The organism is Chitinophagales bacterium (genome assembly GCA_016787225.1).
Lineage (GTDB): Bacteria > Bacteroidota > Bacteroidia > Chitinophagales > JADJOU01 > CHPMRC01.
Window position 1 is genome coordinate 173014 of sequence record JAEUUY010000022.1, and the last position, 57671, is coordinate 230684.

At 36.0% G+C, this 57671-nt stretch carries 49 protein-coding genes and 2 tRNA genes (2 of these 51 only partly in view); 18 read left to right on the forward strand and 33 right to left on the reverse strand.

Features of this window, described 5'->3' with window-relative positions; translation table 11 throughout:
• A protein-coding gene (locus JNL75_08605; protein MBL7789870.1) for a hypothetical protein crosses the window boundary here: on the forward strand, positions 1-1021 show its 3' portion. 449 nt of this gene lie to the left of the window's left edge; the window shows 1021 of its 1470 coding nt (coding positions 450-1470); its start codon lies off the left edge, out of view; it ends in the stop codon at positions 1019-1021.
• Between the two features lie 74 nt (positions 1022-1095).
• Here the strand turns inward: JNL75_08605 and JNL75_08610 are convergent, their stop codons facing one another.
• The 6 genes from JNL75_08610 to fabG form a co-directional block, all read right to left on the reverse strand.
• Positions 1096-2283, reverse strand: coding sequence for a site-specific integrase (locus tag JNL75_08610; GenBank protein ID MBL7789871.1), 1188 nt, complete (start codon positions 2281-2283; stop codon positions 1096-1098).
• A gap of 324 nt (positions 2284-2607) precedes the next feature.
• Positions 2608-2681, reverse strand: a tRNA-Pro gene (locus JNL75_08615).
• 11 nt (positions 2682-2692) lie between these two features.
• Positions 2693-2779 (reverse strand) — tRNA-Ser (locus JNL75_08620).
• Between the two features lie 56 nt (positions 2780-2835).
• The gene (gene dnaA / locus JNL75_08625; protein ID MBL7789872.1) at positions 2836-4260 is read right to left on the reverse strand and encodes a chromosomal replication initiator protein DnaA; all 1425 of its coding nucleotides are present in this window, start codon (positions 4258-4260) and stop codon (positions 2836-2838) included.
• 93 nt (positions 4261-4353) lie between these two features.
• Complete coding sequence (locus JNL75_08630; protein ID MBL7789873.1) at positions 4354-5274, reverse strand: metallophosphoesterase; 921 nt, start codon at positions 5272-5274, stop codon at positions 4354-4356.
• A gap of 146 nt (positions 5275-5420) precedes the next feature.
• Positions 5421-6170, reverse strand: coding sequence for a 3-oxoacyl-[acyl-carrier-protein] reductase (fabG, locus tag JNL75_08635; GenBank protein MBL7789874.1), 750 nt, complete (start codon positions 6168-6170; stop codon positions 5421-5423).
• Positions 6171-6445: 275 nt separating this feature from the next.
• Here fabG and JNL75_08640 point away from each other — a divergent pair, with 275 nt between their 5' ends.
• A complete protein-coding gene (locus JNL75_08640; GenBank protein ID MBL7789875.1) occupies positions 6446-6982 on the forward strand; it encodes a hypothetical protein in 537 nt (178 codons plus the stop codon).
• Positions 6983-7032: 50 nt separating this feature from the next.
• Here JNL75_08640 and JNL75_08645 read toward each other — a convergent pair whose 3' ends face one another.
• On the reverse strand, positions 7033-7527 hold the full coding sequence (locus JNL75_08645) for a hypothetical protein (protein MBL7789876.1): 495 nt from the start codon (positions 7525-7527) through the stop codon (positions 7033-7035).
• Positions 7528-7555: 28 nt separating this feature from the next.
• The gene (locus tag JNL75_08650) at positions 7556-7789 is read right to left on the reverse strand and encodes a hypothetical protein (GenBank protein MBL7789877.1); all 234 of its coding nucleotides are present in this window, start codon (positions 7787-7789) and stop codon (positions 7556-7558) included.
• A 170-nt stretch (positions 7790-7959) separates the two neighbouring features.
• On the opposite strand from JNL75_08650, the gene dnaE reads away from it, so the two are divergent.
• Positions 7960-11580, forward strand: a complete 3621-nt coding sequence (gene dnaE / locus JNL75_08655) for a DNA polymerase III subunit alpha (GenBank protein ID MBL7789878.1) — start codon at positions 7960-7962, stop codon at positions 11578-11580.
• Positions 11581-11628: 48 nt separating this feature from the next.
• On the forward strand, positions 11629-12717 hold the full coding sequence (locus JNL75_08660) for a fatty acid desaturase (protein ID MBL7789879.1): 1089 nt from the start codon (positions 11629-11631) through the stop codon (positions 12715-12717).
• A gap of 54 nt (positions 12718-12771) precedes the next feature.
• On the opposite strand, the gene JNL75_08665 is transcribed toward JNL75_08660, so the two are convergent.
• Positions 12772-13422: an ABC transporter ATP-binding protein gene (locus JNL75_08665; protein ID MBL7789880.1), complete on the reverse strand. Its 651-nt coding sequence runs from the start codon at positions 13420-13422 to the stop codon at positions 12772-12774.
• 103 nt (positions 13423-13525) lie between these two features.
• On the opposite strand from JNL75_08665, the gene sucC reads away from it, so the two are divergent.
• Together sucC and JNL75_08675 are read left to right on the forward strand one after the other, a co-directional pair.
• Positions 13526-14716, forward strand: a complete 1191-nt coding sequence (sucC, locus tag JNL75_08670; GenBank protein ID MBL7789881.1) for an ADP-forming succinate--CoA ligase subunit beta — start codon at positions 13526-13528, stop codon at positions 14714-14716.
• A gap of 98 nt (positions 14717-14814) precedes the next feature.
• A complete protein-coding gene (locus tag JNL75_08675; GenBank protein MBL7789882.1) occupies positions 14815-15228 on the forward strand; it encodes a DUF1573 domain-containing protein in 414 nt (137 codons plus the stop codon).
• 219 nt (positions 15229-15447) lie between these two features.
• Here the strand turns inward: JNL75_08675 and lysM are convergent, their stop codons facing one another.
• The 4 genes from lysM to gyrB all read right to left on the reverse strand — a co-directional run bounded on the left by lysM (position 15448) and on the right by gyrB (position 21073).
• Positions 15448-15894 carry a peptidoglycan-binding protein LysM gene (lysM, locus tag JNL75_08680; GenBank protein ID MBL7789883.1) on the reverse strand — a complete coding sequence of 149 codons (447 nt, stop codon included), beginning with the start codon at positions 15892-15894 and terminating at the stop codon, positions 15448-15450.
• A 70-nt stretch (positions 15895-15964) separates the two neighbouring features.
• A complete protein-coding gene (locus JNL75_08685; GenBank protein MBL7789884.1) occupies positions 15965-17671 on the reverse strand; it encodes a M3 family oligoendopeptidase in 1707 nt (568 codons plus the stop codon).
• Positions 17672-17689: 18 nt separating this feature from the next.
• Positions 17690-19033 carry an RIP metalloprotease RseP gene (gene rseP / locus JNL75_08690; GenBank protein ID MBL7789885.1) on the reverse strand — a complete coding sequence of 448 codons (1344 nt, stop codon included), beginning with the start codon at positions 19031-19033 and terminating at the stop codon, positions 17690-17692.
• Between the two features lie 87 nt (positions 19034-19120).
• A complete protein-coding gene (gyrB, locus tag JNL75_08695) occupies positions 19121-21073 on the reverse strand; it encodes a DNA topoisomerase (ATP-hydrolyzing) subunit B (GenBank protein MBL7789886.1) in 1953 nt (650 codons plus the stop codon).
• A gap of 260 nt (positions 21074-21333) precedes the next feature.
• Here gyrB and JNL75_08700 point away from each other — a divergent pair, with 260 nt between their 5' ends.
• Together JNL75_08700 and JNL75_08705 are read left to right on the forward strand one after the other, a co-directional pair.
• A complete protein-coding gene (locus JNL75_08700) occupies positions 21334-25881 on the forward strand; it encodes a T9SS type A sorting domain-containing protein (protein MBL7789887.1) in 4548 nt (1515 codons plus the stop codon).
• Between the two features lie 100 nt (positions 25882-25981).
• Positions 25982-26425, forward strand: coding sequence for a hypothetical protein (locus JNL75_08705; protein ID MBL7789888.1), 444 nt, complete (start codon positions 25982-25984; stop codon positions 26423-26425).
• Positions 26426-26483: 58 nt separating this feature from the next.
• On the opposite strand, the gene JNL75_08710 is transcribed toward JNL75_08705, so the two are convergent.
• The 6 genes from JNL75_08710 to JNL75_08735 form a co-directional block, all read right to left on the reverse strand.
• Entirely contained in the window at positions 26484-26864 is a 381-nt protein-coding gene (locus JNL75_08710; GenBank protein ID MBL7789889.1) for a hypothetical protein, read from the reverse strand.
• Between the two features lie 5 nt (positions 26865-26869).
• Positions 26870-27253 (reverse strand): hypothetical protein, encoded by a 384-nt coding sequence (locus tag JNL75_08715; GenBank protein ID MBL7789890.1) that lies wholly within the window; start codon positions 27251-27253, stop codon positions 26870-26872.
• A gap of 10 nt (positions 27254-27263) precedes the next feature.
• On the reverse strand, positions 27264-27587 hold the full coding sequence (locus JNL75_08720) for a hypothetical protein (GenBank protein MBL7789891.1): 324 nt from the start codon (positions 27585-27587) through the stop codon (positions 27264-27266).
• 211 nt (positions 27588-27798) lie between these two features.
• Positions 27799-28932 (reverse strand): tRNA guanosine(34) transglycosylase Tgt, encoded by a 1134-nt coding sequence (gene tgt, locus JNL75_08725; protein MBL7789892.1) that lies wholly within the window; start codon positions 28930-28932, stop codon positions 27799-27801.
• Positions 28933-28939: 7 nt separating this feature from the next.
• On the reverse strand, positions 28940-29803 hold the full coding sequence (locus JNL75_08730) for a hypothetical protein (GenBank protein ID MBL7789893.1): 864 nt from the start codon (positions 29801-29803) through the stop codon (positions 28940-28942).
• 26 nt (positions 29804-29829) lie between these two features.
• Complete coding sequence (locus JNL75_08735) at positions 29830-32715, reverse strand: insulinase family protein (GenBank protein MBL7789894.1); 2886 nt, start codon at positions 32713-32715, stop codon at positions 29830-29832.
• 214 nt (positions 32716-32929) lie between these two features.
• Between JNL75_08735 and JNL75_08740 the strand changes: the two genes are divergently transcribed.
• Together JNL75_08740 and JNL75_08745 are read left to right on the forward strand one after the other, a co-directional pair.
• Complete coding sequence (locus JNL75_08740; protein MBL7789895.1) at positions 32930-33586, forward strand: phosphatidylserine decarboxylase family protein; 657 nt, start codon at positions 32930-32932, stop codon at positions 33584-33586.
• Positions 33587-33675: 89 nt separating this feature from the next.
• Positions 33676-33918 (forward strand): hypothetical protein, encoded by a 243-nt coding sequence (locus tag JNL75_08745; GenBank protein ID MBL7789896.1) that lies wholly within the window; start codon positions 33676-33678, stop codon positions 33916-33918.
• Positions 33919-34300: 382 nt separating this feature from the next.
• On the opposite strand, the gene JNL75_08750 is transcribed toward JNL75_08745, so the two are convergent.
• The 10 genes from JNL75_08750 to JNL75_08795 all read right to left on the reverse strand — a co-directional run bounded on the left by JNL75_08750 (position 34301) and on the right by JNL75_08795 (position 44475).
• The gene (locus JNL75_08750; GenBank protein ID MBL7789897.1) at positions 34301-34930 is read right to left on the reverse strand and encodes a peroxiredoxin; all 630 of its coding nucleotides are present in this window, start codon (positions 34928-34930) and stop codon (positions 34301-34303) included.
• 68 nt (positions 34931-34998) lie between these two features.
• Positions 34999-35913 (reverse strand): RDD family protein, encoded by a 915-nt coding sequence (locus JNL75_08755; protein MBL7789898.1) that lies wholly within the window; start codon positions 35911-35913, stop codon positions 34999-35001.
• A gap of 13 nt (positions 35914-35926) precedes the next feature.
• A complete protein-coding gene (polA, locus tag JNL75_08760) occupies positions 35927-38725 on the reverse strand; it encodes a DNA polymerase I (protein MBL7789899.1) in 2799 nt (932 codons plus the stop codon).
• 106 nt (positions 38726-38831) lie between these two features.
• Positions 38832-39074 carry a hypothetical protein gene (locus tag JNL75_08765; GenBank protein ID MBL7789900.1) on the reverse strand — a complete coding sequence of 81 codons (243 nt, stop codon included), beginning with the start codon at positions 39072-39074 and terminating at the stop codon, positions 38832-38834.
• 152 nt (positions 39075-39226) lie between these two features.
• Positions 39227-39448 (reverse strand): hypothetical protein, encoded by a 222-nt coding sequence (locus JNL75_08770; GenBank protein ID MBL7789901.1) that lies wholly within the window; start codon positions 39446-39448, stop codon positions 39227-39229.
• A 323-nt stretch (positions 39449-39771) separates the two neighbouring features.
• Positions 39772-40212: a hypothetical protein gene (locus JNL75_08775; GenBank protein MBL7789902.1), complete on the reverse strand. Its 441-nt coding sequence runs from the start codon at positions 40210-40212 to the stop codon at positions 39772-39774.
• A gap of 425 nt (positions 40213-40637) precedes the next feature.
• Positions 40638-41009 carry a hypothetical protein gene (locus JNL75_08780; GenBank protein MBL7789903.1) on the reverse strand — a complete coding sequence of 124 codons (372 nt, stop codon included), beginning with the start codon at positions 41007-41009 and terminating at the stop codon, positions 40638-40640.
• A 3-nt stretch (positions 41010-41012) separates the two neighbouring features.
• Positions 41013-43142 (reverse strand): M4 family metallopeptidase, encoded by a 2130-nt coding sequence (locus JNL75_08785; protein ID MBL7789904.1) that lies wholly within the window; start codon positions 43140-43142, stop codon positions 41013-41015.
• A gap of 3 nt (positions 43143-43145) precedes the next feature.
• Positions 43146-44012 (reverse strand): hypothetical protein, encoded by an 867-nt coding sequence (locus JNL75_08790; GenBank protein MBL7789905.1) that lies wholly within the window; start codon positions 44010-44012, stop codon positions 43146-43148.
• A gap of 97 nt (positions 44013-44109) precedes the next feature.
• On the reverse strand, positions 44110-44475 hold the full coding sequence (locus JNL75_08795; protein MBL7789906.1) for a helix-turn-helix transcriptional regulator: 366 nt from the start codon (positions 44473-44475) through the stop codon (positions 44110-44112).
• Positions 44476-44569: 94 nt separating this feature from the next.
• On the opposite strand from JNL75_08795, the gene JNL75_08800 reads away from it, so the two are divergent.
• From JNL75_08800 to scpA, 3 genes are read left to right on the forward strand one after another with little or no spacing between them, the layout of a single operon-like run.
• Positions 44570-45763, forward strand: coding sequence for a carboxylesterase family protein (locus JNL75_08800; GenBank protein MBL7789907.1), 1194 nt, complete (start codon positions 44570-44572; stop codon positions 45761-45763).
• Between the two features lie 8 nt (positions 45764-45771).
• Positions 45772-46269: an ORF6N domain-containing protein gene (locus JNL75_08805; GenBank protein ID MBL7789908.1), complete on the forward strand. Its 498-nt coding sequence runs from the start codon at positions 45772-45774 to the stop codon at positions 46267-46269.
• A 2-nt stretch (positions 46270-46271) separates the two neighbouring features.
• Positions 46272-48377, forward strand: a complete 2106-nt coding sequence (scpA, locus tag JNL75_08810; protein ID MBL7789909.1) for a methylmalonyl-CoA mutase — start codon at positions 46272-46274, stop codon at positions 48375-48377.
• Here scpA and JNL75_08815 read toward each other — a convergent pair.
• Together JNL75_08815 and JNL75_08820 are read right to left on the reverse strand one after the other, a co-directional pair.
• Complete coding sequence (locus JNL75_08815) at positions 48374-49582, reverse strand: hypothetical protein (GenBank protein ID MBL7789910.1); 1209 nt, start codon at positions 49580-49582, stop codon at positions 48374-48376. The two genes, scpA and JNL75_08815, sit on opposite strands and share 4 nt — an antisense overlap.
• A 14-nt stretch (positions 49583-49596) precedes the next feature.
• Positions 49597-49974 (reverse strand): DUF423 domain-containing protein, encoded by a 378-nt coding sequence (locus JNL75_08820; protein MBL7789911.1) that lies wholly within the window; start codon positions 49972-49974, stop codon positions 49597-49599.
• A 72-nt stretch (positions 49975-50046) separates the two neighbouring features.
• Between JNL75_08820 and JNL75_08825 the strand changes: the two genes are divergently transcribed.
• From JNL75_08825 to dnaX, 3 genes are all read left to right on the forward strand, one after another.
• A complete protein-coding gene (locus JNL75_08825) occupies positions 50047-50418 on the forward strand; it encodes a DMT family protein (protein ID MBL7789912.1) in 372 nt (123 codons plus the stop codon).
• Positions 50419-50628: 210 nt separating this feature from the next.
• The gene (locus JNL75_08830) at positions 50629-51381 is read left to right on the forward strand and encodes a hypothetical protein (protein ID MBL7789913.1); all 753 of its coding nucleotides are present in this window, start codon (positions 50629-50631) and stop codon (positions 51379-51381) included.
• A 15-nt stretch (positions 51382-51396) separates the two neighbouring features.
• Complete coding sequence (gene dnaX, locus JNL75_08835; protein MBL7789914.1) at positions 51397-53043, forward strand: DNA polymerase III subunit gamma/tau; 1647 nt, start codon at positions 51397-51399, stop codon at positions 53041-53043.
• Here the strand turns inward: dnaX and galE are convergent.
• Both galE and bshA read right to left on the reverse strand, forming a co-directional pair.
• Entirely contained in the window at positions 53040-54056 is a 1017-nt protein-coding gene (gene galE, locus JNL75_08840) for a UDP-glucose 4-epimerase GalE (GenBank protein ID MBL7789915.1), read from the reverse strand. The genes dnaX and galE overlap by 4 nt on opposite strands.
• The gene (bshA, locus tag JNL75_08845; GenBank protein MBL7789916.1) at positions 54053-55177 is read right to left on the reverse strand and encodes an N-acetyl-alpha-D-glucosaminyl L-malate synthase BshA; all 1125 of its coding nucleotides are present in this window, start codon (positions 55175-55177) and stop codon (positions 54053-54055) included. The genes galE and bshA overlap by 4 nt, the downstream gene beginning before the upstream one ends.
• A 104-nt stretch (positions 55178-55281) precedes the next feature.
• On the opposite strand from bshA, the gene dprA reads away from it, so the two are divergent.
• Together dprA and JNL75_08855 are read left to right on the forward strand one after the other, a co-directional pair.
• Entirely contained in the window at positions 55282-56397 is a 1116-nt protein-coding gene (dprA, locus tag JNL75_08850) for a DNA-protecting protein DprA (protein ID MBL7789917.1), read from the forward strand.
• A protein-coding gene (locus JNL75_08855) for an FAD-binding protein (protein MBL7789918.1) crosses the window boundary here: on the forward strand, positions 56398-57671 show its beginning. The gene runs 1654 nt beyond the window's last position; 1274 of the gene's 2928 nt are visible here — the first part of the coding sequence; it begins with the start codon at positions 56398-56400; the stop codon falls past the right edge of the window. It abuts the gene before it with no gap.

Here is a 57671-nt window from a genome sequence, read left to right on the forward strand (position 1 = left end):
AAAAAGCATACTTAAATTCATTGACCTTGATAATACTGAAATTGAATCTGAAAATAATGGAGATTCAATTATTAATAAGGAATTGCCATATATTACAAAGTGGTTAAACAAAAACTTAACTATAGATTTTGAGGGAGCTTCAACTTATCTCTTAAATGAGTATAAAAAAGACTTAAAAAATAAAGTCAAAAAGAGAATAGCAAATAGAAAGTTTTGTTCTAGAATGATTGTAATTCACAAGTTACATAGAGGAGATTTTCAATATAGCATAGATAATAATGCAGGAAGATTATATACAGTTCTTACTCAAATTAAAAAAGAACTTAGGCAGTTCATTAGATACAATGGCAAAAATCTAGTTGCTATTGATATTAAAAACTCTCAACCTTACTTATCATCAATTTTATTTAGTAAATTTCATTTTGATTTGAATAATTGTGAAAATATAATCAAGTATTATAATCCAATTTTTAGAAATGATAATAATTATACCAATTTTGAAAATAAACTAGTTGAATTAGGAGAAAAACAAGACACAAAAGACTTTTTAGAAATTATTTCAAATGGACTTATTTATGAATATTTTGGCTGTGCTTTGCAAAACCATTCCTTAATAGATTTGGATTTAGATCCAAAAATAGTTAGAAAAAAAGCTAAAAAAATATTGATAAGTCTTCTTTTTAGCAAAAATGATTATTGGCATTTTCAAGGCTATACAAATGTTCTAAAAACTACATTTCCTTCAATATTTGAAGCCTATTATTTACTAAAGTATGAGAAACATAATTCATTGGCTTGTTTTCTTCAAAATCTAGAAGCTAAACTTGTATTGCATAAAGCTTGTAAAATTATTTCTGAAGAAAACCCAGATTTGCTAATTTTAACTATTCATGATTCAATAGTGACTACTGAGGGCAATGAAGAATATGTAAAAGGAATTCTTTCAAAGGTTTTACACGAAAACATAGGCCTACCACCTACATTAGAAGTTGAAAAATGGAAAAAATCTCTATTGTCATAGATTAGAATAAAATATAAAATAATATATATATAACAATAGAGATTACACCATTATGTTAGTAAAAATCCCATTTTTCAAAATCTATCCTTAAGCTTATCCATATCCTTGATAATCTTATCATCCAAAACCTTTGCGTAAACTTGTGTAGTAGAGATTTTGGTATGACCAAGCATTTTAGATACAGTTTCTATAGGTACTCCATTAGCCAGAGCTATAGTTGTAGCAAATGTATGTCTGCCTATATGAGTGGTTAAGGACTTCTTGATTCCTACTATTTCCTGTATCAGTTTTAAGTTTAGATTCATCTTCTGATTGGATAGTACAGGAAAGATTGGTTTAGTAGCATTCTCATAGTCAGCATACTTATCTATTAGCTCTAAGGCTTGTGGAAGTAATGGAACTACAAACTTATTGCCAGTTTTAGCTCTATCCATTTTAATGAGATTATCTTCAATATCCCTTAAATTCAAGGTTTTAATATCTGCATAAGATAAACCTGTGAAGCATTGGAATATGAATACATCTCTAACTTTCTCCAAAGTAGGTCTTTGAAAATCAAACTGGATAAGCTTTTTAAGTTCCTCTATAGTAAGAATAACCCTATTTACTTGTTTAAATTCAAGGGTAAAAGTAGCCATAGGGTTTTTTGAGATAAATCCTTGCTTTATGGCATAGTTGATAATTTTCTTCAATCTCTGAATTTGCTTATTTGCTCCATTAGTGGTGCAAGTCTTTTCTGTAGTTACATAACCATAATAGGCTTCACAGAAGTTATAATTGACTTCTTCTAAAGGAATATCCTTATTACCAGAATAAATAGGAACAAACTCTTTCAGATATTTGAGAGTGGATTTGTAGTTCTTGTAGCTACCATAGGAATATTTGATTCCTATCATTTTTTCAAAATTGGTATTATGAAGTGTTGCTGTTTCTATGAGATAGTGGACTATTTGAGTAGGTTTCTTGACTCCTTTTAGCATTGTTTTAAATAACTCTGGGGTCAAATACTCATCATTTAATAAAGCCTTTGAATAAGTATTATACATTTTAGTCTTAAACAATTCAAGGAACTCATTTAGGTCATTGTCAAATTTAGCATTCTTATTGTATTTATCCCATTTAAAAGACTCTATTCTTTTATTAGTGGATAGTTCTAATTTCTGACCATTGATATACATCTTAGCATATATGGGAACTAATCCAAAATTGTCCTGTTTCTCAGTTTTAACTACAAACTTCAATGTAAAGCTATTTGTAGCCATATTGAGATTAGTTTAAAAAGTGAATGATTTGACACCTTTTGAAGGTGTCATTTAAAAGTGTGTGAAGATTTGTTAATGAAAATAAAAGCTAATGCTCTTAACCCTTATTGATAAAGGGATTTAATGAACTTGAAAAGTGTCAAAAAGGTGTCAAGACACTTTTAAAAAGTGTACAAATTAGTGTCAGTAATTATTAAAAATTGACTTGAATTTGAGAAGAACTATATAGGATAAGAAATTAAATAAATCCCTTGAAAACCCTATAAACACTGACTAATAGAAAACAAAAAAGCCTCACATTTCTGCAAGGCTTTTTAACTAATGTAGGGATGACAGGATTCGAACCTGCGACCACCTGGTCCCAAACCAGGTGCGCTACCGGACTGCGCTACATCCCTAATTAATTTTGCGGTGAGGGCGGGATTCGAACCCGCGGTACAGTTTCCCGTACGTCAGTTTAGCAAACTGGTGGTTTCAGCCTCTCACCCACCTCACCTTTAGCAACTCCCTGCTAAAAAGGAGTGCAAATATATAATTATTTTTTTATTTGGCTTATAAATTGCTCAAATTAATTCTTTTCTTGAGCTCTTCTAGGTCTTCTCTAAATTTCTTATCTACCTCGAGAAGATTATCTACCACTTGAATGGAGTGAATGACTGTACTATGATCCTTATTGCCAAAATGACGACCTATTTCTTTCAGTGAATTTTTGGTGTATTTTTTTGCTAAATACATAGAGATTTGTCGGGCATTGACTACCTCTCTCTTCCGTGTATTTTGTTTGAGTAAATCCGCATTTACACCGATGAATTCACAAACTGTTTTCTGAATATACTCTACAGAAACTTCTCTGGATACGGACTTGACATAGTTTTTAATTATTTTCTTGGCTAAATCTATGTCTACATCTTTCTTCACAAGTGAAGCTTGCGCCAGAAGGGCTATCATGGCACCCTCTAGATCTCTCACATTAGTATTGATATTAAAGGCTACATACTCAACTACCTCTTTAGGTAATATAACTCCGTCAGCATACATCTTTTTTTCAAGGATAGAATAGCGCGTCTCGTAATCTGGCATTCCCATTTCAGCGAGCAGCCCCCACTTTAATCTGGACAACAATCTTTCTTCTATCCCATCCATATCTTTTGGAGCTCTGTCAGAAGTAATGACTAATTGTTTACCATTATTATGTAGGTGATTAAATATATTGAAAAATATCTCCTGAGATTTTTCTTTACCAGAAAAGAATTGAATGTCATCTATTAACAAAACATCGATGAGATTATAAAAGTTGATAAACTCATGTGTATTGTTATTCTTAGCAGACTCGATAAATTGATTAATAAATTTATCCGATTGTATATATAGAACCGTTTTACTCGGAGTAATTTGTTTTATTTGATTACCTATTGCTTGCAGCAAATGGGACTTCCCCACTCCAGTGCCACCATATAGAAACAATGGATTAAATGCTGTGCCTCCAGGTTTCTTAGCTACGGCATAACCAGCAGCTCTAGATAATCGATTGCAGTCGCCTTCTATAAAACTTTCAAAGGTAAAAATAGGGTTTAACTGTGAATCTATGCTGACCTTTTTAATACCAGGAATTACAAAAGGATTGCGAATTTGATTACCTACAGTTATTGGCATAAATGTCTCAGAATTTTCACTAGAGTTTCCTTTAGTATTTGGGTAAGAGATGGCACTCTTGCTATCATTTTTATCAAGTAGAATGCGATATTCAAGTTTAGCTTTTTCGCCAATTTCTCTCATCAATGCTTTCCGAATAATAGTCACATAGTGTTCTTCGAGCCACTCATAAAAAAATTGAGAAGGCACCTGTATAGTCAAAATATCTTTATCTAATGCTACTGGCACAATAGGTTCGAACCATGTAGAATAAACTTGAGATGATACATTACTCTTTATCACCTCCAGACATTTTGCCCACACCTTTTCAAAATTTTCAGACATAAATTTTATTGTTATTTTTCTGTTAAGAAATTTTCTTCACTTCCGTGGTGCGAATATGAACAATTTAATGTGAATAACTAGAGTTTTTTTTGCTTAAATCTGACATTTTATCAAATTAGATAGGTTTTTCTCGATTGCTTTTTTGTTTCTGTTAAAATAAATATCTAATTTGCCGAGAGTTATGCCGCCAAAGCCCACCTGATTTATTATGACAAATTTTTTTTCAGGTTTTTGAACTAGGGTCGGGCAATCTAAAAATGTATGCGTATGACCTCCAATTATTACATCAATATTGTCCACTTTTTCTGCCAAAATTAAATCGCTAATTTTTTTACTCTTATAACTATAACCTAAATGTGATAAACAAATAATTATATCACAATTCTCATCTTCCTTCAATATTCTTGCATACCTATTTGCTACTTCAACTGGGTCTTGATAAATGATATTTCCATAATTTTTCTTACTTACAAGTCCATCAAGCTCTATCCCAATGCCTAAAACCCCTACTTTTATTTTACCTTTATTAAAAACAATATATGGTGCTACCTTATTGGCTAGATTAGAATCTGTCACATCATAGTTGCTAATAATAAATGGAAAATTGGCATGGTCCATTTGTTTAGCGAGATTAGCTGCTCCGTTGTCAAAATCGTGATTACCTATAGTGCTTGCGTCATATCCTAGGTAGGACATAGCCTTCATTTCTATCTCACCTTGATACATGTTAAAATAGGGAGTCCCTTGAAAAATATCACCGGCATCTAATAAAAGAGTATTGCTCTCTGTTGTTCTAACTTCATCAATAGCCTGTTTTCTAGCTATTACACCACCTAATCCTTTATACTCTCCGTCTTCAAATGGATCAATTCTGCTATGTGTATCATTGGTATGAATAAGGGTTAACTTTTCAAAAGGGGCATCCACTCCCTTCCAAAGATGACTATAGGACTGAAGTAGGGGTATTGAAACACCAGCGATAAAGCTAGATTGTAGGAATTCTATTCTTTGCATATCAAAATAGTTGCTACAAAGATAGTTAGATTGTTGAAATACAACTTAACCAAGCTAAAATATTAATTTCAAAGGACTTGATACTTTTACTTTTGTAGACGCAATGCCTGTGAATTTGCAAAAAAATATTAGCTTGCCTATCTAGTTTATCTCGCCAAACCACCGCAAACGCCGATAATTTGTCCAGTGACATAGGAACTCATATCGGAGGCTAAGAATACTACTACTTTAGCTACCTCATCCGCAGTCGCAAATCGTTTCATAGGAATTTGATCTAAATATTTTTTCTTAAGATCCTCTGGCAATTCATCGGTCATTTCAGTTTGAATAAAACCAGGAGCTATAGCATTGCATCTAATATTACGCGAACCGAGCTCATCCGCCACAGACTTTGTCAATCCTATCATCCCAGCTTTGGATGCAGAATAATTCACCTGACCTGCTTGTCCTTTTAGTCCTACGATCGATGTAATATTAATGATACTGCCTTTTCTTTGCTTCAGCATTACTGCAGATGCGTGTTTAGTCAAATTAAAGGCTGACTTTAAATTATTGTTGATGACCTCGTCCCATTGTTCTTCATTCATGCGCATAAGCAAGGTATCTCTTGTTATACCAGCATTATTGACTATTACATCAATAGTTGTAAACTTGCCAATGGCAGCATCGCAAAGTTCCTTAGCAGCTGTAAAAGAAGAAGCATCGCTTTTCACGGCCAAGCCTAGTGAACCTAAATTTTCGATTTCCCGAACTAACTCCATAGCCTTTGCTTCACTAGAATGGTATGAAAAAACCACATTGGCACCTTCCTTCGCTAGTTCGAGTACAATAGCTCTTCCTATACCTCTACTCCCACCTGTGACTATAACGGTTTTTCCATTCAGCAATTTCTGCATATTTAATTGTTTTTTTTATTCTTTTTTTCAAATATGTAATGGTAAACATAATACCCTATGGTCACTGCTAGAAAAATACTTACAATAGTAAGCGATGTACTCAAAATGGTGGATAATAAGTCCTTTTCTAAGCCTAAAAATGTCTCAGAATTTTCCATACTCATTGGTTATTCTGCAAATATAACTCAATTTGTAGTATAGAATGAAAAAAATTTAAGCTTACATGTCTAGCATTTATAATATATTTGTGATTTAAAAAATTAAAATAAATAATAATGAAAAAATTAATTTACTCATTCATGGCTCTTGGAGCTCTTGTAATTTCCTCTTGTTCTTCTGATCCATGCAAAGATAAAAGTGCACTTACTTTATGCAGTGGCAACGGTACTTTAGAGGCTAGTGGCTCAAATTGTAATTGTAAATGTAATGCGGGATATTCTGGAACAAATTGTTCGACCTTAGTCATGACGTCAATCATTGGGTCATGGAATCAGGTTTCTACTGCACTTATAGGTTCGTCACCAAATGCTAGAACTGGCACTACAACTATTGTCGCTGACGTGCCAGCTGTATCTAGAGTAAAAATTACAAACTTGAATCAATATTTTGGTTGCTCTAATGGTGGTGTGGTAACTGATGTCATTTGTTATGGCAACATAACGAATGGAGAAATTGTGTTAGAAGAAACTCCTCAATGCGGTGTGACCTTCAAGGGCAAAGGTGTTAAACAAACTGATGGAAGTTGGAAGTTTACATATACCGCTTCTAATACAGCTGGTTTACATAATTGTGAAACTACTTTAAAAAAATAAATTCTTAGCTAACTAAATAAAAAAAAAGACTCCTTAATGGAGTCTTTTTTTTATCTCGTAACCGAAGTGCCTTGTTGGTTACCTTTGTCATCTAGTTTAATAGCTGGATCCGATTTGACATCACTACCTCTTGTCACAGCTGTTCCTACTTGGTTGCCTTTTGCATCTAGCACTGGTTTTGCAGGAGTCTTATCTACTGTCTTCACTTTCTCAGCTGTTTTCTTAGCATCAGCCACAGCTTTTTTCTTCAAAGCCTCCGCTTTCATTTGTGCAGCTTTCAACTCTCTTTGTGTTTTAGCTAAAAGATCCGCTTGAGCCTTTGCACTCAAATGTGAAAGAGAGTCCTGTACCATTTTAACCTGCGCATTGATGGCATCTTCACAAGCAGTAGCAGCCTCATTTTCCACTTTCATTTTTTCTGCATTATAGGCTTCTGTCACCTTAGCATCTATAGTTGCCTGATCTGCTTCTGGTTGTTGACAACTCTGAATTAGCATTAGAGTGGAAAAAGCTCCACTTACTAGTATTAGATTAATTTTTTTCATTTGATCTTATGTTTAATAAATTTAAATATTACTTGGTAGCTGGCGCGGGAGTTTGAGAAGCGGCTAATCTTTCACTTACTTGTTGATTAATAGACTCATCACATTGCATTTTTTTAAGTTCTTTCAGGGTGTTTAATTCTGCACCATACTTATCTTGAACTTTCTGGGCTATTTCCTCATCTGTAGGCATTTTTGGTTCTTGATTGCAGCTAGTGGTCATCATAAGACTTAGACCAGCCATTAAAATAATTGTTCTTTTCATTGAAATATAATTTTATGTTATGAAAATATAGTCGTTTTGACTCCACAAATATAACTAAGTTTAATATACAATAGTATCATTTTTGCATAAAAATCAAGCTCATACAAAACTGTGGATAATTTGTCATTACTATTCCATTATTGACTAGCCACAAGTCCTTAAATTTGCTTATGTCTGATTTTTGTCATCTTCATTGTCACACCCAATATTCCATTCTAGATGGAGCTGCAGGTATAAATCAAATGGTTAAAAAAGCAGCTACAGATGGTATGCCTGCTGCCGCTATTACTGACCATGGTAACATGTTCGGAGTTTTCGAGTTTGTCAATACCTGTAATAAAGAAAATATCAAGCCCATAGTAGGTTGCGAATTTTATATGGTAGAAGACATGCATTTGACCTCATTTGCTGGAACTGGCAAACGAGACAAACGCTACCACCAGTTGTTATTAGCTAAAAATGAGATTGGATACAAGAATTTAACCATAATGACTTCACTTGCTTACAAGGAGGGACTGTATGGGAAATTTCCCAGAATAGACTTAAACCTTCTAAAACAGCACAAAGAAGGACTCGTTGCTACGACATGTTGCATCGGAGGCATCGTGCCACAAACCATCCTTAATAAAGGCGAAGAAGAAGGAGAACAAGTATTTAAAGAATGGCTGGACTTATTCGGAGAGGATTATTACATAGAAATTCAAAGACATCAGATTGAAAATATAAATGGAACTGGGTTAAGTCAGGAAGATCTCAATCAGATTCTAATTAAATGGGGACAACGATACAATGTCAGAATTATAGCTACTAATGATTCCCATTATGTAGATGAGGCCGATAGTGACATGCATGATACTTTATTATGCATTAACACAGGGTCTAAGAAGTCTCTACCTATTAAATCTGACGATGAAGAAGGCTATAATGCGGAAACTAGATTTGGATTTCCCAACAATCAATTTTATTTTAAGACGACAGCTGAAATGCAAAAGTTATTCTCAGATGTTCCACAAAGTATAGATAATACCTTACACATTGTGGATAAGATAGAGAAGCTCGATTTGAAGCGTCAAATTATGATGCCTAATTTTCTAGTGCCCTCAAACTATAGTACGCAAGCCGAATACATGCGCTATCTCGTATATGAAGGTGCTAGGAAACGTTATAAAGAGATAACACAAGAAATTTCTGATAGAATAGAATTAGAATTAAAAACTATTTTTGATTCAAAGTTTGAGGGATACTTCTTGGTCATAGAAGATTTCCTGACCGAAGCTCGCCGCATGAAGGTATCAGTAGGACCTGGCAGAGGCTCAGCAGCAGGCTCCGTAGTATCATATTGTCTAGGCATCACTCAAGTAGATCCTATTGAATATGGTTTGCTCTTTGAGCGATTTCTGAACCCAGAGCGTGTGAGTTTTCCAGATATTGATATCGATTTTGAAGATGCAGGCAGACAAAGTGTCTTAGACTATGTCGTAGAGAAATATGGAAGAAACAATGTAGCTCAAATTGTTACCTATGGAACTATGAAAGAGAAAATGGCCATACGCGATGTAGCCAGAGTATTAGATGTCCCTATTTTAGAAACTAATGTCTTAGCCAAGGCTGTACCAGATCATGATTTACCTACTATCCTAGATAACAGCAAGTATCCAGAAGTGAGAAAGTCAATGAAAGAAACGGATAGAGTAAAAGCCGATACATTCAGACAACTTTATACGGAGAATTCAACTTATAAAACGGTAGTAGATACAGCTATAAAACTAAAAGGATCTGTCCGAAACACAGGCGTTCACGCTTGTGGGGTTATTATTGCACCACAAGATCTAAAGGAGCTGATTCCTCTGTCTACTGCTAAAGATAGTGAAATGCTGGTAACACAATACGATAAAGATATAGTGGAGAAGGTAGGCCTCCTAAAAATGGACTTTTTAGGTCTCAAAAACTTAAGTATTTTAAAAGATATATTGTCCATTATAAAAGCTAGGCATGGAATCGAAATAGATATTGAAAATATACCTCTAGATGATGAAAAAGCTTATGTCATATTTCAACAAGCGAATACAGATGGTATTTTCCAATTTGAAAGTGATGGCATGAAATCAAATTTAAGGGGATTAAAGCCCGACAGGTTTACCGATCTCATAGCTATGAATGCCCTATATAGACCAGGCCCAATGGACTATATTCCAAACTATATAGCACGTAAGCACGGCACAGAAGAAGTTTCGTATGATATAGAAGCTAGTAAAGAAATTCTAGAAGAAACCTATGGCATTATGGTATACCAAGAACAGGTGATGCTACTTTCTCAGAAACTTGCTAATTTTACTAAAGGACAGGCAGACTCTTTGCGTAAGGCAATGGGAAAAAAGATTAAAGAAGAAATGGATAAGCTATTTACTTTGTTTATTGACGGATGTGTTTCGAATGGACATGATGAAAACAAGGCAAAAAAAATATGGGCGGATATGGAGAAATTTGCTCAATACGCCTTTAATAAATCGCACTCAACCTGCTATGCATTGATTGCTTATCAATGTGCCTACCTAAAGGCCAACTACCCTTCAGAATTTATGGCTGGTCTGATGTCAAATAATATGGATAAAACGGATGATATAAAAAAATATATTGAGGTTTCTAAGAAAATGGGGTTAGAGGTACTGGGTCCAGATGTCAATGAAAGTAATTATATTTTCACTGTAAATGCGAAGGGACAAATTCGATTTGGACTATCAGCTATTAAAGGGGTGGGCGAGAATGTCATAAAGGAAATGGTTCAAATTAGAGAGACCAAGGGTCGGTTTGAGGATGTATACGATTTTGTCTCACGCATGGGAAGTAAAAATGCCAATAAAAAAGTCTTGGAAGCACTTGCTATTTCAGGTGCTTTGGATTGTTTCTCTGAAGTCAAGCGAGAACAATATTTTGGTGCTGAAAATACCCAATCCTTTATTGAAAAGTTAATTCGATATGCTAATGATTTGAATAGGTCAAAGGTGGATGAGACTAATCTTTTTGGTGAGTCCTTTCAAGATATGGTAGAAAAGCCTACACCACCTTCAGTTTCACCATTTTCTGAACTCGAAAAACTAGAGAAAGAAAAAGAGGTATTGGGTCTATATATGAGCGGACATCCTTTAGATAGATATAAAAAATTGATTTCCGACATCACTATGCCCGCTTTTGAAGAGGTGAAACTTTCTAAGAAAACGGAAATAATTTTAGGCATGGTAAAAGATATAGTCAAAGGAACCAGCACGAACCAGAAACCATATTTAAAATTTGAATTAGTAGGTCTTGAAGACAATATGTCATTTACTCTTCGAGACAAAAACTACGACGAGTTTGGGAAATATATTGAAGATGGTAAGGCGGTGATGTTAAAAGTTAAATGGGATTCATTTAAACCTAAGAATGAGAATCGTCTCATAGAATTCATGAAAATAGAATCTGTGATACCTGAGTCTAATTTCTTTCAACAAGCGAATAAATTTACGATATCTTTATTATTGTCTGAAACCAATCAGGAAACCATAGCTCGACTGGAATATGTTCTTAAAAAACACCAAGGGAATATCCCTGTGGTATTGAGTTTGGAATCGCCCATATCGAAAATAGAAATCACCACTGATGAAGAACCATTGGATATAGCAGAAGAAGAACTCAAAAATCCAGTGATAGCCATAGAATTTAAAAGTTTGGCCTTTAAGATTAAGCCAAGCGAAGAATTTCTGACTGATTTATATGATGTTATAAGTCTAGATAAAGTTAAACTTGCCGTTTAGCCTAAATTGAGTAATTTTGTACCTTAAAGTCTTAAATTAGTTATCTCCATGAATGCAGCAATTGCAAGCGCGAATCAGGAATTATATGAAAACATTAAACAAGACCTAAAGGATTGGCATAAAATCATTCGTGAGTACCAAGTACCTAGTACCAAAAAAGCACTTTTTCACACTGCTATAACCTTTTTAATGTACGGCAGCGTTTGGGCATTGCAGTTTTGGTTGCTTTATAAAGGGTATTCTGCATGGTGGGTAGTTCTTATAGGATTATTTAATGGACTGGCATTGGGTCGAATTTTTATAATTCAGCATGATTGTGGTCATAAATCATTCACTGCCAAAAAATGGCTGAATGATACTATTGGTACTATATGTAGCTTTTTCACCATCATACCTTATCAATACTGGGCTAAATCTCACGACTTTCACCATGCACATAATGGCCAATTAGAGACATGTGATATTGGAGATTTCGAATGCTTGACAACGGAACAATATGCGGCGCTCAATTGGAAAAAGAAGATTCGTTATAGAATCTATAGAAGTCCGCTATATATTCTTACTTTAGGAGGATTTAGCTATGTAACACTTTTCAATCGATTCCGTTTCTTATCTGGGGAATATTTTGAAAAAGTAAAAAATAATGTCACGGTAAATAATGTTCTTTTCACTATAGCCTACATCGCTCTTGGTTGGCTTATGGGGTGGAAGAATTTCTTCTTAGTACAGTTTATAAATCTATTCTTTTTTGGCACTATGGCTTTATGGTTTTTCTATGTCCAGCACCAATACAAAGAAGTATATAAAGAAGGTAAAGAAAATTGGAACTACTTATTGTCAGCAATTAGAGGGAGTACTTATTATAAATTGCCGCGGTTCCTTCATTTTATGACAGGAAATATTGGTTATCACCATATTCATCATTTAGCACCTACAATTCCTTTTTATAATTTGAGAAAATGCAGTATAGAAAATCCTATTTTCCAGAAGTATTGTATACCTCTCACTTTGACACAAAGTTTCAAAACTATTTTTGCCAATATGTGGGATGAAGAAACGAAGTCTATGATTTCTTTCGGTGAATATAAAAAGAAAAAGAGAGCGATTTTAGATAAGTTAAAAGCAAAAATGGGGTAGTAAAAAATCTGTCCAATACAAAATCTTTGTTACAGGTAGAATTGTACCTCACAGCTAAGCCAATTTACCGTCTTTCATTTCAATAATACGATCACTATTTTTGGCTAATTCAGGATTATGAGTCACTATGAGGAATGTATAGCCAAATTCTTTTTTTAGTTTGAAAAATAACTCATGTATTCCTTGTGCGTTGTGCGTGTCCAAGTTACCTGTAGGCTCATCTGCGAAAACTATTTTTGGCTGATTGATTAATGCTCTTGCTATAGAAACTCGTTGCTGCTCGCCTCCACTTAGCTCAGTAGGTTTATGTAGCATTCTATCTTTCAATCCGATAAAATCAAGCAGTTCTTTGGCCTTGGATAAATAATCTACTTCATTTCTATTTCCTATTAATGCAGGTAAACATACATTTTCAATCGCATTAAACTCAGGTAGCAGGTGATGAGTTTGAAAAATAAAGCCTAAAAATTGATTGCGAATCCATGCTAACTGATTGTCATTCATATTGGAAATACACTCATTTTGCAACCATATTTCTCCTTCTGTCGGTTTCAGCAAGGTTCCTAAAATATGAAGCAATGTGCTCTTGCCTGCTCCTGATGGTCCTATAATAGTTGTGACTAAATTAGATTCTATAGAAATCTTTTCCACATCCAAAACTGTCAAATAGTTGTAGGTCTTTTTGATATTTTTTGCAGAAATAATTGGAGTTGCAGTCAATAAATTATATTTTCAACTAAATGTTTTTTTATAACTTCGCAAAGTTTTTAAATTTATTCCAAAACTGCACAATTAAATTAGATTTTCCATGAATCTCCACGAACATCAAGCGAAAGAATTATTAAAAAAGTACGGGGCAAAAATACAAGAAGGTATAGCTGTAGAATCTGTGCAAGATGCTGTCAATGCAGGTAAGGCTCTCACGGAACAAACAGGCACTCAATGGTATGTAGTAAAAGCTCAGGTGCACGCCGGTGGAAGAGGAAAAGGTGGCGGGGTGAAACTTGCAAAAAATGCAGAAGAGCTCAAGGAAAAAGCATCTGCAATATTAGGAATGAAACTCGTGACCCCTCAGACAGGGGAACAGGGAAAGATTGTCAATCGTATTTTGATAGCTGAAGATGTATACTATGGGGAACAAGAAAAAATCAAAGAATTTTATGTTTCGATCCTACTTGATAGAACTACGAAGAAAAATGTAATTATCTATTCTACCGAAGGGGGTATGGAGATAGAAGAAGTAGCTGAATCTCATCCAGAAAAAGTACATAAAGAGTATATTGACCCTTTGATAGGCATTCAAGGTTATCAATGCAGAAGGATTGCTTTTAATTTAGGATTAGAAGGCAATGCTTTCAAAGAGATGGTCAAGTTTGTAGAAAACATTTACAATGCTTATGTTGGTGCTGATGCTACTCTGGTGGAGATTAATCCATGTCTCAAAACATCCGATGATAAAATAATAGCTGTAGATGGTAAAATCTCCATAGATGACAATGCCCTCTATAGACAAGCGGAGCTTGCTGCTAAGGAGGACAAACGTGAATTAGATCCTACAGAAGTAGAAGCCGTAAGTTACGATCTTAACTATGTAAAACTTGATGGCAACGTTGGTTGCATGGTCAATGGTGCAGGATTGGCTATGGCTACCATGGATATCATTAAACTAAGCGGTGGAGATCCCGCAAACTTTCTTGATGTGGGTGGAACAGCAAACGCCGAACGTGTAGAAAAAGCCTTTAGAATTATATTGCAAGATTCCAATGTGAAAGCAATTTTAATTAATATATTCGGTGGTATAGTTCGCTGTGATCGTGTGGCTCAGGGTGTAGTAGATGCATATAAATCCATAGGAAATATCCCCGTTCCCATCATTGTTAGACTTCAAGGTACCAATGCTGTGGAAGGTAAACGGATTATAGATGAGAGTGGCTTGAAAGTAAAGTCTGCCATCTTATTGCGTGAAGCCGCAGAAGCCGTAAAAGAAGTATTAAATTAAGAATAGTTTCTTTTTTTTGATTATCATTTAGTCTTTTTAACCCTAAGGAATACTAAACTTTCACCAACTTTGTATCTCTAAGATAGAAAGGGACGTAAATGAATAAATATTTTGTAGTTTGGTTTTTTTGCATATCCTATATCAGTGCTCACGCTCAGGACGCTATAGAGGCTGGGACTATTCAATTTAGTGCTACTGAAATCAATTTTGGTCTTATCGAGTATGATTCAAATCCTTTTAGAGAGGTTACGGTGACCAATGTTGGAAACTATCCATTAATTATAAATAGTTGCAGAGCTAGCTGCGGATGTACCGTGCCTAATTGCCCTACTGAAGCTATTGCCCCAAAGAAAAAAGCCGTAATAAAAATTCGATACAATACAACTCGCGTTGGACAATTCTCGAAGACCATTACTGTTTATTCCAATGATCAGAAAAATCCTATCAGTCTGATAAAAATATATGGCGAAGTGAAAGAGCCTTTGACTTCTTCCACTGTAGTAAAGCCTTAATTTCTTTAAATCCATATTCCACAATTAAGTAGAGCCCGTCTGCCTTATACCAATAGCGGTTTTAAAATGGTCCAACCCATTTTAAAACCTTGCTATGGTAAATGCCGTAGCTGTATTTGATACTGTTCAAAAAAGTGTGTAAAATCCAATACCAATCTTATATATAAAAAAAGCACCTCCAAATGGAAGTGCTTGTCATTATTTCAATTTAAAAATTATTTATCCCAATGCCGGAATCACTAACTTCTGACCTGGATAGATTTTATCAGGGTGTGTAAGCATAGGTTTATTGGCTTCGAATATCGTATTATACTTATTAGGATCGCCATAAACTTCTTTAGAAATTTTAGAGAGATTATCTCCAGGTTTCACATCATAAAAATTAGAGTCTGATAATTCAGCAGCAGGCTCCGCTACCGTCATATTATCTACAACTTTAGCTATGCCAGCTATATTGCCAGCTATAGTCAATACCTTCTGCTTAGCTAGTAGGGTAGGGCACTCGCCTGTCAATGTGATTTGATCCCCTTCTACGATAGCAGAAACAGATTCTGAAAGTTGAAATCTCTTGATTTCGGCTGTAGCTTTTGCTGCTTGTTCTTCTGCAGAATCACCACCTCCAAAAAGTTTTGTGCCTGCATCTTTGATAAATGAAAATAGTCCCATGTGTTTAAAATTTAAAATGATTTAGTTTAGATAAATAAAGAGATAAAAAGTTTAATCGATTAGAGAAATTTTACGATTGTGTTTTATTGTGAAATTGTGAAAACATCGTTTCTATTTCAGAAAACACAAAATCAGATGTCGCCTTGAACCCATTTTCGTCAAATGGAGAACTTAACTTGGCGATTGGCAATAATTCTAGGAAATTCTTACTACCTCCAGCACAGCAGAGATCATAATAATCTTTCCATGCACCGTTGAAATCTTCATTCATTTTCTTATAAAATTGGAAGGCACATAGCTGGGCTAAGGTATAATCTATATAATAGAAAGGTGAAAAGAACAGATGTCCCTGATTCTGCCATCGACCGCCATTTTCGAGGAATGGAGCATCGTCATATTGCACCCAAGGCATATATTTACCCTGTATTTCTAGCCATACTTTTCGTCTCTCTTCTGGTGTCATAGAAGGATTGTCATATACTCTATGCTGAAACTCATCTACCGTCACTCCATAAGGTAGGAAAAGAAAGGATTTCATCAAATGCCCTAATTTATATTTTTCGGTATCTTGAATGAAGAATTTATCCACCCATTTCCAAGCGAAAAATTCCATACTCATAGAGTGAATTTCAGCTGACTCTGAAGTAGGGAAATAGTATTCACCTAACTCAAAATGCATTGAGCAATAACATTGAAAAGCGTGTCCAGCTTCGTGTGTCAATACATCGACATCGTGAGACGTTCCATTAAAGTTGGAGAAAATGAATGGTGATTTTACAGCATCGACATAGGTGCAATATCCTCCTGGAGATTTATTTTCTCTATTCAATAAATCCAACATACCTTTCTCCTGCATCATATTGAAAAACTCACCCGTTTCTTTCGACAATTCATTATACATGACTTGAGCATCAGCTATCATCTGCTCTGGTGAAGTCTTGGGTGTAGGATTACCATCAGGAAAGAGCAAACCATCATATTGATAAGGAGTCTCAATTCCGAGGGTTTTAGCTACTTTGTTTTTCAATTCATTCGCTCGAGGTGTGATATATTTTAATACAAAATCTCTATATTTAGCGGTTTCATTTGGTCCGTAGCAGGTTCTACCCATGCGGTCATAGCCCATTTGAGTAAAGGTCTTATAACCTAATTTAGCACTAATCTCGGTTCTTATTTTGACCAATTCATCATAAATACGATCGAGTTCAGGTTGATTTTTGAGCATTTCTGTATATAATGCCTTAGAAGCACGCTTACGATAATCTCTATCTGTATTCTCCATCAATGGAGCCATACCGCTCGTGTTGTAGGTCTTGCCTTCAAATTCTATTTTGATCTGGGAAGTCAGTTTCTGATACTCTGAAACTAACAGATTTTCTTTTTGAAGTAGGGGCATCACTTCCTCTGATATCGTTTTTCTACTCAATTCAGCTAAGTCTAAAAACTGGCTACCATACTCACTTGCTAATTGATTCTTAAAACTAGAATCTAGAAGCATATTGGTAAAGTCGGTATTGACTTTTTGTACTCTAGGCAGCACCTCATCGAAAAAATTCTGCTCATCTTCATAGAACTTATCCGCTGTATTCATACTATAGCGAACACTCACTATCGTATAACTACCGAAGATATTTTTTGTCATTTGATTGACTTCTAAAAATTTCTTTTTATAAGCCTCGTAATCTGATAAAGATTGCATCTCCTGCATAGCTGCTTTCACCGCCTGCTCATAGCTATCGATATCAGGGCGCGTGTATTTTACATCTTCTAATTTCATGTTGTGTTATTTATTAAATTATTTTTTTGTTAAGTCGTTATAAAAAACGAATACCATTAATGCAAGTATCAAATACGTGCCAATAGTTTGCAATATCTGTAAAACTTTAGGATTAATTGGTTTACGTGTTATAGCTTCAATGGTAATAATTACGGCATGCCCACCATCCAAGCCCGGAATAGGGAGCAAATTAGCGAAAGCAAGCCCTACTGAAATCATAGCGGTGAAAAGCCAAAACCTATGCCAATTCCACTCAACCCCAAATTGTTTCGCAATAGCAATTGGTCCGCCAACACTTTCTTTCGCTTCGACCTCTCCTTTGAATATTTTTACTACATTCACTAGTTGTAATGTAAAAAGTTTTACACACTCACTATAGCCATATTTCAAACTTTGTCCTATAGAATAATCTTTCATTTTATACTTACTATCTAAAAGTTGAAATCCAGGCTGGAAGCCAATTTTACCATCATTGCTCACCAATACTTTCAAACTTAAAGAATCCTTCCCTCTTATAGTTAATAGATTAATGGTTTTATTCTTATTGGAATCTAAAATCTGGCGAAAATGATCGAAATGCATAACGGTAATATCAGCTGCAGATAAAATTTTATCCCCCACTTTCAAACCACCCTTTTCAGCATTAGATCCAGGAACTACAACCTCTGCAGACAGAGTGTGGTATAACGGATAGAAGAGATTCTTATCAAACTTCTTGTAAAAATTATCCGGAATTGTTATTTTTTTTGTCGTTTCAACTCCGTTTTCATTGCGTAATACCTCATATTCTCCACCAAAAAGAATATTTATAGGCACAAGGTCATCAAATCTTTCAGGAGTTTCTCCATTGACCTTGACAATCACATCTCCATTTTTAAATCCTAAAGACTTGGCTACATCGCCAACCATAACTCCACCATTATTTAATTGTGAGGCAGGCAAGTATTCTTTATTGAAAACTTTTATGACTGCTGCGAAAATGAGTACCGCAAATATCAAATTAAAAATGATACCACCTAAAATGATGATCATTTTTTGATAACTTCGCTTACTTCTGTACTCCCAAGGTTCAGGTTGTGAACTCAACTTTTCAGCATCTTGAGTTTCATCAACCATTCCTGCTATGGATACATATCCACCGAGTGGAAACCAGCCGAAACCATACTCAGTTTCTCCTATTTTCTTCTTCCATAAAGCGAAGTTTAATACATTCGGCATAGGGAATAGAAAGTCAAAAAAGAGATAAAATCGCTCGACCTTTGTTTTGAAAAATTTAGCTGCGAGGAAATGTCCTAACTCATGCACAAAAACTAGTATTGTCAATGACAATAATAGCTGTGCGACCATAATTACAATATTCATTTATTTTTTACAATTGGTTAATTGGCTATTAATTTTTCATTTGTTGTAGAGACAAGGCTGACCTTGTATTTACAGGACACCATATTTTTATACATCTATATTGGCATAGATGGCATTTTGTTCAATAAATTCTCTTCGAGGTGGTACTTCATCGCCCATCAACATGGAGAATACATGATCTGCTTCTACTGCATTTTCTATGGTTATTTTTTTCAATATTCTGCGCTCAGGGTCGAGGGTAGTCTCCCAAAGTTGTTCGGGGTTCATTTCTCCAAGACCTTTGTAACGCTGCACTACGACACCTCCACCTGATTCACCTCCAAGTTCTTTGATGGCTTCATCTCGCTGCTTATCATTCCAGCAGTATTGCATTTTCTTGCCTTTTTTTACCTGATATAAAGGTGGTGAAGCTACATAGACATACCCGCTCTCTACCAAGGGACGCATAAATCGGAAAAAGAAGGTCAAAATCAAAGTCGTAATATGCGAACCATCCACGTCGGCATCACACATGATGACTATCTTGTGATAACGCAGTTTTTCTATATTCAATTGCTTCTGATCATTCTCAGTACCTATACTCACACCGAGTGCAGTAAATATGTTTCTGATTTCTTCATTTTCATAAATCTTATGTTCCAAAGCTTTTTCCACGTTTAGAATCTTTCCACGCAGTGGCATGATAGCTTGAAATTTTCTATCTCTACCAGTCTTGGCTGTACCACCTGCCGAGTCTCCCTCTACGAGAAATATTTCGCTCAATCCAGGGTCTTTTTCGGAGCAGTCCGCTAGTTTTCCAGGGAGACCTGAGCCAGTTAATACTGTTTTTCGCTGAACTAATTCTCTAGCTTTTTTAGCAGCATGACGTGCATTGGCAGCTATCATGACTTTTTCTAAGATGACTCTCGATTCCTTTGGATTTTCTTCGAGATAATATTCTAAAACTCCAGTAACTGCCTGCGATACTACACTTGTTACTTCGGCATTGCTCAATTCATCTTTTGTCTGAGACCTAAACTGAGGATTAGGGACTTTTACAGAAACGATAGCTGTCAGACCCTCTCGGAAGTCTTCGGCAGATAATGAAACTTTCATCTTGGCAAAAATTCCATTCTTGTCGCCATAATCTTTTAAGCACTTGGCTATAGCTCGTTTGAAACCATTGACATGCGTACCACCCATAATGGTTTGGATATTATTGGCAAAAGAGAAAATATTTTCCGTGTAGCTTGTGTTGTATTGAAAGGAAACCTCCACGACTACACCTTCAGATTCCCCTACTATGAATATCGGCTTAGGTAGAATAGCAGTGCGCGACTGGTCTAGGTAGCTCACAAAATCAATCAAACCATTTTCGCTAAAAAATGTTTCTTGTTTTGGTTGACCATCCTCATTTTTTACACGTTCATCCACCAGAATGAGCTTGACTCCTTTATTCAAAAAGCTCAATTCCTTCATTCTATTAGCTAGAAACTCATAGCGAAACTCTACGGTATCGAAAATAGACGCATCTGGCTGGAATATGACCTCCGTACCTGTATCATTGGAGGTACCGATTTCTCTGACATCATATTGTGGTTTACCTTCTCGATATTCCTGTTCGAAAATTTTACCTTCCCGATGCACTACCGCTCTCAAATGGGAAGAAAGTGCATTCACACAGGATACCCCTACTCCATTGAGACCACCAGATACTTTGTATGAATTTTTATCAAATTTACCACCGGCATGGAGTTCGGTCATTACGAGTTCTAAAGCACTTCGTCCAGTATCTTTTTGAATACCGGTAGGGATACCACGACCGTTATCTTTGATAGACATAGCTCCATTCTCAAGAATAGTTGTAATAACCTCCGTACAAAAGCCAGCTAAGGCTTCATCTATAGAGTTATCTAATACTTCATTGACTAAGTGGTGTAAGGCTCTAGAATCGGTTCCTCCGACATACATTCCGGGTCGCATTCTGACCGCTTCGAGTCCTTTTAGGGTCTGGATGCTTTCCGCTCCATAATTGTTTGTTTGTTCTAAATTTTCACTCATTCCTTGATTCACTAAAATTCTTTTTTGCAAGCTACAAATATAGTCATTTATCGCTAAAATTTTGTTATAAAAACATGCTAAATTCACCCACTATTTTGTTTAAAAATTGTGGATAATCGCAAAATAATTGTTTATAAGAAATGTAAATGTGTTCGCATGATTTTCAAGAAGGATTTTAATGGAATTTCTGTGGAAAATATTAAGAATAATTTTTTTCGTGTATATTTGTCTTTTCAAAAAAATTACTAAAATATACTCTCATGAGAAAAAAGTTTACCTTTAGTTTATTGCTATCCATAGTAATATTCTATACGTTTATCAACAATTCAAATAACGTAGCTAATACCAAGTCATGGAATAGCTGTACAGGAGGGGGTTGTCATACATCCTCTGGGGCAGCCACTGTTGATTCAATTATTCTACTCCATCCAATTTCTGGTGCTGTGATGACAGGTTATTATCCAGACTCTAATTATAAAATCAGAATGGTCGGGGCTCATACTTCGGGAACAACTGCTTTTCCTAATTTTGGATTTCAGCTACGCGGTATCAATGCATCGAGCGCAGTAGTAGGTACCTTTCAGACACCTTTTCCTACTAGTACAGGATTAAGTACTGGGAGTCAAATGCTAACTAATAGTTCGGCGGTGGCTGCTACTGGCGGTAAATATATTATTGAGGCCACATGGAAAGCTCCTACTGGTCAAAATACTATTACTTTACAGTCTATAATAAATGCTGTGAATGGAAATGGTGCTTCCTCCGGTGATGCTATATCATCCCCTAGAAGTGAATCATTTAATGTACTAGGTATTGTAAGTACTCTTAACTGCCCTAATAGACGACAAATTGGCAACTTAACATCAGGCACTCCAGCAACTGGGGTTTCGTTTAAAATACCATACACTGGTGGAAATGGTGGGGCGCATTTCGGTCAAGTAGTCGCTTCCACAGGGGTTACAGGTCTAACGGCTACTCTTAATGCAGGTAATTTTATCACTGGAAATGACTCTGTGACTTATACTGTCACAGGAACAGCTTCCGGACCAGGCAGTGCTAATTTCGCAATAAATATAGGACTTAAAACATGCACGGTAACATTAACAGTAACCGCTCCCGCTGGAGCTATAACTTCCTTAGATTGTGCTAATGGAAGAACTATTGGGACACTTACGAATGGACAAGCAGCAAGTGGTGTTTCATTCAAAGTGCCATACACAGGTGGTAACACAGGCTCCCACTCAGGTCAAGTGGTTGTATCAACTGGTGTAACGGGTCTTACTGCTACACTTGCCGCTGGTAATTTCGCCAATGGAAATGATAGTGTAACCTATACTGTAACTGGCACTCCGACAAGTGTAGGTACAGCTAACTTCGCCCTAAATATAGGTGGCAGAAGTTGTACTTATGCAGCTACAGTAAACGCTATTCCAGGTACTATCACAGCTTTAAATTGTGCGAATGGCAGACTCATAGGAACATTAATGAATGGAACAGCTGCTCTATCAACCGACTCTTTTAAAGTGCCATATACAGGTGGCAATGGTGGTGCACATAGTGGTCAGATTGTTAGCTCAACAGGAGTAGGTGGCTTGACAGCAACCTTAAATGCAGGAAGCTTTAAAACTGGAAATGACAGTGTGACTTATTCTTTATCAGGCACTCCGACAGGCACTGGTAACGCAACATTTGCTCTCAATATTGGTGGACGTAATTGTAACTATGTAGCCAATGTTCTCCCTCCAGTTGGTGTTGTGACTAACTTAAATTGTGCAGGAGGTAGTGTAAGTGGAACATTGTCCAATGGAGTAGCTGCTAGTGGAGTATCATTTACTATACCATATACTGGAGGAAATGCAGGAACCTATTTGGCTGACACCATATTCTCAACTACGGTAACTGGATTAAGAGCTATCATTCAAGCAGGATTATTTGCCAATGGTTCTGGAAGCCTTACCTATACCGTAACAGGAACTCCTACCTCAGCTGGTTCAGCTGATTTTTCAGTAACAAGAGGAGGACAAACTTGCGCATTTTCCATTCCAGTCAATGCAGGTTTAATAGCTGCTATAGATTGTGGATCAGGAACTACATCTGGAGCAGCTGTCTCAGGTGCTGCAGCCTCAGGATTATCCTTCACTGTGCCATATTCAGGAGGTAATGGTGGGTCTCACAACGGTCAAACTATCAACTCTACAAATATAACAGGTCTTACTGCTATTCTTTCTTCAGGTTCATTTGCCAATGGGGCAGGAAATCTTACCTATAATGTCACTGGAACTCCTACTGCCACAGGCAATGCCAATTTCAATGTCAATATAGGAGGTAAAACCTGTACTTATACTATTACAGTAGGTCCAGGAGCTATTGGAAGTTTAAATTGTGGATCAGGTATGACATCTGGTAGCTTAACAGCAGCTAGTTTGGCTAGCGGTGTTTCTTTCGATATTCCATATACAGGAGGAAATGGTGGTAGTCATAGCGGACAGATAGTTACTTCTACAGGTGTCACTGGTTTAACTGCCACATTATCTGCGGGCAACTTTGCTACAGGTTCTGGGAATTTAACCTATAATATTACAGGCACACCAAGTACTTTTGGTTCTGCAGATTTCTTCCTTAACATTGGTGGTAGGTCATGTTTATACTCAATTACTGTATCACCTGCAGTAGGAGTTATTTCTGCATTAAATTGCCCGAATGGAACGACAGTAGGTACCCTAACTGCTACTGTAGCAGCCAATGGAGTTTCATTCAGTATACCATACACAGGAGGAAATAATGGTTCGCATTCAGGACAAATAGTGACTTCCACGGGTGCTTTAGGGCTAACAGCGACCACACCATCTGGATTATTTACCAATGGTGCTGGAAATCTTACTTATAACGTTACTGGTACTCCTTCAAATGCTGGTAATGCAAGTTTTGCCTTAAACATTGGTGGTAAAACATGTAGTTATTCAATTCCAGTTAAGTTACAACAAGGAACTATTTCTTCTTTATTATGTGGTCAGACAATGACTATGGGGACATTGAAAGGCGAACAAGCTGCAAGTGGTGTTTCATTTAAAGTACCATACTCTGGTGGTAATGGAGGTTTATATTCCGCAATTACTAATGTCACTTCTACTGGAGTTTTAGGATTGACTGCTCAAACACCTGCTGATACCTTTGCGGTGGGTGCTGATAGTATTTTATTCAGTGTAAGTGGCACACCTGATAAAGGCGGTGTAGCTAGTTTCTCCTTTACTATTGATGGGAAAACTTGTACCCACAATATTCCTGTGAGCCTACCGAATGCAAGAATAGGTGGTAGCCTAGACTGCGGCAATGGAGCAAGAGTAGGAACATTAGTAAGATCAGAAGTAGCTTCTGGAGTTTCATTTACTATACCATATTCTGGAGGTAACAGAGGCTTATACTCGGCTCAGACAATTAATTCTACGGGAGTTAGCGGTCTGACTGCTAGTTTAGGAGCTGATACTTTAAAAGAAGGGAATGGCAGTCTATTGTTTACTGTTTCAGGAACACCTTCATCTGCCGGTTCGGCTAACTTTAGCATACTCATAGGAGGTAAATCTTGTAATTTTTCATTTAATGTCATTCATCCTGTAGGCACTGTCACTACGCTCGTTTGTGATAGTATAAAACTCACGAAAACGGAAGAGTTAATGGCACAAATACCATTGGCTGGGGTCTCATTAAAAATTCCATATCAGGGTGCAAATGGAGGTTCATACAACGCACTAAGCATAGCTTCTACAGGAGTTACTGGACTTACTGCGGCAGCCAATGCTGGTGTATTAGCTACAGGTAATGGAGATATTATGTTGACCATCTCTGGTACACCTGCGAACTCTGGTAATGCAGAATTTGCAATCAACATTGGAGGAAAAATATGTAATTACGTTATTCCAGTCAAACCATTATTAGAAGGTACAATTAACTCTCTCAGTTGTAATGATGGCAAAATATCAGGCTTCTTAATCCAAAGTACCGCAAGCAATGGTGTTTCTTTTACTGTCCCATATGACGGAGGCAATAGAGGTTACCATTTTGGTCAAATAGTCCCTTCTACAGGTGTTACAGGTTTAACTGCTAGTTTAAATTCGGGTCAGTTTGCTTTGGGATTTGGATTGGTTTCTTATTCTATTAGCGGTACTCCTTCAGCTGAAGGAACGGCTAGTTTTGCACTGAACATAGGAGGTAAGACATGTAACTTCTCTATTCCAGTAAGATCCTCACTTGGTCAAGTAACCAATATTAGCTGTGATAAAGGACAGTTAAGTACTTCTGTGTTAGTAGGAAATCTTAATCCTGGTGTATTCTTTACTATACCTTATCAAGGAGGCAATGGAGGTCCTATAAGCACGCAACCTATTTCATCTACAGGTGTTATTGGTCTCACGGCTCAGTCGACCGGTGGGGTACTTAATTTTGGAGATGGTTTCCTCAGATTTAATTTAAGTGGTACCACCACAACAAGTGGCTGGGCGAATTTCAACATTCAAGTAGGAAATCAAAATTGCGTTTATGCTGTTCAGGTTTATCCTAATAATAGTTCTATCTTATCAAATACAGATAAATTTGAAGTGTATCAGTATGCTAATAAAATTCATGTGAAAAATCACAGAGAAAATTTGAACTATACTATCTATGATTTAACTGGTAAGAATATAAAGGAATCTATTATAAAATCAAATGAAAATATGATAGACCTAGAACCAATAGGTTTGACTGCTGGCACTTACTTTATTTTACTGCAAGGTGAAAAAACAAGCACTAGCTTAAAATTTATTGTCGAATAGAAAATAATTAATAATTCTGTAAGATGCCTCACATTTGTGGGGCATTTTTTTTGTACTTAATTGAGAAATAAATATTTTCATACTTTAAAAACTAAAATTTATGGACAAGCAAGAATTGAAACATTATCTATTAGCTGAAGAAAAAGTATTACTGCAAGAAGCACGGCAAGACCTAGAAGACCACCTCTCTGAAAACCTTCTAGATCAGGATAATGTAAAAGATTTGGATGATCTGGCACAGAGTGATGTCAGCTCTTTTGTACAGCATGATCTTGAAAAGAGAATATCTGTGCATCTAGAAACTATCCAAATTTTGGAAGAAATCTCATTTCAAGAGTTCGATGTTGTGAAACCTGGCGCTATAGTAAAAGTCAACGGAAAAAAAATAATCATTGCCGTAGCTAAAAGACCTTTTGAATATAAAGGTGAAGAATTAGAAGCCATCTCTAGTTCGGCACCTATCTATAAGGAAATGCAGGGCAAGCGAGCTGGCGATAGCTATAGTTTTCATGGAGAAACGTTTAGGATAGAAGATGTGAGATAGATTATTTTACCTACTCACATTGTATCATAGCTAAAACTGGTCTTAAACCCTGTAAAAACTATTGTTTATCGCCGTACAATGACCCTTGAAATACTCTCGTGCCATAGGTGAAGTAATAAGACCCAGCTATTCGATTTGGTCTGTAAAATATACAAGACATGGTGCCAACCAGATTGTTATTTATATCTCGCATTTCAAAAAACAAATCCTTGTCTTCAATTACTTTACCTGTCAGTTTATACTTGAAATTTACCCAGTTTTTCAATTCACCATTCAATTCATTTCGGCTATTTATCGTAAAGGTAGCGCTATGGTTGTCTGACTTATCAAATTCAATCAAGTTCGCTTTCCACTGACTTATGACAGTTGTATCTTCCTCTTTAGAGCATGAGCCCATGCTTAATATTAGAAGAATCAATAAATAATAGATGGTCCTCATTCCGATTAATTTTTAAACAAATATATACCTCCTTCATAGACATCCGAACTTAAATCGGTAAGAAAAAAAGTGCCTTCAAACTTCTTTTTATTTTTGGTTAGTCCTGAAATATTACCTTTATCACCGTAGCCAGTGATAATCATATTCCAGACCCCATTTTCATAGACCTTACCTGTTATTTTTCGTTCTAAATTAAAATACTGATATGTTCCTGTAACATCCCCAGCGTCATTTACCGATACAAAGACACTCGTAGTATAGGTAGAAAACTGAGTGATATAGGTAATATTCCCATCCCATTTACCAGAAAATTCAGATTTCTGAACCTTAGGTTCTTTAGAGCAGGAGTAGATAAAAGTAATTAAGACAACTAACTTAAAAGAATTCAAAATCTCTGAATTAATCACGCCAAATATGCATAACACCGTTCTGAACATATGTTTTTTCAACTGTATTGAAATACTCAATAAATTTATCATAATTCTTTATCATCAATGAGGTTATTAAAATTTCTTTATCATCATTTAACTGTAACTTAATAAAATAGAAATCGAGAAGACTATCATATTTCATTCGCTCAATGGTCTCCTCATCTTGTCTATAAATTATCATTTTTTTTATATCTGAATATAAATACTTGACAGTAGAAACTGAGGATATGAATACAATATAGTCTCTTGTCATATCTATTGTTTGTCCATAATTTTTAACCCAATAGCCCATTATTACAATTATTATGGGTATTAAAGAAATAACACTCCAAATAATTAAAGTAAAAAGTTTTGCCAATGCATTATCTCCTATTATCGATAATAAAATTACCACAGTAACAGTTTGAAGCAATGTATATCTTAAATTATAATATAAAGTAGTTTGATCAATTTTTACTATTAATTTATCTTCCATATAACCAATAAAGATTGTTGTTATTTAACTAAAGAATATGACTTATAGCTTTTATTTTCTCCTTCTTCCACATTGAAAAGTCTCCCTCCATAATATGCTGCCGTGCTTCCTTCACAAGCTCTAAATAGAACGTTAAATTATTAATAGAAGCTATCTGCATAGCCAGTAATTCTTCGCATTTGAAGAGATGGCGGAGGTAGGATTTGCTGGTCGTTCGAAGAAGTTCATTTCCTGACAACCCATCTATTGGGGATAAATCAAATTCCCATTTTTTTGATTTAGCATGCAATATTCCCTGATGGGTGAAAAGGTAGCCATGCCTGGCGTTGCGAGTAGGCATGACACAGTCAAACATATCTATACCTCTATCGATAGCTTCTAATATATTTTCCGGTGTTCCTACGCCCATCAAATATCGTGGAGCATCGTGCGGTAGAATATCATTTACGAGTTCTATCATTTCATACATTTCTTCTGCGGGCTCGCCTACGGCGAGCCCGCCTATAGCATTGCCCACAGCTCCTTTATCCGCAATATACTTAGCAGATTCTATTCTTAAATCTTTATATACAGAGCCCTGAACTATAGGAAATAAATGCTGCTGATATCCATAGGGTCCATCTGATTTTTTGAAATGTTCTATACAACGATCTAGCCATCTATGAGTCAATCCCAGTGATTTTTTTGCATAATCATATTCACAAGGATAAGGCGTACACTCATCAAAAGCCATAATAATATCGGCTCCGATAGCCCGCTGAATATCCATGACATTCTCTGGAGTGAATAAGTGATAAGAACCATCAATATGCGAAGCAAACCTGACGCCCTCATCTGTTATTTTTCTGCGATGCGCTAGTGAATAGACTTGAAAGCCTCCGCTATCCGTCAGCATAGGTTTATTCCATCCCCCAAATTTCTGCAATCCGCCAGCATTTTTTATTACCTCTATACCAGGTCTTAGATAAAGATGGTAGGTATTGCCAAGAATAATTTCAGCTTTAATGTCTGTCTTTAATTCTGAGAAATGTACTGCTTTAACGGTAGCCTGTGTTCCTACAGGCATAAAAATAGGGGTCTTTATTTCTCCATGTGCCGTTTGAATGATTCCTGCACGGGCATGAGTATTCGGTGAATTATGCTGTAGTGTGAAAAATGACATTGAAATATTACCTCACAACCAATGTCTCCGAAACCAATTCAGTCTTAGCTTCACCATGGAGTTCCTTCAATAAAGACTCTACTTCATCCGAATTAAAATTACAGAACCAACGGTCTGCTCTTGCTTCGATAGAGGGCAATCCTTTGCCTCGAACTGTATCACAAATAATAACACTTGGCTTTTCAGTATGAAACGGGAGTTGACTGAATGTGTCATGCAAGGCATGATAATCATGACCATTTATGCGTCTTACTTCTGCACCGAAAGCGATAAATTTATCTTCAAAAGGCTCCAATGGTATCAGGTCTTCTGTGGCCACATTGGCTTGAAAATGGTTTCTATCGATTACTATCGTTAGATTGTTCATTTTCTTAGCACTAGCTACCAGCATAGCTTCCCAGACCGAGCCTTCATCACATTCACCATCTCCTACGATACAGATTATCTTATTAGATTGCTTTTTTATCTTACAGTCATAGGCTACACCTAAAGCCACGGAAGGTAAATGCCCCAATGACCCCGAATGAAATTCTATCCCATCGATTTTACGATTGGGATGCCAATAAATGTCATCATTGGATTTTAAATGATTATGAATCAATCTTTCGCGCGTCATCCAACCCTTTTCTACAAACATACCGTAGAGAGCAGGTACATCATGCCCCTTGGATAAAAAGAGATAGTCTCTATTGTCATCCTTAAAATTATGAGGACCGATATTGAGATATTCAAGATAAAGATAAACTAAGATATCTGCACAAGAAAGTGAAGCCCCTGTAAAGCAACCTCCATTGGTACTCATATTAATTATATGCTCTCTCACTTTGAGGGCTATCTTATTTAATTCTTCAAGCTTTTCGACTGACAACATGCTTCTAACTTAGTTTTACCAATGAATTAAAATCCGAAAAGTGTTTTAGAGTCTATCTCTTCCATATGCCCAAAACTCTTGATATCATCAAACTTTAGCTTTGTCTTATCACCCATTATAGCAGTGGTGTAGACTCTATTGGCTATTTTACTATTGAAGTTATATGAAAAATCGGCTAATGACATCGTCTTAATTTTCTCCAAAGTTTCACGTCTATAATCATAGTCAATATAAAATTTCTTTAGATTTAAAAACGACCAATAAATATTATCGCGAACGATTCTATCGGACGAAATTTGCTTAATTACACTTTCTCTTGCATTATTGAATTGAATTTCTACATTCGGGGCCTTGCTTTTTAGTTTTTTAAACTCCTGAGCAGCCGTAGCCATTTTGTCTGCTTGAGTACCAATAAATGATTGTAAAAAGAATGGTTCTCCCTTCACACTAGGTGGTGCGTAGAATGAATATGCTGAATATGCTAAAGCTTTTTGCTCTCTCAACTCTTGAAAAACGATAGAGGATAGACCACTACCAAAAAAATCATTATACAAACTCGCAAAAGGCATATTCGCTTTTGTAAATGGCTCTGACTTATTCAGGAACATGATCTGAGCTTGAACCATATTTGGATAATTATAGAAATATACTTTGTCTAAATCATTTGAAAGAATTTCGAAATTTGCAAGCTTCGCTGGAGGAGCCATATACTTAGCATCTAGCAATGTGTATGAGCGAGGAAGATTTGCAAGGGCATTTTTCTCATCCTTTCCATAATAGAAAATGCTGTGTTGGTATTTCGTTAAATTATTGAGGTAGTTAACAATCTGATTTGGCAATAATGCTTTTAGCTCATCATTTGATAAAACGGTATTAAATGGATTTTGAGGTCCATATTTTGAGAAATTGACTAAAGCCTGAAAACAAGCGCCTTTATTTATCTTAGCATTTTCTCTTTCTTTAATTGTCTTCTCTACTAATTTTTTCCAGGCATCTTCATCTACTTTATTGGTCTGCAAATTAGCATATAAAAGATTGATACCAGCCTTCATATTTTGCTCTAACCCTGCTAAGGTGATATAAGTATATTCTCTCTGTACACTAGTAGAAATTTCTAGTCCATTTTTATACAACTCTTTCTTTAATTCTTCGTTCGACAGGTTGTTTGTCCCTAGAAAATTAAGATAAGACGTTGCCAGACCCATGACTTTGGAGTGGTCTTTACCGAAAGGTAAAACAAGACAGAACTTTGCGAAATTATTTTCATCATTTTTGACGAAACTAAATTCCACATCTCCCTTTAACTTTTGTGATTTTATAGCAGATTTATAGTCTACGAAAAGAGGTTCAATATTTGGACTCTTTGTCTCTGTCATAGTTTTATAAAATGCCGAGCTATTATCCCTGTTCATTACTACAGGTGTTATCTGCGGCTTGTCTACCTTTGGATTTTCTGACTTTCCTTTTCTTTTATACGAAACAGCATAATTATCCGTTCTATAATATTTATTAGCGAAGTCAATCAAATCTTGTTTGGTAAATTTTCTCATATCCGATATTTGAGAAACATAATTTTCCCACGGAATATTTTCTGTAAAAGAAGTCACGAATGCACCAGCTCGTGCAGCATTACTTTCATATCCTTTTATGGTCTTGAGTTCTAAATCATTGATTGCCGCTTGAATCAGCCATTCCTCAAATTCTCCTTTTTTAAATTTTTCAATCTGCTCCAATAAAATATCGCGGACTTCTTCTAAGGTTTGACCTTCTTTGGGTTTACCATTGAGCATATATACCCCAATATCATGCATACTACTTACGAAAGAACTAGCACTGAGGGTTCGTTGTTTCTGCACAACATTCAAATCAATAATACCTGCTACGCCGTTCGCCATAATCATGTCTATAACAGTCGCCTTAAGGGCTTCCTTATCACTAGGAGGAGGAATTCTATAGCCTATATACAAAAACTCCTCTTGTGGTCCAAAATTTTCTATAGTTACTGGACTACTTATGACAGGTAAATTGGGCATTGTAAATGGTTGAATATCTTTTGGCTGCCAACTACCAAAATATTTGTCAATCAAAGCTACAGTTTTCTCAGGATCAAGATCTCCAGATAGACAAATAGCCACATTATTTGGCACATAATACTTATCAAAATATTTTCGTATGTTCACATGCGAAGGATTTTTTAAATGTTCACCTTCACCTATCGTTGTTTGGGTTCCATAAGGGTGATTCGGTAATAGAGCTTTTAATAAATTGGCATAAGCCCATCGTCCATCATTATCCTGACTGATATTAAATTCTTCATAAACAGCTTCCAATTCTGTATGAAAAAGTCTCATAACCAAATGGTTAAATCGCTCACTTTCTAGCTTTAACCATTTTTCTAATTCATTACTCGGAATTATATTTTGGTATACCGTCTGATCCGTACTAGTATAGGCATTAGTGTTTTGAGCTCCTAGGGAGGTTACTACTTTATCATATTCATTCGGAACCGCTAGCTTAGAAGCTTCATAACTAATGCTATCTATCATTTTGTATATTGCTTTTTTCTTTTCTATATCCTTTTCAGCCTTATGTTTTTCATAAAGATCCGAAATTTGACTAAGCAGAACTTTCTCTGATTCCCAATTCGTGGTTCCTAGATTGGGGGTCCCTTTGAACATAAGATGTTCTAGGTAATGCGCTAGACCAGTATTGTCACTTGGGTCAAATTTAGAGCCGGCCTTTACAGCAATATATGTTTGAATCTTAGGCTCGGTTTTATTGACTGTCATGTATATTTTCAGTCCATTTTTAAGCGTATGAATCTTTGCTTTGAGAATATCATTGGGTACTTCTTGAAATTGTGCGTGCATAGTGCCAGAAATAAACATTAGGGATAAAAAAAAGTATTTCATTTGTAAAATTTTAGAACATACTAAAGTTAGAGTATGCTGGATTAGATAAACAAAAATATAAGTTTCATAGAATAACTTGTTGTTTAAAATTGCTAATATAAAATTTAGCTAGCAGGATAAGACAGCTAACTTGTTGAAAATCTTATAAAAATCAACTTTTTAGTCCACACTTAAACTAGATTCTATTAAATTTGCCCACCAAAAAAATTAAAGTGTGAAGATCCATAAAGAAGGATACGGACTTATATTTATAGTTTTCTTTTTTGCCCTAGCCATAACCTCTATTTGGTATTTATATTATCCACATGATAAATGGGCGCTAGCTATCAGTATTTTATCTATTATTATTTGCGTTTTTATCATTTCGTTTTTTAGAAATCCTAAGCGCTATATTCCCTTAGGAGACGATACCATTATCTGTCCAGCAGATGGCAAAGTGGTAGTGATAGAGGATGTCATGGAGACGGAGTATTTCAATGAAATACGCAAACAAGTTTCGGTATTCATGTCACCTGCCAATGTTCACGTGAATAGAAGTCCTATTGATGGCGAGGTGAAATATTTCAAATATCACCCAGGTAAATATCTAGTGGCTTGGCATCCAAAATCAAGTACGGATAATGAACGAACCAGTATGGTCATAGAAAATGAGTCATTTTCTGTACTTGTCAGACAAATAGCAGGTAAATTAGCTAGACGTATCGTGTATTATGTAGAAGAAGGAGATGAAATCGAACGAGGCGAAGAATTTGGTTTTATAAAGTTCGGCTCTCGAATAGATTTATTTCTACCGATAGATACAAAGATAAACGTGGAGCTCAATCAAAAGGTAAGAGGTGGAGAAACTGTGATTGGCACCATTCCTTCATAATTTAAGTTTATTTAATTGAGTTTGATTAAATTAAATTCGATAAATTTGCGTCTAATAGTATATTATCCATTAAATTAAATTATAATCAAATGAAAAAACTAATCTTAACAATCGCTGTTTTATTTACTGCTGCTTCTATTTCATTAGCTTGTGGCGAGGAGAAAAAATCTTGTTGCAAAAAAGGCGAGAAAAAAGAATGTTCAAAAGACGAGAAAAAGTCTTGTGCAAATAAAGATGAAAAATCTTGTGCAAAAGCAAAGTCTTGCTGTAAGAAAAAGGCTGCTGAAGCGACTACAGCTCCTGCACCTGCTCAGGTGACTCCAGCAAAGTAATTGCATTTAGTGTAACGTCCTGATATAAGTCAACTTTTGTGTCAACTTATTTTAGGACGGTACAGTCTTATAATTAAAAAGGGTCACCTGCAGGTGACCCTTTTTTCATCAGGATATAGAATCTATCTAATTAGGGTCTGCTGAAAAACTCAGAAGTGCGCCAAATACGAGCCATCAAGCCGAAGCTGTATAGACATACTGCGAGGTGAAGATGGCGAAGTAGTTGGAGTGCTTCTGAGTAGCCTAAAATTCTTGTCGGTAAATGCAAGATATTTAGGCGTGAACTCCAGTAAACTTGTTTTTACAATTTGCATATTCAGGGGGAAAAGTTTTTGCAATCTTATGGCTATCAATTGTTTTGGCGTTTTTCAGCAAAACCTAATTAATTTTTCCCTAGATAATCTGCCACGCCTTCATGAGTCGCTTTCATGGCTTCTTTACCTTGAACCCAGTCTGCAGGACAAACTTCTCCATATTGCTCAAAATGAACTAAGGCATCTACCATTCTCAATGCTTCATCTACATTTCTTCCTAGAGGGAAGAAATTAATCAATTCATGCATGACGATACCTTCTTTATTGATTAGAAACAAACCTCTATAAGCTATCATTGGACCGTTAGCAATAGTTAAGCCTTGTTCATCGTAGTCATAATCTCCTGCAAGAACTCCATAGTTCATAGAAACTGTTTTGGTCGTGTCAGCCACTATTGGATAGCTAACTCCCTTGATACCACCTTGTTTTTTCTCCATTTGTAGCCATCCCCAATGAGACTCAGGAGTATCCGTAGAGCAAGCCACTACTTCACAACCTCTTTTCTTAAATTCTTCTAGACGAGATTGAAACGCATGTAACTCTGTAGGACACACAAAGGTGAAATCTTTTGGATAAAAGAAAAATAATACATAGCTTTTTCCTAAGTACTGATCTAAAGAGAAATCATTGACTACATGACCTCCATTGACTATAGCACCTGTGCTAAAATGCGGTGCTTTCTTTCCGACTAATGACATATTAATTATATTTTAAATTTAAAAGTGAAATACAAAACTCTAAACAAAGGCTTCAATTGAAAAGTTTCTCAAAGGTCGAATTTCATGGGTTTTTCATTCTTTTTAAGTATCTCCCAGGAATTATAAATTCCTATATTGAAATCAATAACTACAGATAAATCTATTTTCCTTATATTAAATTTATCTTTAAAAGGAGCGAGTTCTTCTGTAATCAAATAAACTTCCGAAGAAATATCATCATCCCCTGTCATATAGCAATCTATTTTCAGGGTCTTTTGATATGGATCATTTTTTGGATAAGTATAATACATTTTTGAAAAATGAAGATACCGCTCGGCCGCAAGTGTATTCTTTATTTCCTTTAGTTGTTTTAAATCCGTTCTATTCTCTTCACTAAATGGCTGTAGGAGCAAAATTCCTACCACAATTATTAGAATCAAAGTAGCATGAGGTATATACCTCATCCATTTTTTATATAAATTATAGGATACCACTTCGTCTTCCTTACCTATTACTACCGTATTTAACCATGCATCATAGTAACACTGATGCAAAGGATTTAAAAAAACAAAAACATGATTAATAAATAGTGAAGCAGGAATAATCGTAAAGCGCATGAATTCAAATATTCCGATACTATTTTGCGTATTGATACTTAATAAATCGCTTAAACAATAAGGTATAGTAAAAATTATAGAACGAAGAAAGGCTTCTCTTATACTTAAATAGCTTCCATCTAACTTCACTACGCTATAATTGAATAATCTTTTGCCGATTGATTTACCTTTACCAAGTTTTGAATGAAATATTGTAAAATAAGCTGTCGATAGTAAAATACCCACTAGAAGCTTAAAATTTCCTAGTGCTAGTATGTAATTTTCAAAAATTAAGCAGATTATAAAACCAAAAATATATAGTATTCCTAGGTCAATAAAAAATGCTACGATTCTTTTGTGAAGTGAAGCTGGTTGTATTTCTTGCATATACTTTTTATCTTTAATGCGCTTCGAGCCAATTCTTTCCAGTTCCAAACTCTGCGACTATAGGCAAAGGTAAATTAGAAATAGCATTTTCCATGGAAAAAATCACAATTTCTTTTACTTTATCTAATTCAGAGCTCAGAACCTCAAAAACCAATTCATCGTGAACCTGAAGTGTCATAGCCGAATGAATGTGATTTTCTTTGAATTGTCGATGAATATCCAGCATAGCTAATTTTATCATATCCGCAGCGCTTCCTTGAATAGGAGCATTGATAGCTATGCGCTCCCAAATGCCTCTTTGCATAGCATTGCGGCTATTGATATCGCGTAAGTACCTGCGTCTGCCTAGAATCGTTTCTACATATCCTTTTTCCTGTCCAATTTTTATTTGACTATCCATATAGTCTTTAATTTTTGGATAGGTCTTAAAATAATTGTGAATCATATCTTTCGCTTCTGCCATAGTCAAGGTCGTTTGCTGAGATAAACCAAATGCCGAAACACCATAGATAATTCCGAAATTAACAACCTTGGCATTGCTTCGCTGTTCTTTAGTCACTTCGTCAAATGGTATCCCATACACTTTACTCGCTGTCAGTTTATGAATATCTTGATTATTTTTAAACGCCTCTATCATAGTCTCATCGCCACTCATAGCAGCTATTACACGAAGTTCTATCTGAGAATAATCAGCGCTAAGTAGAATATAATCATCGTTGGGCACATTAAATGCTTTTCTGATTTTTCTACCGCGTTCGGTGCGTATCGGAATATTTTGTAAATTAGGCTCTGTACTACTGAGTCTGCCTGTGGCAGCTATGGTTTGATTGAAAGAAGTATGTATTCTTCCAGTTTTCGGGTGAATCAACTGTGGTAAGGCATCTACATAGGTTGACTTTAACTTTGTCAGTTCGCGATAGTCTAGAATATTTCTGGCGATGCTATGTTCTTTTTTTAGTTTGCTCAACACCTCTTCTCCTGTAGCATATTGCCCTGTCTTAGTTTTCTTCTCTGTAAATGGTATTTTCATTTTTTCAAATAAGACCTCCCCCAACTGCTTAGGTGAATCTAAATTGAATCGGACGCCTGCTTCTTCGAATATGGCTTCTTGAAATTTTTCTTGTTCTATAGCTAATTCTTTGGAGTATTCATTAAGAAATTCGGTGTCTAGCGAAACGCCTTTCCGCTCCATATCCGCAAGCACATAAATAAGCGGAAACTCTACCTTATTTGCAAGTTCTTTTAGTTTAGGGGTTTCTTCTAATTCCTTATTTAAGTTTTCATATAATTGATATGCAATATCGGTATCCTCTGCTGCGTAGTCCTTAATTTTTTCTAAAGCCACATCGCGAATAGATATTTTTCGTACACCTTTTCCTACTAATTCTTCAAATTTGACGGTGTCATAGTTGAGGTAACGCTGAGCCATAGCATCGAGGCCGTGCTTCGCATCCGCATCCAATAGAAAATGACAAAGCATGGTGTCGTATATCGGAAAAGCTATTTCTATACCATAGTTTTTGAGTATATGTAAATCGAATTTGAAATTCTGTGCTATTTTGAGCTTGGAATTATCCAAGAAAATAGCCTGAAATTGTTGTAGTTGCTCCTTTGCCTCATTAAAATTCGCGCTTAGTGGAACATAATAGCCACTTCCTTTTTGGATAGTAAATGAAATGCCAACAATCTCTGCATCGTTAAAGTCTAGTCCTGTGGTCTCTGTATCGAAGGCAAAACTTTTGGCATTTTGTAATTCTGTCAATAGCGTTTTCCATTCCGTATCACTTTCTACTAAATGATATGTGTGCGGAGAGGTATTTATATTTTCAAATGGACTAGAAATGATGACTTGTTCTGGTGTATTCTGGCTGAATAAATCATGACCACCACTTGCAGATTTAGGAGGTGTCACAATAGTGGCTTCTCCTAGCATTTCTTTTTGTAAGGTTCTAAACTCAAGTTCAGTGAAAATTTCTCTTAGAGCATCTTTGTCAAATGGCTCTAGCAAAAGCTTTTCGTCGCTTATCTCGATAGGAACATCCAAAATGATGGTCGCTAGTTTTTTAGAATCTAATCCTTGCTGAGAGAAGTTAATGACATTCTCTTTTTGTTTACCTTTGAGTTTGTCTGTATTAGCCAAAAGACCCTCTACCGAGCCATATTCTTTGATTAGTGCTTTTGCCGTTTTCTCGCCGATACCTGGTATGCCCGGAATATTATCTACCGCATCTCCCCATAGTGCCAGTATGTCGATTACTTGCAAGGGATTCTCTACTTCCCAGTTCTTACAAATTTCTTCTACACCTAGTATTTCAGGTTGATTGCCCATTCGTGGTGGTTTGTAAATCTTAATATTTTCCTCAACTAGCTGACCAAAATCCTTGTCAGGTGTCACCATATAGACTAGATGATTTTCCTTCGCTTTCTGCTTGGCTATGGTGCCTATCACATCATCTGCTTCATAACCTTCTACCTCGAGAATAGGGATATGCATAGCCTCAATAATCCGTCGAATATAAGGCTCTGAAATAATAATGTCCTCAGGAGTCGCATCTCGCTGCGCTTTATAATATTCAAATTCCTGAACCCTCACATTCGCACTCTTATGGTCGAATACTACCGCTAAATGGGTCGGATTTTCTTTCTGTATCAATTGCCATAGGGTGCGTGTAAAGCCCATGATAGCTGTCACATTCATTTTTTTTGAATTATACAAAAAGTTAGAACCCATGGAATAATAAGCTCTAAAAATGAGGGCGTAGGCGTCGAGTAGATAAAGGGTTTTCAATTTACTTTGATTTAGAAAGTAAATATAGAGAGAATGAGTGGAAATAGACTAACCAAGATGTAAACTAGTCCATTTAGGACTATATATATTCTCCAGTTTTACTTCGGTATGAAAAAATTCTATATGCAACTTATTTCTGGGCTCTCCAAGTTATAGAAGCAAGTGCTACGATGCCTAAACCCATTAAACTAGTTCCTAGCTTATACTGTTGAATATAGAATAGGAAACCAATAACTCCCAGATAAAACAAAATAGCAAAAATGGATACATAAATAGAAACCTGACCTAAGTGGTATTTCCTATCATTTTCCGTTTTATTGATTTCGGGATATTCAAGAATAGAATTCAAATATCTCTTGCCAAAATCTGGCATTATTTTATTGTAGTTTTCTAACTCCTCAGGAGAGATAAAATCTGAATGCTAAGATAACTCTTGAGCTAAAAATCCTTTTTTACTTCCATCTTCTACTCCTGTAATTTTCCTATTCGTCTTTAACTTCCCCATTTTTAGATAACTAAAAGGTATTAACCACAAGCAGCAAATTTGTCATACGAAGATGAAGTATTCTTATTAGATTCTCTTATAGATTGACTATAAGCTTTCTTTATAGCATTTGTATGCATCTTCTTTACTTCAGCATTTGTGTCCTCTTTTTTACTGATATTGAGTATCGCATTCACTATGACTGCGCCTCCTAGAATAAGAGCCACATTTTCTATAATTTCAAATACATCTGATTTGTTCATTTGTGAGAGGATTTGCTTATATAACGCAAATTTAAGGTAAAAAATTCTTACTACTATACAAAAATGAGAGAATAACCACCTGAGGTATACTAAAATTCCCTCAATTGATCCATAAATCCTAGATTTATACTACATTTTGTTACAAAAAAAACATACGCGTCGAGTAGATATAGGGTTTTCAATTTACTTTGATGTAGAAAGTAAATGTAATCAGAAATGAGGAAAGTCTGGGTCTTTGTTTTGGATAAATTACAACCGCTGGAGATCAGTGAATAATCAGAGACAAAAACTTAGTTTAAAAAATTGAGATTATAACAATTCAGCTACTGCTTTTTAAGCCTAATAGTATCTCTATCCCAATTTCTGAGGAAGTACAGTTCTACTTCTTCCTTAGTCTCATTAAACTTTGAAATATAGGTATACCAATACTCCACTTTAGGATCTTGAGGCTGAATCCAGTATTTATTCATCTGGAATGAATCACAGGACTTCATTCTATATTTTATATTATACTTCCATACATCAGGATTAATATTCTCTAGTATATCCATTATGGAGTCATTCTTAAAATTAAATCCTTGTGGATTTATTGTTCCACTAGCATCAGTTCGTTTCCAAACGCCCATTCTAAAATTATTATCCTTCGTGAACTTGTTAATACAGCTAAACCACGGCGATGCTGGTTCTTTATCACAACTAGAAATATTATAGCTAGCAAATACAATCAATATCATAATAAAGAGAAGAGGAATCTTATTTAGCATTTTCTTTAACAATTTTAAAGGATTCTTTATGTTCCCCCGCAATTATATTGACAAAGTATTGCCCATAATAGCCGTCACATTCATTTTTTTCGAATTATACAAAAAATTAGAGCCCATGGAATAATAAGCTCTGAAAATGAGGGCGTAGGCGTCGAGTAGATAAAGGGTTTTCAATTTACTTTGATTTAGAAAGTAAATATAGTGAGAAAGACAATAAACATCCAATAGAAGATGTCGCCATCCAAAATCTTACAACCTCAAATATGTTGTAAGTCAATTCATTTCAAAACAGCATTGTTTGCTCAGTTATTTATTTGATATCAAGTTGCTAATACCTTGATTGACTAGAGCGAAATCAACTCTTTTCTTTTTTATTTTGGATGATATTGATTTAAAATCGAATTTTATTTTGTAGCGGGTCCTAATTAATAAGACTTGTAGACAATATCCCCCAGCTTTATATCATTAAGCTTATTCCCACAATTCGTTCCAGTTACTCCACCAAGATTATAACAAATCAATGTGCCCCCACATGAATAATAATATTTCTGATGTGGCAAAGAACCTCCAAATCCTTTTGCTTCAAATTGAAATAAAAATCCTTTCTCCGCTATACTTGGCATTTCCATTTTTTGGACAAGAATACTATCACTAGACGTTTTTCTATCTTTTATGGCTATTCTAAGCCATTCTAGTTCATTCACAGGATCTTTCACACCGCAATACAAAATTACAGGATCTTCTTTTTTACCACATGTAAATAGAATTAAACACATTCCTACTAGCACTCCTTTCATATATTAAATTTTTCTGATGTTAAAAACCTTCGATTGTTTATTATAACTAACCCTTAGCAAATATTGTCCATTTTTTAAACCTGATAAGTCTAAGGTGTTTAAATTGTTTGTTATAACTGATTCATAGACTATCTGTCCTAACATATTAATGCACTGAATATATACTTCTTCGTTTTTAATATTTAGCTCTAAGGTAGCTAAGTTATGAACTGGATTAGGATAAAACTTAATATTATCAACGCTTGATTTTTCTACCGGCTCAGGAATAAGATTATCAGATACAGCAGATACTTTCATTCCACCATTTGAACTATTGCATGGCACTATACGTGCAGAAAAGTCCGACTCCCTAAAAGCATGAAATCCATCTGACAATGTTACATAATTTGTTGATTCATAAGTCACCCAAGTATTGTCCTCAATAATATTACTTGCATCCACTAAATAATAGGCATACTTATAATCTGAATTATTATATGTTACTGGATCTGTTATATAAATTGAATTGCCGCCGATTAGTGAATTTCCTACACCAACTGCATACCAAGCATCTATTACACTCTTTACTTCTGGGGAACATATACCATAAAGATCCTTTGCTGCTTGAATTGTTAGTTGTCTGGCTTGTAAAAAACCAGTCGTACTTGTAAAGTACTTTGTTTGAGCCCTATAGAGTATTTTTTCAGCTTTGGACATATAAATTCTCTGTACATTATAACTATTACCATGATCATTAGTCCCGCTTCCACCCATAGAAATTAGGTAAAACCAGAAATTCATTACACCATTATTAATATGTACTCTTTTATCTTCATCTGTCCCTTGATACCAAAAGGTTCCATTATAAGTATCAGGGTGTAATTCTGCATTGGGGTTGTTCATACTTCGAATTGATGGACGAGTCTTCGGCACTCCCTCGCCCACTAGCCATGTGTTTCTTTTTAAATTAAGAGGTATTGGGTAGTTTCTATCGGAGTACTCTTCTACACATGCTCCCCAGATATCACTTAAACTCTCATTTATGGTACCAGATTCACCAGTAGTAATCAATTTACAAGTTTTACTATTCATTCCATGAGCCCACTCATGCGCAACTATGTCAATTGTAGAATAGGGGTTATTTGCAAATCCTCCACCGATATTAATATGTGTCCCATTCCATTTAGCATTATCTATGCTGCCTTGCACCCAAGCTAGTAATTCACCATCATTGTTATCAATACTTAGTCGGTTATGTCGCACTTTAAAATAGTCATAATAGACCATTGAGCCCCAGTGAACATCAAACATAAATTGTTTTGGTTGATACATATTAATCGTTGGATTAGGTATACAATCGGCAGCAGTCCAGTTATTATCACTGTCTAATACATTTGCTCCAAAGTTTAATGTTGTGTTAATTTTGCAGTTTATATTGTGATACCCTAACAAAGCCCATGGAGGTGATGTACTGGGTAACTGAGAAGTTATTATTATTTGATTACCACTATAAATTGTTTCTGCCCATGCATTGCAGGATTGTGAAATGGAATTCAAAACTGTACCGTTTTCAGCAGAAATAAATATCCAATATCGATCATCGATTTCAGGTATATAAACGTCAAATTTATAAGCTAAAATGGAATTAGAAGATACTGAGTCTACCTTACTATTAAAGTAAACTACATCACCATCAAAAGAATTATATCGTGAGGCATTGCCCTTATCGTTAGTAGCATATTCATTTAACTTAAAAATAGATGAATCAAAATATTTTAACGCTAATTTTAGAGCCTCCTCTTTTTTAATCTTCGCTTTCTGTTCCTGTTTTACTTTCTGGCAAATCTCGCCATTTAAATAATATAACTTATTATTTTTGAAATGGAGTTTAAGAATAGAATATTCGATTGGAATTGATTTATACGTCTGAGTTAAAGTTATATGCTTAAACCCCAATTCATCAATTTCGCTTCGACTTTGATCAATTTCAAAGCTCAGAAAGCTATCAAGCTTAAGAAGCCGATCGAGTTTTTCTCCATAGTTCTCTTCTGTAATTTCTGTAACATCTTCATGAAATTTGTATTCAATACTGATCAGCTGAGCCTTTATAGATGTTCCATATATTATAAACAATGCAATTAGTAAACCTTTCATATCTTATTGATTTTTCACATTGATCAATGATTTTTTAATCTCGTCAATTTCTTTTTGCTGCTGTATAATATATAGGGTTAACTCTTCTACCTTCTCTAATAGCTTCATATTCATTTCGCCTAGACCAATTCCTTCCTTTTCATTAAACTCATTTTCCCCTTTTATATTTGGCAAGTGTTTATGAATTGCAATATATTTTTCTAGATCTCTGAGAGTCATAAGTTTATAGCCAGATTTAAATACATAGTCAGGGATTACTTGCATATCGACCTTAATTTCTCTAGCCCTAACAAACCCCGTGTTATCAACTAAAAACTGATTCTTACCATTTATATCTCTTACACGAAATTCTCCTTCTATTGTTAGATTGCCTCCATTTCCAAGCCATCTAGAAACAAACATATTAGAGAATGATTCTACTTTGTCAGTATTAATACTAAATACCTCTCTCACATTAGGCCATGAGGTAATTTGAACTGCGGTTGAACCATTCCATATCCAGTTGGTAGAGGGTTGATTGATTAAGTCTGTATATGTAAATCGTAACCTTCTATCATCGTTGTCTATTGCGAACCCCCAAGTTGGGATAGATGTAATTGTTACCGCTGGACTTTGCCAACCTCCACTGCCAAGTGAAGTTCCGAGTTCTTTACTCAGGCTTAGTACGTTTTGGTGACCATTACTTGGATTACTTTCGCTCATCATCATTGGTGGCTGTATATTATATCTAATGTGCATTCTCCCAAATTGAGTGCCCCCTATATTTATATCAGAATTGGTAGTTGTTGGACCTAAAGGGTTCCATTGGGCATTACTATTAATTGTATAAATTAACGCAATCAAGACGCATGTTACTTTTACTTTCCTCATAATTTGTAAATTTTAAATTTACGTGCAAAGAAAATGTATTGCCACAACAAGCACAAATTATGAGGTTGTAATCACTACAACTTAAAGTTGTTTTTAATTACTTCCTCAGAGAATCGCGCTCTATGACTTGCTTGGTCAGTTCTATCAGCAGTTTTTGATTTTCTAAAATTTGATTTAAAACATCTTTCTCATTAATATTTATGGTCTGATAGTTCTCTTTAGAACCATCATTATTGTTTTGATTAATATTCAATGGTAGTAGTTCATTGAATTTAATGTCGAGGGCTTCAGCTATTTTTTCCATTTTTGATATTGATATGTCATCACTTTGATTGAGTAGTTTATTTAATGCTTGCTGGCTGGTGTCTATTTTTTGTGCTAAGGTAGTTTGCGTTAATCCACGCTGACTCATTTTTTCGATAATCTTCGACTTAATTCTACTAACTAACCCCTTTCTATTCATAAAATTTAATGTTTAAGTAGGGCGAATTTATGCTAAATTTATTAAAATCCAGCAATTATTTTAATTTATCTTTGTTCAATTAAAAAAAACACCAATGCGCTTTCTCAGCTTTTTTTTCCTAATGTTAATGAGTTCGAATGGGATTACTCAATGCGGCAATCGCTATAATGCCGCTATCTTTCCAAATGTCAAAACGACTACCTATCAGTTTGGAGAGAATATAACATACACTGGTGCCAATCAAAAATTAAATCTTGATTTATATACGCCCATAGGTGATACTACCCCTTCCGGAGACTTATTTAAAAATAGACCTTGTATAGTCTTTTGTTTTGGAGGGGCATTTGTTTCGGGGACCCGCACTTCTCCAGAATTGACCTTTTTTGCTAGCAGTCTAGCACAACGTGGCTTTGTGTGCGCAAGTATAGATTATAGACTAGACAATCAAGCAAACATGACCGCCAATGGTGAAAATGGTTCGGTAATTCGAGCCGTGCAAGATGCTAAGGCTGCCGTACGTTTTTTAAAATCAAAATCAGCGGATTTCGGTATAGATAGTACTATGATGTTTATTGGTGGAACCTCAGCAGGAGGAGTTACGGCGCTGACTTTAGGATATTCGCAGTTCAATGAACTATCAGATTCTGTCAAAACCGCTATCAATTCTCTGGGCGGCTGGGAAGGCTCTACCAATAACCTGTCACAAAGTTCCCAGGTCAAAGGGATATTTAATTTTGCAGGAGCTATACTAGATACCGCCCATATTGTAGCCAATGATCTTCCCATTTATCTTAATCATGCTAACGGAGACGCTACGGTTCCATTTCGTTCAGGATACCCACTAAATGGCCAGTCTAAAACCTTTATGCATGGCAGCTTTAATATAGCACAACGCATGAAAGAAAAGGGAAATTATTATGTTTTAGATTCATTTAGTTCCACAAATCATCCTGCTTTCGCCGACCCTAATATTCTTACAGGCCTTGGATTATTAAATACGACATTAGAAAATTTGAGAAAATTTCTATACAAGGTAATGAAATGCGATCAAGCTACAGGAAATATACAGACTAAAAATCAAGCTAGTTTAATATTGGAAAATCCTGTAAAGTCTGTGCTTTATTTTAATGAAGAAATCAACTTAAATGACATTTCTCTTTATAATTTGCTAGGGAATAGAATATCCTTAGAAATAGAAAATTCTAATTCTGTCTCCATCCTCCATTTGCCTAGGGGTTTATATATTTTGAAGTACAAAGATGTGGTGCAAAAGTTAATATTCGAATGAGGAGTAGAATGGATTTGATACAAATTCAAAATAAAATCTATACCATTCGGCAGCAGAGAGTCATGCTTGATTATGACTTAGCTGCCATGTATGAAGTAGAGACGCGTGCTTTAAATCAATCCGTAAAGAGGAATTTAAAACGATTTCCATCTGATTTTATGTTTCAATTTACTACCCAAGAATGGGAAGCAATGTCGTCACAAATTGTGATGACATCTAGCTCCAAGAGACCAAAGGCAGCTATCCCCTATGCCTTTACCGAACAAGGCTTGGCCATGCTCAGCGGAATCCTAAACTCTGACAAAGCCATCGAGGTCAATATCAGTATAATGAGAGCTTTCGTTCTTATTCGCACATTAGCCTTGACCTACAAAGAACTGAGTGAGCGACTAAAAATTCTTGAGGATAAATTTCCAGATATTTATAAAGCTATAAATTATCTGCTAGACAAGGACAAAAACGAAGTAAAACAAAAAGAAAGAACTAAAATTGGATTTAAAAAATAACTATGTCATATTCATTTGAAGAACTATACCGCAGTGCAGAAAAGATAGAAAAATCTGTCTATAAATTTGTAGAAGGAATAGATGTCAAATCTGGTTATACAGCTCAAGATTCAGAAAATTTAGAACACATTGGCTATAGCTGCGGTCAGCCGCCTTTTTTGAGGGGTCCTTATGCATCGATGTACATCAACAAACCTTGGACGATTCGTCAGTATGCAGGATTTTCTACCGCAGAAAAGTCGAATGCCTTTTACCGAAAAAATCTAGCATCTGGTCAGAAAGGATTGTCTGTTGCTTTTGACTTAGCTACCCATAGAGGCTATGATAGTGATCATCCGCGCGTTATTGGCGATGTAGGCATGGCAGGTGTGGCTATCGATTCGGTTGAGGATATGAAAATTTTATTCGATCAAATCCCATTGGATGAGATGTCCGTTTCTATGACCATGAATGGTGCTGTCATTCCTATTATGGCTTTTTATATTGTAGCAGCTGAAGAGCAAGGTGTAAGTCCTGACAAGCTTTCAGGTACTATTCAGAATGATATACTCAAGGAGTTTATGGTACGTAATACCTATATCTATCCTCCTAAACCGTCTATGCGCTTGATAGCTGATATTTTTCAATATACCTCGAAGAAAATGCCAAAATTCAATTCTATATCTATTTCTGGCTATCATATTCAAGAGGCTGGGGCGAGCGCAGATATAGAACTAGCCTATACCTTGGCAGATGGTTTGGAATATCTCAAACTAGGTGTGGAGAGTGGACTGGCTATTGATGATTTTGCACCACGACTATCGTTCTTCTGGGGGATAGGAATGAATCATTTTATGGAGATAGCTAAGATGCGAGCAGGACGTGTACTATGGGCAGAAATAGTTAATCAATTTCAACCTAAAAATCCTAAATCGCTAGCTCTGAGGGCGCATTGTCAGACGAGTGGTTGGAGTCTTACAGAACAAGACCCCTATAACAATGTGGCTCGCACCACGATTGAAGCTATGTCGGCAGCTTTTGGAGGTACTCAATCACTGCACACCAATGCCTTGGATGAAGCCATTGCTCTGCCTACTGATTTCTCTGCGGCTATTGCTCGCAATACGCAGATACATATTCAAAAAAATACGAATATCTGCAAAGCGATAGATCCATGGGCTGGGTCTCATTATGTGGAATACTTGACCGATCAGTTGATACAAAAAGCGAGAATACCGATTCAAGAAATCACCGAAAACGGCGGTATGACGGCTGCTATAGAAAAAGGAATACCTAAAATGAGAATTGAAGAATCTGCCGCTAAGCGTCAGGCAAAAATTGATGGAGGTACTGATACTATAGTTGGAGTCAATAAATATAAGACTACCGAAGAGTCTAATATAGAAGTATTGTCTATTGACAATATGGAAGTATTGTCTAAACAAAAAAAACGATTAAAGAAGATAAAAGCAGAGCGCAATGAAGAAAAGGTGCTAGCCTGCCTGCAAAAAATCACAATGGCTGCTACTGACTCTTCTATCAATATTTTGGAATGTGCAGTTGAGGCTGCAAGGGAGCGTGCCACTTTAGGTGAAATATCAGATGCTTTGGAAAATGTATTTGGTCGCTATCATGCCAAACAAAATTTAATTTCAGGCGTATTTTCTAAAGAAATGAAGGATAATAAATTGTTTCAAGAGGCGACTATTCTCAGCCAACAGTTTGCAGATAAATTCGGTCGTCGTCCACGTATTCTGATAGCAAAAATGGGTCAGGATGGTCATGATAGGGGCGCTAAAGTGATAGCGACTGCGTTCGCTGACTTAGGTTTTGATGTCGATATCAGTCCTATGTTTCAAACTCCACAAGAGATCGCTAAACAAGCTGTTGAAAATGACGTGCACATAGTTGGCGTTTCTTCTCTTGCAGGGGGTCACAAATCTTTAATTAAGACACTCAAAGAAGAACTGAATAGCTACGAGCGGGGCGATATCATGATCGTAGCAGGTGGAGTAATACCGCAACAGGATTATGACAATTTGTATAAAGACGGCGTTCAGTTCATCTTTGGACCTGGGTCTATCATAGCTGAAAGTGCAGGTGCTATTTTAAGGAATTTCCTAAATTAGCGCATTCGATCCAAACGGTCTATTTGAGCAGGTAGTAGTGGTATGCTGTAGCCTAGTTTTTCAGAAAATCGCTTATGTATTTTTTGACTATCAAAAAGGTGTTGATTTTCTTGATACACACTATAGCCAAGAGGCTTGGCAGACATATTCAGTAGGGGATTCATGCGGTAGCCAATATTGACATACATATCCAAAGTTTTCTTTTTTCTAATAGTCACTGGTAGCATCAATAAGAAATCTTCTACAACCCACAAGCCTTCTCTCGATTTAGTAAATTGCAGTTTAGAATAATATTTTTTGACATCTATTTTTATACCAACAAGCCACAATAAAGTACGGGTCTTAAAATCAAGAAACTGCTTTGTCAAATTTTCATCATTGGCGGTGATAGCTACATGGAGGACGGCATAGGAATTTTCTTCTAAGTATACATCGATATTGGTGTAGTTGATGTTATCCTTGAAATATTTCCCCTGAATATGCAGTGCATTATGTCCTTTTATATTTTCTATGCCCAATAATTTATACTGAATGTCTTTGCTTTCCAAAAGTTGTGTGAAAATGAAATTGAGCATATTCACACCCTTTATATAGCTATAACCTGTGAGATAATTAAAATTCAATTTTTTCCCTACTATTTTTCCTAAGGAATATTTTATGTCATTCATAAGTATAGTATCATCTTTTTTATAGAATTGTTTGACCTTCGGAAATGAACCAGAAATATAGTAAGGGCGACTATCATCTTTCTTAGGAAATTGATAAACCTCCAAATCCATTTCTTGAAATCGAGCATATTGATCATTGACGATAAACTCTTCGCGATAAAAAACCGATTGACTAAATGACTTGCTTAAATGATTGGCATGAAAACTATCGAAGGCTCTTTGTATATAGTCTCGGGGGGCTATAGGACGAATAGTGGTAGATGGGAGTATATATTTTTTAGGAGATAAAAGCACCTTTGTAGGCAAGTGTACCGCCAGAAAAACCTTACGTTCATACCCTAAGGATGATATCACAATACTATCTGTAGCTAGTAAATTACTTGGCAGTATTGCGGTTCCGTCAAGTTGACTATAACAAATATTATTTTGCGGCGATATAAGTACGGAGGCCCCAACAAGTGGTATTTGAAGTGAGCTATCGTATATACTTAGTTTTATTTGAGACCAATACGAATTGGCCCAGCATAAAAATATCAAATAGACAAAATTTCTCAATCGGTTTTTTGATAAAAATGATACGACATGGACAGCCACCCGATCACAAAAAGAATTCCCCCTAGCGGAGTCACTGGCCAAAGGAAATGAAAATTGATGTGGTGAATAGCCTCGGTAGTCATGAGGACATTCGAGCCTGTAAAAAATAGGATACCGAATATAAATAATAATGCAGCTTTCTGTAATACCTTGTTATATGTCTGTGTCACAATGTATAATAGAGGTGCAAGATGAAAGAACAAATACTCAACGCCTACTCTGTAGGAGTTATAATGCTGATCACTGATTTTACCTTTGACACCATGTGCCCCAAAAGCTCCAATCAATACACCTAAAGCACCAATAATACCGATACTTAGTCCAATTTTTCGCATGACTTTAGTTTTTGTCAAATTTAGAACTAATAAAATTTCTCTAGTTAAATTTGTGTTTTATTGTTTAAATACATGTCAAAATCTCTCCTTACGATATTCTTACTTACTTGCTACAATATTTTTATGACCTTAGCTTGGTATGGGCATTTAAAGCTGGCAGAGTGGACATGGTTTCAGCGATTGGGTATTTTCTCTATCATATTGTTTAGCTGGGGAATTGCATTTTTTGAATACTGCTTTCAAGTGCCCGCCAATAAGATGGGATATCAGGGAAATGGTGGACCATTTAGCTTACTTGAGTTAAAAGTTTTACAAGAGGTATTGACCTTGTTGATTTTCGTGGTGTTTTCTGTTGTGTTTTTTAAATCAGAATCTTTGAGATGGAATCACGCTATCGGGTTATTTTTTTTAGTACTTTCGGTATATTTTGTTTTTAAGAAGTAACTGAGAAGTTGTAGATAAGTCTTAAGAAAATTGACTCCATTAGATTGATTTACAAATTCAATTGAGATTGGCTTTGTGTTGGTGAGGCGTTAACAAATACTTTTATTAAAATGCTGCGGATAGATAAATCATAACACTTTTCACTTTTAAAATTACCATTTGGCAATAATTGCTAAATTTGCTCACTTAAAATCAAAATAATTAAAAACAATGAAAAATCAAATTTTAAACTTACTTGTAATTACAACCTTCGCTTTTTTACTAGGCTCATGCTCCAAAGATGATAATAGCACAGGAAGTGGTGGAGTGAATTCTGGGCCATTCCCTACGACAAATTCTCCCAATAGTCCCAATGCAGCCGTAAATACGCAGCCTACGGGGTGTGGTACCTTCTATCCGATGTTCAAAAATTCTAATTATACATTCTCGGTAAATGGGTCAAGCTCAGATACTATATATGGTAGCTTTCCGGGAACAGATACCACAGTTGATGGAAAAAAGTATACAATATTAAATAGTTCACAGCCAAGTGTAGGTAATACAAGAGGTTTTTTAAGACGTGATGGAGGTAAACTTATTTCTTACTCATATACTTCACCTACCAAATTTGAATTGATCATTCTGGATGAAACAAAAAAGGTAAATGAAGAATGGCAAGGTGGTCAATTTGTTATATCAAATTCTGGCATCGAAGCCGTGAATTCCTATACGTTGAAAATAGTTAAACAACATTCAAGTTATACCTTATCGAATGGGTTAAAGTTTAATGATGTTATCGAGGTTAATATGAAGTTAAAAGTAGAGATGAAAATGAATGGAGCTGTTGTTTCTTCAACTATTACTGACGGGGGTACACAATTTTATGCTAAGTGTGTTGGTGTTATTAGAACATTTACACCGAAGAATCCCACTTTTGGATTAATGAATGATTATATTCAAGAAGTGAAAAGATATAAGATGTAATAACGTTTTAAAGAATTGAGCGAAGCATTTATAGTATCAGCCCGAAAGTACCGCCCCCAAAGATTTGACGAGGTGGTAGGTCAGGAAGCGACTACCCAGACGCTCAAGAATGCTATTCGCAATAAGCAACTCGCTCATTCTTTCTTATTTACTGGATCACGTGGTATAGGTAAAACAACGATAGCCAGAATTTTTGCTAAAACAATAAATTGTAAAGAATTACAACCTGATGGAGAGGCATGTAATCAATGCGATGCCTGCCTTTCTTTTAACCGTAACGCTTCATTCAATATTATAGAGCTCGATGCTGCTAGTAAGAACTCGGTTGATGATATCAGAGAATTAATCGAACAGGTACAATATGCACCCCAAAATGCAGAGTACAAGGTCTTCATCATAGACGAGGTCCACATGCTTTCCGCATCAGCATTTAATGCTTTTCTCAAAACCCTAGAGGAACCACCTAGTTATGCTAAATTTATCTTGGCTACGACAGAAAAGCACAAAATTCTCCCTACCATACTTTCCCGTTGTCAGATTTATGATTTTAAGCGAATATCAATCGGAGATATCCAAAATCATCTGCATAAAATAGCTGGCAAAGAGAATATAGAAGCAGATGACAACTCTCTCAATCTTATAGCACAGAAAGCCGATGGAGGCTTGCGAGACGCTCTATCTATGTTTGACCGCTTGGTAAGTATGAATGGGCAGAAGCTAGTGTATGATACAGTTATCAAGAGTCTAAACATACTTGATTATGTAGTATATTTTCAGTTTATCGATAACATAGTGAAGGAGCAGAGCGATACAGTTTTATTATTGCTAAATGATGTACTGACCAATGGCTTTGACCTCGACACCTTTCTTTCTGGATTGGCTGAGCATATACGTAATTTATGGGTTGCTAAGAAAGAATCTACCTTATCCTTGTTAGAATACAATGCTGAGGTAAAGGCCCAATTTGTAGCACAAGGCAAAGAACTGGATGAGGCCTATATGCTCAATCTACTCCAAGTCATATCGGAATGTGAGGTACAGATGAAAACGACTAGAAATCGGAGATTGGTGGTCGAGCTCGCTCTTTTGAAAATGAGTTATCTTAGAAAATTAATGAATTCTAGTTGGACAGAGCTAGGCGAAAAAAAAAAATCTGACGGATTAGCTACCCCAGCTATAAAATCCGAAAGAAAAGAGATTCCAGCTCCACAGCAACCAAGCACGCCGAACAACAGTCAGTTTGGAATCAAGCTAGATGATATTCTGAACAAGGTAGATCAAAATCTCAAACAAGAACCGAGTAAAAAACCCGAGTACAAACCTATATTGAATTCTGATTTATGGACTCAAATAGTTGAGCGATTTGATGGTACTCTGTCAGAAAAACAAATGCTTAAAGCTCTAAGACCAGAAATCGAAAACGAGACTTTCATTCTTCATTTAGAAAGTGAGAGTTTAGCTAAAATGGTAGAAGCTACTTTCCCAAATCTTAAGAAGATTTATACCGAAATTTCAGGCGATTTAGCACACTTTAAATGTATCGTAGATACATCGAATCAAGTCGAAGATGTTAGTAAACGTCAAGCATTTGAAGACTTGGCGAAGAAATATCCTATCTTAAATGATATTCATGATACGTTTAAGTTGGATTTTCATAGTTAGACATGATTCTTTTTCTCCCATTCCCAGGCAGTAATCATCATTTCTTCAATACTTCTTTTAGTCTGCCAGTTTAGGACTTTAGAGGATTTCTGAGTGTCTGAATATACCGCAATGACATCGCCTTCTCTCGGTGGTGCTATTTCTTTATTGAGATGTATGCCAGTAGCTTTTTCGAAAGCTGCTACAAGTTCTAGAACGGAAACCCCTTCACCAGAACCTACGTTGATGATTTCATGAGTATGTATAGTATTTAATTTAGATAAATATTTCAGGGCAGCAGTATGTGCCTCAGCTACGTCCATCACATGAATATAGTCTCGAATACAACTCCCATCCCTAGTCGGCAACTGATTGCCAAATATCATCAGCTTTTCAAATTTTCCTATGGCAGTACCTGTAATTCTCGGCACGAGATTATTTGGTATTACTGCAGGATTTTCTCCTATAAATCCTGCTGTGTGAGCCCCAACTGGATTGAAGTAACGCAGGGATATAAAGTTGGCAGGTATTTCAAGTTTTACATCTTCTAGCATGAGTTCGCCTACCACTTTGGTAGAGGCGTAGGGACTCTGTGCTGGATTGAGCTTGGTGGTTTCCGATACTGGCAGTGAGTCTATATTGCCATAGACCGAGCAGCTAGAGCTGAATACAAAATTAGCAACCTTATACTTTTTGACACATTCTAATAAATTTAATAAGCCTTCCACATTATTTCTATAATACAGCAAAGGTTCTTTCACACTTTCATCTACGTATTTATAAGCAGCGAAATGAATAATTCCTTCAATATTTTTTTCTGCTTGAAACACTTGTTCTAAAGCCACTTTATCACACAAGTCCACATTATAGAAGCTCGGCTTTTTGCCTGTTGTTTTTTCTATTCCTAGTAGCACCTCTTCTTTGGACCTGCTCAGATTGTCCACTACAATGACGTCATAGCCATTCTCCAGTAAATCTACTACCGTATGTGAACCTATGTAGCCCGTGCCACCAGTGACGAGTACTTTCTTCATTTTGCCATTATTTTTTGGTATAAATTTTCGTATTGTGGTAGTATCACTTCGATATCGAATCGTTTAGCTGTCTGATATGCTGTGTCTTTAAATCGTTTCAGAATAGTGTCATCAGATAAAATTTTCTCTGCTGCAAGTGACATGGCTTGAATATCGCCCACCGCACGCATAAAACCATTTTCTCCGTCTTTTACTAGCTCTGGAAGTCCACCGGCATTGCTAGAAAGCACTGGGACATGACACGCCATAGCCTCTAATGCAGCGAGTCCGAAACTTTCCGATTGACTGGGCAGTACCATGAGATCGCTGATAGCAAACAACTCTTCTACAGCCTCTTGTTTGCCTAGAAATTTTACATTATCACATATTCTTAACTCTCTGCACAATTCCTCACATTGCTGTCTTTCAGGACCATCACCTACCATGAGCAGTTTGCTAGGTATTTTTTTTACTAAAATTTCAAACATCCTTACCACATCTTCAGTACGCTTCACTTTTCTAAAATTAGAAATATGAATCAAAATGCGCTCATGGTCTTGCGCTACCAGTTTTCGGAAATGGGGTTTTTCTAGCTTGGAAAATCGTTGTAGATTGATGAAATTATGTATAACTTCTATTTCATTCTTGATATCAAAAGATTCCAGAGTGTCTTTTTTGAGAGAATGTGATACCGCAGTTACTCCGTCAGATTTATTGATCGAAAATTCTACTACTGGCAAGAAGGATTTATCTTTTCCTACCAGTGTAATATCTGTACCATGAAGTGTGGTGACAAATGGAATATTTATACCCTTATCTCTCAAAATACTTTGAGCAAGGTAGGCTGCCGAAGCGTGCGGTATGGCATAATGTACATGTAAAATATCTAATTTTTCAAACTGAACGACATCGACCATACGAGAAGCTAAAGCGGTCTCATAAGGTGGGTATTGAAAAAGGGCATAGTTCTCAAAACTGACTTCATGATAACTAATATTGGGATGAAAACTATCCAAACGAAAGGGCTGCTTGTAGGTAATGAAATGCACAGAATGTCCGCGCAAAGCCAGACCTTTACCTAGCTCAGTAGCCACCACACCGCTACCTCCGTAGGTAGGATAACACACTATTCCTATATTCATCTCGAACAAAGTTAAGGGGATTTTGTCATTACAAATTGTAAATTAAGTTTAAACTCACTTTTTCCAGTAACCCAAATCTTCAAAATAACCTATTTTTGAACCTTATGCAACTATCTCAGGAAGACTTTTACCTCATGGCACTGCAGGCTATTGATGGTCTAGGACCTATCAAGGCGAATGCTCTTTTGAGAAGTTTTGAAAATGCAGAAAATATTTTTAAGGCAAATCGTAGAGAATTAAAAAATACTTTATCAGCGCTAAGTGATGAAGTGATAAAGCAAATATTAGATAAATCTTCATTTGCAGAAATTGATATTGAAACAAAGTTTTGTCAAAAAAACAATATCGATATTATCACTTTTCAGAATGAAAATTACCCTGTGAGATTGAACCTTATCGAGGATAAGCCTCTCGTACTTTATAAAAAAGGAAATATTTTCCCTAAAATAAAGCGAAGTCTAGCTATCGTGGGGACACGAAAATCGACAGAATATGGTCATAAGTTTTTAGAACAGTTTTATGCAGAACTGAAAGAGGTCAAGAATTTAGCTGTTATTAGTGGATTAGCACTTGGTATAGACCAGAAGGCTCATGCACTCTGCGTCAAAAGCAATATCCCTACTTTAGCAGTTATGGGTCTGAGTTTAGAGAAAATTTACCCTGCACAGAATACGAATCTAGCCAAATCAATTTTGGAAGCAGAAGGTGGCTGGATAACAGAAACCTCATCGCAGAGTAAAACATCACAGGGGGTTTTTCCGAGAAGAAATAGATTGATAGCTGGTCTCTGTGACGCCATACTCGTAGTAGAGACGGATATCAAAGGAGGTTCGGTGATTACGGCACTTCTCGCAAATGATTACGGCAAAGATGTATTTGCACTGCCCGGTAGAATATCGGATGCTCAATCGAGAGGGTGCAATGATTTGATACAAAGAAATCTAGCCAGTCTGGTGAATACCCCTAAGGACTTGATAGAAGCAATGTCATGGAATACACATACCAATAAAAAAATCCCAAAGACTTTAGAATTGGATTTTGAAGGAACTGCTATGCAGAAAAATGTTTTAGATGTCATTCGAAAAACACCAAAAATAGAATTAGAAAAATTATTGTTTCAATTCAACTTGGAACATGGTCAGCTGGTAGAAACCTTATTGGAATTGGAATTGCAGGGTATGATAAACACCTTGCCAGGCAATAAATATGAACTAATTTAAATGGACGACAATCAAAATTTAATTCTTCGTAAGTTAAATAAATTTCGAGCTTACTTCGATGGGGATATTTTTACAGATGATAAAATGCGAATTTTGTATTCGACCGACGCCTCGCTATATCGCAAACTCCCATTAGCTGTGGTTTATCCTAAAACGAATCAAGACCTCAAAAACATAGTCTTATTTTGCAATAATAACAAGACCTCCATCATCCCTCGAACTGCCGGAACTTCGCTAGGGGGTCAGTGTGTAGGCGAAGGGATAGTAGTCGATGTATCGCGATATATGAATAAAATTCTGGAAATAAATCCAGAAGAGAAATATGCTATCGTGCAACCAGGGGTGGTGCGTGACGAATTGAATATAGCACTTAAACCATATCACTTACATTTCGGACCCAACACTTCCACCTCCAATAGAGCCATGATTGGTGGTATGGTAGGGAACAATTCGAGTGGATCTTTTTCCATTAAATACGGCACTACGAGAGAGAATGTGATATCGATCAAAGGCTATTTGAGCGATGCGAGCGAAGTAGAATTTAAAGATTTAAGTACCCATGAATTTCGAAGTAAGTGTCATGGAACTAGTCTTGAAAGTAGTATCTACCGTCAAATTGCATTTGAACTAAATCACCCTGTTACGCAGGCTGAGATTGACAAAGAATATCCAAAAGTAGGAGTCTCCAGAAGAAATACGGGATATGCACTAGACTTTCTATTAAATACTGAGCCTTTTCATCGAGGTTATGAGCCATTCAATTTTTCCAAAATGCTTTGTGGCAGTGAAGGAACGCTCATGCTATTTAGCGAGATAAAACTCAAACTCGTAGATGCTCCTACAGTTAAAATTGCCTTAATTTGTTCGCACTTTGACAGCCTAGAGGCAAGTCTTCAAGCGGCGGTAGAGGCTATGAAACTCCACCCAAATCAGTGCGAACTGATGGATAAAGCGATATTGGATTGTACTAAAGACAATCTAGTGCAGGCAAAAAATCGTTTTTTTATCCAAGGAGATCCTGCTGCTATATTGATGATAGAAGTGGAGGAAAAAACGGATAAGACACTAGAGGAGCAGATAACAGCTATGAAGGAGCAGTTGAATTCCCTCGCTATTTGTCATTCCGTTTTATATGGCAATGATATTAAAAAAGCACTACAATTGAGAGCAGCAGGCTTAGGTGTATTGCAAAATATGAAAGGCGAAGAGCGACCCGTCGAGTTCGTCGAAGATACCGCTGTGCATATAGAGGATTTACCTGATTACATACGAGA

What these genes read in the sequence shown, in the direction of transcription:
- JNL75_08820 (MBL7789911.1), bottom strand. Translation starts at nt 49,974, where the DNA reads ATGCGAAAAATTGGACTAAGTATCGGTATTATTGGTGCTTTAGGTGTA.
- JNL75_08805 (MBL7789908.1), top strand. Translation starts at nt 45,772, where the DNA reads ATGGATTTGATACAAATTCAAAATAAAATCTATACCATTCGGCAGCAG.
- dnaA (MBL7789872.1), bottom strand. Translation starts at nt 4,260, where the DNA reads ATGTCTGAAAATTTTGAAAAGGTGTGGGCAAAATGTCTGGAGGTGATA.
- scpA (MBL7789909.1), top strand. Translation starts at nt 46,272, where the DNA reads ATGTCATATTCATTTGAAGAACTATACCGCAGTGCAGAAAAGATAGAA.
- JNL75_08710 (MBL7789889.1), bottom strand. Translation starts at nt 26,864, where the DNA reads ATGAGGACCATCTATTATTTATTGATTCTTCTAATATTAAGCATGGGC.
- JNL75_08610 (MBL7789871.1), bottom strand. Translation starts at nt 2,283, where the DNA reads ATGGCTACAAATAGCTTTACATTGAAGTTTGTAGTTAAAACTGAGAAA.
- bshA (MBL7789916.1), bottom strand. Translation starts at nt 55,177, where the DNA reads ATGAATATAGGAATAGTGTGTTATCCTACCTACGGAGGTAGCGGTGTG.
- JNL75_08780 (MBL7789903.1), bottom strand. Translation starts at nt 41,009, where the DNA reads ATGAAAGGAGTGCTAGTAGGAATGTGTTTAATTCTATTTACATGTGGT.
- JNL75_08765 (MBL7789900.1), bottom strand. Translation starts at nt 39,074, where the DNA reads ATGCCAGATTTTGGCAAGAGATATTTGAATTCTATTCTTGAATATCCC.
- sucC (MBL7789881.1), top strand. Translation starts at nt 13,526, where the DNA reads ATGAATCTCCACGAACATCAAGCGAAAGAATTATTAAAAAAGTACGGG.
- JNL75_08790 (MBL7789905.1), bottom strand. Translation starts at nt 44,012, where the DNA reads ATGAGGAAAGTAAAAGTAACATGCGTCTTGATTGCGTTAATTTATACA.
- JNL75_08685 (MBL7789884.1), bottom strand. Translation starts at nt 17,671, where the DNA reads ATGAAATTAGAAGATGTAAAATACACGCGCCCTGATATCGATAGCTAT.
- fabG (MBL7789874.1), bottom strand. Translation starts at nt 6,170, where the DNA reads ATGCAGAAATTGCTGAATGGAAAAACCGTTATAGTCACAGGTGGGAGT.
- JNL75_08770 (MBL7789901.1), bottom strand. Translation starts at nt 39,448, where the DNA reads ATGAACAAATCAGATGTATTTGAAATTATAGAAAATGTGGCTCTTATT.
- JNL75_08825 (MBL7789912.1), top strand. Translation starts at nt 50,047, where the DNA reads ATGTCAAAATCTCTCCTTACGATATTCTTACTTACTTGCTACAATATT.
- lysM (MBL7789883.1), bottom strand. Translation starts at nt 15,894, where the DNA reads ATGGGACTATTTTCATTTATCAAAGATGCAGGCACAAAACTTTTTGGA.
- dnaE (MBL7789878.1), top strand. Translation starts at nt 7,960, where the DNA reads ATGTCTGATTTTTGTCATCTTCATTGTCACACCCAATATTCCATTCTA.
- JNL75_08650 (MBL7789877.1), bottom strand. Translation starts at nt 7,789, where the DNA reads ATGAAAAGAACAATTATTTTAATGGCTGGTCTAAGTCTTATGATGACC.
- JNL75_08700 (MBL7789887.1), top strand. Translation starts at nt 21,334, where the DNA reads ATGAGAAAAAAGTTTACCTTTAGTTTATTGCTATCCATAGTAATATTC.
- JNL75_08645 (MBL7789876.1), bottom strand. Translation starts at nt 7,527, where the DNA reads ATGAAAAAAATTAATCTAATACTAGTAAGTGGAGCTTTTTCCACTCTA.
- JNL75_08800 (MBL7789907.1), top strand. Translation starts at nt 44,570, where the DNA reads ATGCGCTTTCTCAGCTTTTTTTTCCTAATGTTAATGAGTTCGAATGGG.
- JNL75_08735 (MBL7789894.1), bottom strand. Translation starts at nt 32,715, where the DNA reads ATGAAATACTTTTTTTTATCCCTAATGTTTATTTCTGGCACTATGCAC.
- JNL75_08675 (MBL7789882.1), top strand. Translation starts at nt 14,815, where the DNA reads ATGAATAAATATTTTGTAGTTTGGTTTTTTTGCATATCCTATATCAGT.
- JNL75_08830 (MBL7789913.1), top strand. Translation starts at nt 50,629, where the DNA reads ATGAAAAATCAAATTTTAAACTTACTTGTAATTACAACCTTCGCTTTT.
- rseP (MBL7789885.1), bottom strand. Translation starts at nt 19,033, where the DNA reads ATGAATATTGTAATTATGGTCGCACAGCTATTATTGTCATTGACAATA.
- JNL75_08640 (MBL7789875.1), top strand. Translation starts at nt 6,446, where the DNA reads ATGAAAAAATTAATTTACTCATTCATGGCTCTTGGAGCTCTTGTAATT.
- JNL75_08720 (MBL7789891.1), bottom strand. Translation starts at nt 27,587, where the DNA reads ATGGGCTATTGGGTTAAAAATTATGGACAAACAATAGATATGACAAGA.
- JNL75_08785 (MBL7789904.1), bottom strand. Translation starts at nt 43,142, where the DNA reads ATGAAAGGTTTACTAATTGCATTGTTTATAATATATGGAACATCTATA.
- JNL75_08660 (MBL7789879.1), top strand. Translation starts at nt 11,629, where the DNA reads ATGAATGCAGCAATTGCAAGCGCGAATCAGGAATTATATGAAAACATT.
- tgt (MBL7789892.1), bottom strand. Translation starts at nt 28,932, where the DNA reads ATGTCATTTTTCACACTACAGCATAATTCACCGAATACTCATGCCCGT.
- JNL75_08745 (MBL7789896.1), top strand. Translation starts at nt 33,676, where the DNA reads ATGAAAAAACTAATCTTAACAATCGCTGTTTTATTTACTGCTGCTTCT.
- JNL75_08775 (MBL7789902.1), bottom strand. Translation starts at nt 40,212, where the DNA reads ATGCTAAATAAGATTCCTCTTCTCTTTATTATGATATTGATTGTATTT.
- dprA (MBL7789917.1), top strand. Translation starts at nt 55,282, where the DNA reads ATGCAACTATCTCAGGAAGACTTTTACCTCATGGCACTGCAGGCTATT.
- JNL75_08705 (MBL7789888.1), top strand. Translation starts at nt 25,982, where the DNA reads ATGGACAAGCAAGAATTGAAACATTATCTATTAGCTGAAGAAAAAGTA.
- gyrB (MBL7789886.1), bottom strand. Translation starts at nt 21,073, where the DNA reads ATGAGTGAAAATTTAGAACAAACAAACAATTATGGAGCGGAAAGCATC.
- JNL75_08750 (MBL7789897.1), bottom strand. Translation starts at nt 34,930, where the DNA reads ATGTCATTAGTCGGAAAGAAAGCACCGCATTTTAGCACAGGTGCTATA.
- JNL75_08755 (MBL7789898.1), bottom strand. Translation starts at nt 35,913, where the DNA reads ATGCAAGAAATACAACCAGCTTCACTTCACAAAAGAATCGTAGCATTT.
- galE (MBL7789915.1), bottom strand. Translation starts at nt 54,056, where the DNA reads ATGAAGAAAGTACTCGTCACTGGTGGCACGGGCTACATAGGTTCACAT.
- JNL75_08730 (MBL7789893.1), bottom strand. Translation starts at nt 29,803, where the DNA reads ATGTTGTCAGTCGAAAAGCTTGAAGAATTAAATAAGATAGCCCTCAAA.
- JNL75_08630 (MBL7789873.1), bottom strand. Translation starts at nt 5,274, where the DNA reads ATGCAAAGAATAGAATTCCTACAATCTAGCTTTATCGCTGGTGTTTCA.
- JNL75_08795 (MBL7789906.1), bottom strand. Translation starts at nt 44,475, where the DNA reads ATGAATAGAAAGGGGTTAGTTAGTAGAATTAAGTCGAAGATTATCGAA.